This window comes from Metabacillus sp. KUDC1714, assembly GCF_014217835.1.
GTDB classification, from domain to species: Bacteria; Bacillota; Bacilli; order Bacillales; family Bacillaceae; genus Metabacillus; species Metabacillus rhizosphaerae.
This window is the reverse complement of sequence record NZ_CP055263.1, coordinates 5,354,089-5,411,759: the sequence shown is the minus strand read 5'-3', so window position 1 is coordinate 5,411,759 and position 57,671 is coordinate 5,354,089. Positions and strand designations below refer to the sequence as shown.

The following is a 57,671-nucleotide window of genomic DNA, read 5'->3' as shown; positions in this document are numbered from 1 at the left end:
AACAGCTCGGGTTAATTCAGGTGTGGTTGAGCGCCTTAACGATTCATGTAATGCATGCGCGTGAGTAAAAGTATGAAGTACGGTAATCCAATCTCTGAAATCATTTTGTACATGGAAACGAGAAATCCGTTCCGCGGCCGCTAAAGCTACGAGCTGTGCCAAACGGGCAGGGGAGACTCCGTTTTTAAGTGCATCCAACATCATATTTACCGTTTTTAAAGCATCATCTGATAAAATTTGTTCAACCAATGGTGCTTCATCCACTTCAGTTTCCTCAATTGATGATGCATTAGCAAGAATATCAGGTAATTTTTTGAACGCTTCTATTAATGGTTTGACCAAGTCAACGGGTGATTGCCAGCTATGGGATTCTTCACTACGGGATACATGACCGAGACCAGGTAACAATGATGATAATACATATGGCCGGTGCTCAAAACCAATCTGCTCGAGAATCTCGAAAGCTTTATTATGAAAATCGAGCGTATGCCCTGTATTTACATAAAAATGATCAGTGATTGCAGTCATCATCATGTCAGCAATCTGCTCGTTCGTGAAGTCTAATTCAATCGTCGTCAAGAGTACTCGTTCAGCTCCCTGCGGATCACGAACCTCCACACAATGACGATACCATTCTGATAATTGTTCGAAAGATTGGGTATTCATTTCATCTGTGACAGGGAGGGACCCGAGTAAAAAGCGTGATCCCATTCCAGAACTTTCGCGTGCAACATGAACGAGACCTTGGAACAATGCTAAAATCTGACCGGTTTTATCCAATTTAGTTAATACATTTGTCATGGCTGTTAAAATCGTCAATCCAGAGCCCCAGCCGCTTTGATGATGTATCGTTCCAAAGTCGATACCAACCTTTGCAATCTCATTCGCTGGAAAACCAGCTTCCATCAATCCGACAACCGATTTAGCGATGACAAGACTTAAATTTTGCTCAAGACCTTCACGTAAACGCTTCCTTAATTTTTCGATTGTTACTTTATTATAAGGAACAGGGTGTACCCAAACCTTATCTTCCTTTATATGGACAGGGTAAGTAGGAATATCATCTGCCCATGGATCTAAGGTTCCACCGCTTTTTATATCAAAACGAGCATGGTGCCAATGACACGTTAAAATCCCATCACATAAACTTCCTGTATGGAGGGGGAAGCCCATATGCGGACAACGGTTATCCACCGCATAGACTTGTTTTTCGTGAACAAATACTGCAATTGCATGACTTCCACCTTTTATTACCTTTGCACCTACATCTTCAAGTTTCTTTAATGAACCTGCATAAATTAATTCTGACATAAGTATCACTCTCCCGTAAAATAGAGTTCAATAGACCCTCTAAATAAGGATAAATTGAGGGCTTACAAAAACTGTTATCTACTATTTTATATTAAAGATGGGATGAAGTAATCCTTCATAAGTTGAGACTTATCTCACCCAAAAGTCTGATACTTGTTAAGAAAAACCGGTAAAAAAAGAGGGAATTAAAATACCAAAATCAAGCAAACTTGGATAATGTAATTGTAAATCTTTTACTACCCGTGCAAACTGTCTCATGGCGTCTGTTTCCCCCCACCTATATAGACATCACCACCTATTGTTTCTACCAGTGAACTAAATTCAACACCTAATTTATCGATCATATCAACGATTTCTTCTGCACATATAGCTTATCGTTTTCACCTGCTTTAATTCTAGGAACAATCATAGGTATTAAAATAGGTAATAAAGTAGGGCAAGAATTGTTTAACAAATTGACACTATTATTAATAATTGTTTCAGGCTTGTCAGCAATCTTTTCGGCTCTTAAATGAGCACGTAATTGGATTTCTTTCATGATAACCTAGAAGATAATAAAATTTAGGCTGTTTTTGCAAATGTTGTAAATTCCATCATTTAATAAGGCTGACTCATTTTGATTTTAGTCTTTTTTTTATAGAAATTAATAAACTTAGTAAAGGTGCTATCCATCTGGATGAATGTGTAAGAAAATCTAACGTTTCCATAAGTTTATATGATGAGATTTTATGGATTATATCCAAATTTCAGGAAGGGATTTATCGTTTATGCACAATGACAAATAAGAAAATTGTTATTATGATAAATATAACTAACAAACGTTGTGATTAAAAGTAACATGGGGGATATTGGAGAGTGTTGATTCAGTCGAAAGGGGGAAGAGTAATGCAAATACTAATAAAAAATGCAGAAATTATTACAATGAATGAACAGACAGATATTGTTTATGGTGATCTTTTGATAGAAGATGATAGAATTGCGCAGATCTCTAAATGTATTGAAGGGGTATTGCCTGATAAAATCATAGATGCAACAGGTAAGACAATTATTCCTGGATTCATTCAAAGTCATATTCATCTTTGTCAAACATTATTTAGAGGTCAGGGTGATGATTTAGAGCTTTTAGACTGGTTATCTAAGAGAATATGGCCTCTTGAAGCTGCACATGATGAAGAATCTATCTACTATTCTGCAATGTTAGGTATTGGAGAGCTTATTCAAAGTGGTACAACATCAATCATCGATATGGAAACGGTTCGCCATACAGATTTTGCGTTTAGAGCTATTGAAGAAAGTGGAATCCGAGCTCTAGCAGGGAAAGTAATGATGGATCAAGGGGACAATGTTCCTGTTAATCTATTAGAAAAAACAAATGAATCGATTCAAGAAAGTGTTGACTTGTTGGAAAAATGGAACAATTACGATAATGGTCGTATTCAATACGCTTTTTCACCTAGATTTGTCATTTCATGTACTGAAGATTTGTTAACTGAGGTGAGGGATTTATCTAATCAATATCAAGTGATGGTTCATACTCATGCTTCAGAAAATTTAAAAGAAATTGAAATTGTCGAAAATGAACGTGGGATGAGAAATGTCGTTTATTTAGATCATCTAGGCTTAGCGAGCCCTAGGTTAATTTTAGCTCATTGTATATGGTTGGATGACAATGAAAAACGGATTATTCGCGAGAAAGGTGTGAAGGTTAGTCATTGTCCTGGTTCAAACTTAAAGCTTGCCTCAGGTATTGCTGAAACACCTGATATGCACGATAAAGGTATATGTTTAAGTCTTGGTGCAGATGGAGCTCCATGTAACAATAATTTGGATATGTTTAATGAAATGCGATTAACAGCTCTTATTCAAAAACCAATTCATGGTCCAACAGCAATGGATGCTAAAAAGGTTTTCCGTATGGCGACAATGGGTGGAGCAGCAGCGATGGGATTAGAAAAAGAGATTGGTAGCTTAGAGGTTGGGAAAAAAGCAGATGTTGTTATTTTGGATTTGAATAATTTCCATACATACCCATCAACAGATGTCGATCCTATTTCAAGAATCGTCTATTCAGCCACAAGAGGTGATGTGGAAACGACGATAATTAATGGAAAAGTGGTTATGGAAAATCGAATCATAAAGACGATTGATAAGTCGGTCGTTTTAAAGGAAGCAAATAAAGCGATTAAACGTTTATTAAATAGATTGCCTAAGGGGAACTTTACGATCAGATAATAAAAATAGATAATGAGAGTTTTTTAAAAGGGGGTAAAACATGCGTACGGACATATATGAAATACTCGATACGGTTTGTGATTCTTCTTGTAAAAGTGTTTTAGCAACAATTATTGATGTTCAAGGCTCAGCATATCAAAGGGCTGGAGCGTTGATGTTGTTTCAAGAGAATGGTAAGCAAGTAGGGCTTTTAAGTGGAGGGTGTCTTGAGCAAGACCTATTTGCACGAGTAAATGATTTCTTATATGATCCGAATCCGAACTCAACAATTGTTACATATGACCTCACGGATGAAGATGACTTGTCATGGGGACAGGGTGCTGGCTGTAATGGGATAATAAAGGTTTTGGTAGAGCCGGTTACATCGCTTCTTAAAGAAGATTTAAAGAAAGTAAGGGAACTTGTTAACCGTGGTGTTGATGTAACATATGCAAAAAGAATCTCGATGCAGGGCAAAGTAATGGATTACCTTTTTTTTACGGCAGAGGGGGGATTTTTTGGTCAATGGCATGGTCAATGGCCAACCTTTCCTCCGGATGAAAGTACTCAATTGCTGCAAAGAGATCAAAATTTGTATTATATACAGAAGATTATGGCAAGACCAAGGCTTTTTATATATGGAGCTGGAGTGGATGTGATTCCTCTCGCGCAACTAGCACATCTTACAGGTTTTCAAGTGATTGTTGTTGATTGGCGACCCGCCTTTTGTAACGAAATTTATTTTCCATTTGTTTATAAAACGTACATTGCTTCACCTTCTGAATTTGCTCAATCCATTTCCTTTTCTACTTCTGATTCAATTGTTTTGATGACCCATAATTATGAAAAAGATCATCAACTTATCCAATTATTGCTTGGAAAGAAAATTGCATATTTAGGAATTTTAGGCTCAAAGGTTCGTGCGGAAAAACTTTTAAAGGGTATAAGAATTCCTGAGTGGATTCATTTTCCTGTTGGTTTAGCAATCGGAGCAGAAGGGCCTCAAGAGATAGCGATAAGTATTATGGCTGAGCTCATTCAAAATAAAGCAAGGAGGTTGGCGGTTGCTTTATGAAGAACATCATTGGGATTTATCTTGCTGCAGGTAGTAGTAAGCGAATGGGAAAATGTAAATTATCTTTACCATTATCAGTAAAACCTCTCGGTACAATTGCGTTGAAAGAGATTATGCAATCAAATATTGATCATTTTTTAGTTGTGACAAATGATTTTAATGCAGTATGGCTTAATTCTGCAGATGATCTCCACGCTTATCCAAATAAATGGGAAAATATCGTAAGTTTACAAGCGCATTTAGGTCAATCTTTTTCACTTAAGGCGGGTATAAGGCGTGCTTTACAATTAGGTGCAGAGTCTATTGTTGTCTTTCTTGCAGATCAACCATTTGTAACATCTGGATTGATTAATCGATTAATCAATGAAGCGAGAAATGAACACGATTATGTTGCATCTGCTGTTGGTGGGGTATTGAAGCCACCGATAATATTTAATCTTAAAGCACTTGCTAAGATCATGACAATTCGTGGTGATGAAGGAGCGCGTAGTTTGTTGAAGAATGGTACTTTAACAGGAACGAGCATTCAGGTAAATTCAGATCAGCTATTCGATATAGATACAGTAGAGGATTATGAATTTGCAAGGTCTTTCTCTTTAAGAAACTCTAATAAAATTTCTTAAGCTACTCATAGCTAGAAGTTCTCCTTACTTCTACTTATCCCTAATTATGCTTTAGACGATTTTTTAGTCATTCACTTAAGGACATTTCAGGAGGGATAGGTGATCACGGTGAAAAATGAGATGGCTGACATAAAGAAATCAGATATTTTAGTTGAACATCCACGTCTCATTCAGGATGCTATGAGGTTGAGAGAATTAGGTGGTGTTTTTATCGCAGGAGGAACACTTATCCAGCTTAATTGGGAATTTGGCCAACCGCTTTCAACGACATTAATAAACTTAGAACCAATTACTGAGTTAAAAGGGGTAGAGTATATTGAGCGAGGGGATTCTTCATTCGTAGAAATAGGTGCACTAACGACAATTTCTGAATGTATAGAAAACCCAATTATCAATGAACATGCTCAATTACTTGTTGAGGCATGTAAAAAGATTGCAGCGCCTGCTGTCCGAAATCGGGCAACACTTGGTGGGAATATTGCGAGTGGTATCGGTGATTCCATTCCTGCTCTGCTTGTTTTAGATGCTGAATTGACTATAAGAATTCAAGACGAGACAAAGGTTATAAAATTATGGGGATTGCTTAGCTTACTAAAGGATACACCACAACTTAACTATCTATTGCTATTAATTCGTATTCCTTGTCAAAAGAAGGGAGAACAAGCCTTTTTTAAGAAAGTGGGGAGAAGAGAAGCATTTACACCAGCTTTGGTAACAATTTGTGCGCAATGGAGGCGAATAAGTGCTAAGCGATTGGAGTATATTGGAATCGCTGTCGGTGGAGGTAACAATGATCCATGTCGACTAATAGTAGTTGAAAAAATATTGGAAACAAACGATTTTGATGAAAATTTACTAAGATCTCTTTACCTAGAAATTGTTGATGAAATCAATTCCTACTCTGATCCTTTTATAACTGAGACATATCGCAAGCACGTAGCAGCAAATCTACTTGTTGCTGAATTAATGAACATTTTTTGTGATAAGGAAGGATGAGATATGTGAAATTGATAAGAGATAATTTTCAAGAAAAATGGAAAATCCGTCCTGATGGATATGATAAGGTAACAGGATCTCTTAAATATTTAACTGATTATTCTTTTCCAGGTATGCTCTATGGGAAAGTGTTACGGAGTTCTTATCCTCATGCTAAAATTTTGTCGATTTCAACATCGAAAGCAGAACAATTAGAAGGTGTTTTTGCTGTCGTTACTCATAAGGATGTAGTTGGTATGAATCGATTTGGTTTGATATTCCCGGATCAGCCGGTTTTATGTGAAGATGTTGTGCGGTATGTGGGGGATGCAGTGGCTGCTGTAGCGGCTGAAAGTGAAGAAATTGCTGATAAGGCGATCGAGTTGATTGAGGTTGAGTATGAAATACTTGAAGTGATTGATGATCCTGAAACGGCTTTAATTGATTCTGCGGTTAAATTACATCCTGGAGGGAATATCCTTCATCGTGCAGGCTATAAAAGTAGCGATGATGTCATGAGTGCAATTGATGAGTGCCCATTTATTGTAGAGGAAACATATGAAACACCGAGACAAATGCATGCGTATATGGAAACTGAGGGTGGTGTCGTTGTTCCAGAAGCGGATGGTAAAATCACAGTATATGCTGCGACACAGCACGGATTCAAGGATCGTATGCAGTTGGCTAGAATTTTGGCAATGCCTGAAAGTGATATTCGTGTTATTTCAAGTCCAATCGGAGGTTCATTCGGTGGGAAGGATGAGTTGAATATCCAACCATATGCGGCATTGCTTGCGATAAAGTCGAATAGACCAGTGAAACTCCATAACAAGCGAATTGAATCTGTCAAAGCAGGAATAAAACGTCACCCTATGAAAATAAAAATGATTACAGGTGCAAAAGAAAATGGTTTGTTAGTTGGTCATTTTGTTAGAATCACTGCTGATACAGGGGCATATGCCACATTAGGACCAGCTGTATTGGATTTTGCAGTAGAGCATTCGACTGGTCCGTATAGAATTCAAAATGTTGATATCGAAGGGATTTCAGTATTTACGAATAATGGGGTTTCAGGTGAGTTTAGGGGTTTTGGTGGTAATCAAGTAACCTTTGCTTTAGAATCACAAATTGATAGACTTGCAGAAATACTAAATATTGATCCTTTAAAATTACGAGAGATGAATATTAGAGAGGCAGATGACTTAGGGCCACTTGGTCAACGGATTGTTGCGAATGATGGAGCGAAAAATGTTCTGGAGATGATTAAGTCCTCACCAATATTAACAACTCCTCTAAAACCAAAAGATAAGTGGAGGTTAAGGGGAAAAGGTGCTGCTATCACCATGCATGGTGGTGGGCTTGGCTTTGGAAGGCCAGATCCATCTGGTGCCCGCCTTTCTCTAACGGAAGAGGGGAAGATTGAAATAGCGTTTGGTTTTGAAGAGTTTGGACAAGGGTTACTAGCAACAGTTGAAATATTGCTGACAGATATGCTCGGTTGTGCGAAAGAAGATGTGAAAATCGTTATTGGGGATACTGGGATAGTTCCTGCCTCAGGCTCCTCGACTGCCTCTCGTTCAACAAACATGATATGGCAAGGAATCAACAAATTAAAAGGACCTTGGAAAAACAAGCTACTAAATGCTGCATCACGTATTTCTGGTGTTGCAGTGGAGACTCTGACGCTCGGAGAAAATGGCGTTTGGGAGAAAGGTGAAAAGGATAAGAGTGTGATCACCTATAAAGAACTTGCAAACAGATTGAAAACAGAGCTTCCTGTTTGTTCAACGCAATTTCATTTTCCGACAACTCCTGATGCGGTTATTGGCGGGCATTATCTACACACGTATGCAGCCGTTGCAGTTGAGGTTGAAGTGAATCAATTAACAGGTCAAATTAAGGTGACAAAGCTTGATCATGCTGTTGCAGCAGGTCCTGTCGTCAATCCACTAGGCTATTTAGGACAAATTGAGGGTGGGGCCATTATGGGACTAGGTTTTACTCTATTTGAAGATTCGCTAATGGAAAACGCTCGTTATCATACTGAGAATTTTGATTCGTACATTATTCCAACGATAAGGGACATCCCTCTTTCGACTAATGTTTATGTTGATGAATCCTTAATTGAAAACGATGTGTTCGGACCTAGAGGTGTTGGTGAAATTGGCACTGTTGCTGTTGCTCCAGCAATTACCGCAGCAATTCATGATGCGTGCGGATTATGGGTCAAGAAGCTACCTGTTTCTTCTGAAGAAATATTGAATGCTCTTCAGACGACTTCATTTTCGTTTTATAAACAGGGGGTATCTGAATGAAAATTGATAGGTTTGAAAATAGTACAAATGATAGAATACTAGAAAATAAGATTGCATTAAACATAACAATTAATGGTCGATTGTACAGTCTTATTATACCCCCTACCTATCGATTAGTTGACCTTTTACGTAAAGATTTAGAATTAACCGGAACAAAAATATCATGTGAAATAGGTAGGTGTGGTTCGTGTTCCGTTTTAATGAACGGAAATGTGGTTAATTCTTGTTTAGTTATGGCTTATCAAGCCAATGGTATGGTAATCGAAACAATCGAACAGGTTTCACAAGAGAATCTCCACCCGATCCAACAAGCATTTTTGGAGGAAGGTGCCCTTCAATGTGGGTATTGTACTCCGGGTATGGTTATTGCCCTAAAATCATTGTTAGACAAAAATAATCAGCCAACAGAAGAAGAAGTGCTCGACTATTTATGTGGTAATCTTTGTAGATGTACGGGGTACAATGGAATTCTTCGGGCGGTTCAGCGTTATAAAAATGAATCTTCGGCTATTTTTGACAATAAAACCTTAGAGTGAAAAAGGTCCACCTAAGGTTTTACCTTTTCCAGAAGAAACGAACGGATTAACAAAGCAATCCGAAGTCTTAGTGTTTCATCAGAATCTTTTAAGGAGATGTTTAATAATTCTTCGCATTTTTCTAGCCGATAAACAACTGTATTTCGATGAACGTATAACCGTTTAGCTGTTTCGGCGATTTGGCAATGATTTTCAATAAAAACAGAAATGGTTTGTACTAAACTTAGTAAATCTTTATTGGTTGTATAGGCAAGTTCTTTAAGGGTGCTCTCATAAAACTCTGTTACATTAGCAAGTGGGATCATTTGGAGTAATTCAGTGATATCCTTGGTGCGATATGTTTGAATAAAATGACTCTTTCTAAGTTGATACCCTGCCTCCAATGCTTCCACAGCATGTCGATAGCCCCTGTGAATATTCCGTATATCCTTACAGTGAGTACTTACACCAAAAGAAATAGACACGTTTAATTGCTCATGCAGTTTCTTTTGAACGGATTGAATAAACTCAGTTAATTGCTGTTCAGATTTCATATTCTCTCGATCTAGTAATAGAACAAAAATATCATTCTTTATAAAAATACAAAACTCCATTCCTGTTTTTGAAAACATTGATTTTAAATGCTCATAAATCGTGTATTTAAAACCTTCCACTTGAAATGAGTTATAAAAAGAAAGAGATTGTGTTATCTTTTCGTTATTTTCATCAATTTTACAGGCAATTACATTGTAAGATTGATCCTTTTTTAGTCCGTATTTTCCCCCTCGTTTCAAAACCTCACTTTCAGGTAAGTCACCATCTAATAATGCTGTAAAAAAATTATTTTTAATATGTAGATTTTTCTCCGATAATGCATGTTGTTTCAGGAGCTCGAAGGAAATAACATTCGTTACTTGCTCCACTGATAAGAGAGTGTATCCGTCAACGGGATAATCAAAACCAATAATTAGTAAATAACTTTTCTTAAAATAGGTATCGATCGGAAAAAAATGAACGAATTTGCCCTTTAGGGAAGATGGTTTGTAAACAGAAAGGTAAAGTGGTTGCTGTTTAATTGACGAATGATTAGCATCGATGTCTTTTACAATATTTTTTCTGAGTTTTTTCATTTCGGTGCTACGAAAGTGGTGTGTTTCAACTATTACACGATTTAAATGATCAATAAGCAAAATCGGTTTATCGAGAATCGTGGAAAGACGATCAATTATTTTTGATAATTTTTCTCCCTTATGTACAAGCTTGGTAAATTCTCTTTGCGTATTTATTGCGAATTGTAGCTCCTTTGTTCGTCTTGCTAGAATGTAACTTAATGACTCATTAACAATTTCTCCTAATGAATGTTCAAGAGGAAGTTCAATTAAGGGAAGGTTCTCTTCATTTGCTATTTTAATAACTTCAGAGGGGATGGAATGTAAAAAGCGTCTAGTTTTTATTCCGAGTCCTGAGCAATTATTTTTTGCCATAAATCTAACGAGTTTGACCATTTCTGTAGGGTTGTCTCGAATAAAATATGCTGTGGTCACTAATAATTCATTGGGCTTTAAAAATTGAATAATATCAGGGGCATCCATCATGTTGACTGATTGCACACTTCGACCTACACCGTTTTTGCCTGCAGCAATTTTTGCATTGGAAAGAATCGGAATTTTTAATAATTCACTAATTTTCATCAAGTTCCCACCTCATTGTAATGTTAGGAAAAGTAACATAAAAATAATCGATAAAACCATTTCTTATGCTTGTTGGTTAATTTGGCTAAGAAAAATTTCTAAAACTAGTGATAATAACTAATGAAATATGAAGAGGAAATGATTATTATGTAAATAATATAACATAATATGTAACAATTAATAACATTAAATTTGGGATGGAGTGATTATTTGATTACAATTAAGGATGTGAACGAATTTTCACAGAGTGAGTTTGTAGCACTTCTTGGCTGGATATTCGAGGATACTCCTTGGATTGCTGACAAAGTATGGGAGTTACGACCTTTTCCTTCGATACAATTTCTTCATCGTTCAATGGTAAAGCTTGTTGAGAAATCTTCAAAGGAAGAAAAGTTCGCTTTAATTCTAGCACATCCTGATTTAGGTACAAAAATAAAATTGTCCACTTCTTCAAAATTTGAACAACAACAAGCAGGTTTAGATCAGCTTTCCCCAAATGAATATAAGCGTTTTCTGGCGCTTAACAACAAATACATTAAGAAATTTGGTTTCCCTTTTGTTTTAGCAGTACGTGGTCATAATAAAGATTCTATTTATGACACAATGAAGAGGAGAGTTAAAAATAAAGAAGAACAAGAATTTGAAACAGCTATGGAGGAAATTTATAAAATATCATGGTTTAGATTAAGAGATATTGTTACAAACGAAGGGAGCTATAATCATGGAAAATCGAACAATGTATTACGGTAAGGAGATGTATATTATAAAAAAATAACCACAATCACATTTGAATAATCCTCCTAGTTTGTTAAAACCGTTTACACGCTAAACGGTTTTTTTATTTAAATAAAGTACCTAGTCAATTATTTTCTGTTTTCGTAAATTGATTTTCTCTATCCTATTTACATATTGAAAAAATCTCTGTAATCTATTGTTTGAATAGTATGAGTTTTTGCATATAGTAGTTTACAGAACTGGGGGAATAAATATGATTAAAGCAATCTTCTTTGATTTAGATGATACATTATTATGGGATCAAAAAAGTGTAAAAGAAGCATTTATCGCTACGTGTCAGATCGCTCATGAAAAATTCGGAGTCGATCCAGATCAATTGGAAGAAGCTGTACGAAATGAAGCGAGAGAGCTATATTCTTCATATGAAACGTATGAATTTACACAAATGATCGGGATTAATCCATTTGAAGGACTGTGGGGAAACTTTTTAGATGATGAAGAGAATTTTAAAAAGATGTCAGAAATCGTTCCCGCATATCGTAAAGAAGCATGGACAAGAGGGCTAAAGGCTTGCGGAATCGATGATCAAGAGTTTGGTGCCAAACTAGCTGAAGAGTTTCCTGCGCAAAGACGTCAAAAGCCATTTGTATATGACGAGTCGTTTAAGGTATTGGACGAGCTAAAGGATACATACCGTCTTTTATTATTAACAAATGGATCACCAGATCTTCAAAATACAAAATTAGATATTACACCTGAGCTTGTTCCATATTTTGAACAAATCATTATCTCTGGTGCATTTGGAAGAGGAAAACCAGATGCTTCTATATTTGAACATGCCTTAGAAAAAATGAATTTAACGAAAGATGAAGCAATCATGGTTGGTGATAATTTAATGACAGATATCCTTGGCGCTTCTCGAGCTGGAATCAAATCTGTTTGGATCAATCGTCATGATAAAGAACGTAATGAAGTTATCCCTACTTTTGAAATTACACATCTTGAAGAACTTTATCCTATTTTAGACAAGTTAAACAAGTAATAACAAAGCGGATGGCCTTGATAAGCGACGTATGAACTGGAGGACTGTGAAGTTCACTAGACGCTGGAGCCTGATGTCAAAGCGCTTATCCTTAGTATTTCCTAAACAAAAATAAAACAGCCTAATACCACTACTGGTATTAGGCTGTTTCAAAAAAGCAAATAGTCTATTATGAATAGGGATCTATGCTTCAGTTAAAAAACTAATCAAAAAAATGTAAAGCGCGAATCTTTTTACTTGAATAAAGACCTTGACTCACTATATATTAGTAAGTGAGATTTTATAGCGCATTAACAATATGCCTATATGGCTATCTTATTTTTTTAATAATTGCAGATAGAGCTAGAGAAATATAAACAAAGGAGGGAATAATCATTATTTATCTATTGATTGGACTTATTACTGTTTTGATTTTAGGTTATTTTTATTATAAAAGTTATATGGCAATAAAAAGCGTTCCATGTATTGACGTAAATCGATCTCAACTTGATGATCATCATGTTGTAGTTGATTTTAGAGATTATAACAATTTATCAGAGAATCAAGCCTTTCAAGCAATTGTCATTCCCATACCTTATTTAAAAAGATTTTATCATGAAATTCCAAGGAAACATGTCTATGTCATCGCTTCTAATAAACTCGAAAAAAATATCGGAATTCGATTTTTACAAAAGCATGGCTTCCAAGTAACAGGTTACAGTTTAGCTGAGTGTGCTTGTCATAATAATACTAGAGATATGGTAATGTAAATGTATAGGAACTATTAAAGTAGTGGATTTTTCATTTGAAATGTCACTGCTTTTTTTATTTGTAAAGCACATCCAAGTTATTGATGCTTGAAAAATCAGAAAATTTTATTGACATTCATGATTTATGATGATATATTTTTTCTTCCATTCAAAATGTTAGGAGGAAAAACGATTGATTACTATAGAAGGCTTAAGTAAATCCTTCAAAGTTGCCAAGCGAACTACTGGTTTGAGGCAGTCTGTGAAAGCGCTGTTTTATAGGGAACATTTTATTGTTGAAGCGTTAAAAGATATCTCTTTTTCTATTGAACCGGGGGAAATTGTAGGCTATATCGGTCCAAATGGTGCAGGTAAATCTACAACGATAAAGTTAATGAGCGGTATTTTGGTTCCTGACCGAGGAACCTGCAGCATTATGGGGTACACTCCTTGGAAGGACAGAGTTTCATATGTTCAAAATATCGGAGTGGTTTTTGGACAACGCTCTCAACTGTGGTGGGATGTACCAGTAATGGACTCATTTGAGCTTCTTCGCGATATTTACAAAATTCCTCAAAAAGAATATAAAGATAATATTAATCTACTTGTAGAAACACTCGATCTGCAAAGTCTCATCAATTCCCCAGTAAGACAATTAAGCTTAGGGCAACGGATGCGTTGTGAAATCGCTGCCTCACTTCTACATAGTCCGAAAATATTATTTTTGGATGAACCAACTATTGGACTTGATGCCGTTTCAAAAATTGCCGTTCGCCAGTTTATTAAAACAATTAATAAAGAAAAAGGAGTTACTGTCATTCTTACCACACATGATATGAATGATATCGAAGCTTTAGCTGACAGAGTCATCTTAATCGGAAAGGGGAGCTTATTGTATGACGGTAAATTGAATGAACTCAGGAGTCGATTTGGGACACTTAAGACAATTACTGCAGATTATCGTGAAACGGTTAATTCATTTGAAATTCATGGAACTTCTTTGCTTTCTTGGTCACCTGAACGGGCTATTATAAGTGTAGATACGGAGAAGGTCATGATATCAGAAGTAGTTTCCCAATTATCAAGCAAGGTTGAATTACTTGATGTCTCTATAGAAGCACAACCAATTGAAGACATTATTGTACAATTATATAAGGAGTATGAAATATGAATGCATATTTTTCCGTATTGAAGCTACGGCTACTAACTGGCATGCAGTATAGGGCAGCTGCTTTGGCAGGGGTGGTGACACAATTTTTTTGGGGATTCATGTATATTATGATTTTTGAAGCATTCTACCAGAATTACTTACATACACCACCTATTTCTTTTACAGAATTAATTACTTATATTTGGCTGCAACAGGCCTTTCTTGCTTTTATCATGCTTTGGTTTCGTGATAATGAATTATTTGATTTAATTACGAGTGGAAATATCGCGTATGAACTTTGTAGACCATGCGGTATCTATGGGTTTTGGTATGCAAAACTTTTAGCACAGCGCTTGTCGAGTGCATTACTTCGAAGCTTTCCCATTCTAATTGTAGCTTTCTTTTTACCGCAACCATACAAAATGACACTACCACCTAGCATAACAACCTTCATGTTATTTCTTTCAGCAATGATTCTAGGTTTACTCCTATTAGTCTCAATATCTATGTTTATTTATATTTCTGTCTTTGTGACGATGTCTCCAGTTGGCTCATTGTTAGTTTTTGGGATCATAGGGGAATTTTTTGCTGGTTTAACTATTCCTATCCCACTTATGCCATCATGGCTGCAAAACATTGCCTACTTGCTTCCATTTCGCTTGACAGCAGATTTTCCTTTCAGGGTCTATTCAGGACACATTCCACAGGATGAGGCACTTATAGGGATATTCATTCAGCTTGGCTGGCTTAGTGTTCTTATTTTATTGGGAAGATATGCTTTTGACAAAGCTTTACAAAGAGTGGTTGTACAAGGAGGATGATTCATTTTGAGTATTTATTTCAAATATCTTAGAATTTTATTTAAATCACAAATGGAATATCGTACATCTTTTTGGCTCTTATCGATCGGACAATTCTTTATTCCATTCACTGTCTTTGCAGGTTTATATTTTCTATTTGAACGCTTCGGGCAAATTAAAGGCTGGAGTTTTTTTGAAGTTGCACTATGTTTTGGGGTTATTCATATGGCATTTGCTATAAGTGAATGTTTTGCTCGAGGGTTTGACTCATTCTCTAGTCTTGTAAAGGAGGGTGAGTTTGATCGACTTCTTGTCCGTCCAAGAAGCACCTTCATTCAAGTGTTAGGATCAAAATTTGAGTTTACGAGATTTGGAAGGCTACTACAAAGCTTATTCGTTTTGGGGTGGGCAATTAGTAATCTTTCCATCGAATGGGACTATTTCAAAGTTATTACCCTCTTACTTATGATTGTCAGCGGTGTATTTATTTTTACTGGAATTTTCATACTTGCTGCTACAATGTGCTTTTGGACAATCCAAGGTTTAGAAGTGGTAAATATATTTACTGATGGTGGAAGAGAGATGGCTCAATATCCATTAAATATCTATCATAAATGGGTATCTAAATTCTTTACATTTATAATTCCATTTGGGTGTGTAAATTACTTGCCGTTGCTGTATATTCTCGATAAAAATCACGGGAACACACTTCTATATATGATGTCTCCTCTTGTTGGGATCATTTTTATCTTTCCTTGTTTACTCATATGGCAATTTGGAGTTAGACATTATCTGTCGACTGGGTCGTGATTCATTAGAGGGTTATACCGTGATATTAAATACTTAAGTTGTTCGCCTATTTTTTAATGAAATAACCTTGATAACCTGAATTTCCTTTGATATAATATTCTAAATATTAAATACATTGAAGAGGAATAGTAGGGTTTTATAAGCGTACAGAGAGCTGTTGGTTGGTGCAAAACAGTCGTAGACAAAATCCGAACTCGCCTTGAAGTAGCTCGCTGAAATTTTTAAGAGTAGGTGGAGACGGAGCCTAACCGTTACAGTAGGAGGATATAGGTTTTATAAAACCCGTGTCTGTCTGAGTGCATACCAATTTGGTATGAATTAGAGTGGTACCGCGTGAGATTTTAACAGTCTTTCGTCTCTTTTAATTTAGAGATGAAAGACTTTTTTGCGTTCTAATGTATCTAAATAAAAATATGTATGATAAATGGAAGGGTGGACTTAAAAAATGGAAAATTATAAAAAGTATGCAAGAGGTTACTTTATGCCCCCAGAGCCAAGCATGAAATGGGCTCAAAAGGAGTATATAACTGAGGCTCCAATGTGGTGTAGTGTAGATCTTAGGGATGGAAATCAGGCTTTGGTTGTGCCAATGACTTTAAAGGAGAAGTTAGAATTTTTTCAATTGCTTGTAAAAATAGGTTTCAAGGAAATTGAAGTTGGCTTCCCAGCTGCATCTGAAACGGAATATGCTTTTTTACGAACGTTGATTGAAGAGGATTTGATCCCGGATGATGTGACGATTCAAGTTTTGACTCAATCAAGAGAACATATTATCAAGAAAACGTTTGAATCACTTCAAGGTGCAAAGCAAGCAGTTGTACACTTATACAATTCAACGTCTGTGTCTCAGCGTCAACAAGTATTCAAAAAATCTAAAGAAGAAATTATCGACATTGCTGTTACTGGTGCAAAACTTCTTCAGAAATATGCTGCTGAAACCGAAGGGAACTTTAAGTTCCAATATTCACCTGAAAGCTTTACAGGTACAGAGGTGGATTTTGCGCTTGAGATATGCAATCGGGTTCTTAATGTATGGCAGCCGACCGCTGAGAATAAAGTAATTATCAATTTGCCAGCTACTGTTTCAATGTCGATGCCTCACGTTTATGCAAGCCAGATTGAATACATGAGTGATCATATGAATTATAGAGAAAATGTTATCTTATCACTTCACCCACATAATGATAGAGGAAGCGGTATTGCGGATGCGGAATTAGGAATGCTAGCCGGTGGACAAAGAATCGAGGGAACATTATTTGGTAATGGCGAAAGAACAGGGAATGTAGACATTGTTACTCTTGCTCTAAATATGTTCTCCCATGGAGTGAATCCGGAATTAAATTTCGAAAATATTCAAGAAATCATTGCTGTGTATGAACGTATGACTAAGATGAAGGTTTATGAAAGACAGCCATACGGTGGTAAACTTGTATTTGCTGCATTTTCAGGCTCACATCAAGATGCAATAGCTAAAGGAATGAAGTGGCGTGAGGAAAACGAATGCGAGCATTGGACGGTTCCTTATTTGTTAATTGATCCAAATGATATTGGAAGAGAGTATGAAGGAGATGTTATCCGGATTAATAGCCAATCTGGTAAAGGTGGAATCGGTTATCTTCTTGAACAGCAATATGGCCTTGATTTACCAGCTAAAATGCGTGAAAACTTTGGGTACATTGTTAAAAATGTATCAGATCATCAGCAAAAAGAGCTTTTGCCTAATGAAATTTATGACATTTTCCAAAAGGAATATGTCAATATCAAAGCACCTGTCGAGTTTGTCAATTACCAGTTTACTAAGCATGATGATTACCAAACCATCGTAGCGATCAAAATAAATGATGAGCTTCAGGAAGTTGCTGGCGAAGGGAACGGAAGATTAGATGCAATCAGTAACGCACTACAAACCAAACTTGGTATTAAATATACTGATTTAGTCTATAAGGAGCATGCTCAAGAAATAGGCTCGGGATCAAACGCCGTTTCTTACGTAGGGATAACAGCTCTAGACGGTACTGTTTATTGGGGCTGTGGGGTTGATATGGATATTATGACCTCTTCTGTAAAAGCTCTGTTTAGTGCTGTTAATAAAATGACTGAGAGTGTAAAACTTCCAATTGGAATGGATTTTTCTTTGACAAACAAATAAGTAAAAAAGAGGTTGGCTAGAAAAGAGTCTCACCCAACGTAACTAGTATATAGTGACTTTTAACTCAACTTTGAGGCTATATATTATGATAAGGGTCTGACGCTTTGTCTTGAGTCAGCCTTTTTTGTGTGTTTAAAAAAGATTTAATAAATAAATCCTAGGGCAAAGTGAAATAGATTTTCAGTTAGTAAGATGGTATAGTATGTGTCGATACTAATAAAGAGAACAAAACAATGTTTTGTAATTTAAAGAGGTAGCTGACAACATGCATTCAACGAATTATTATATAAAGACTTGGCAGAAAGCGTTAAGAGCTGAAATCATGCACTTAAAAACATATGGAAGCACTAAATATTACGTGAAAAATGGGGAGTTAATGACGAGTGATGGGGCATTTACGTATTATTTCGATACGTCTTCTCCTATCCGAATTCCAGTTGGATCAACAATAAGAATGGAATCAGGGAAATTAACAATAATTGGCCGTATCCTTTCTTCAGAGGGGAAAAGTGTGATCGTATCTCTAGAACAATCGTTAGGAAACGATCTTAACGAATTATTTCTCCTTCATGACCCCTGGGAGCTTTTAGACCAGTTACATGATCGCCTGGATGAAATAAAAGAAAGTAAACGTAAACGAGCTCGGATAAAAAGAATGATGAACCCTTCTAATGAAGCAAAACATCCAACAGTTAATATAAAATCCAATGTTCATGAGCTAGTGTTAAGAAGTAAATATAACCCGGTAACTTTTGTTTGGGGACCACCTGGAACAGGTAAGACCTATACACTTGGAAGAGTAGCGGCAAATAAATATTTTAAAGCGAATCGTGTTCTCATTCTTTCACAAAGTAATCAAGCAGTAGATGTGTTAATGACTGAAATTGCACGTTTCATCGATAAAAAAGGTCGGTTTCGAGAAGGAGATTTGTTACGGTATGGATCACAGTCTGCGATCGCTTCAGAATCTTCTCTAACAACTACCGAACTCATCACAAAACGAAATCCAGACTTAGCAAAGCAAAAACTAAGCTTGCAAGAAGAACGCAGATTAATAAAACATGATCTAGGACGCTCTTTTAGTAGACGAGACTCTGAACGTTTATTGGAGATTGAAGGAAAACTTACCAATGTGTTAGAGAAAATACGGCAAAAGGAAATTCAATTTGTTAAAGATGCCGATATTATTGGAACAACACTTTCAAAGGCGGCAAATGATCCTACCATATATGAAAAGGACTATGATCTTGTCATTGTTGACGAAGCAAGCATGGCATACGTTCCACAGGTGGGTTTTGCTGCATCATTAGGTTCTCGTGTTATTATTTGCGGTGATTTTAAACAGCTTCCGCCAATTGCAGCAGCAAGAAGTCCTCTAGTCGATGAGTGGTTAAGGGAGGACATATTTCATAAGGCTGGAGTCGTAGATTGGCTTAATGACGGAAAAAAATTACATCCACACTTGTTTCTTTTAAAAGAACAAAGACGGATGCACCCTGATATTTCTTCGTTTACAAATCAATATATATATGATTCTCTCGTAGGTGATCATGAAAGTGTAAAAATCTCGAGATATGCAATTTTAGAAAGAGCTCCGTTTCCAAATCGTGCTTCTGTTCTTTTAGATAGTAGTTTTACAGGAAGTCATTGTCTCCGTGAAAAATCATCGAACTCGAGATTTAATCTATGGCAGTTACTCTTGTCCTTTCAGCTTATTCATGAATCCTACTTAGCTGGTTCTAGATCAATAGGGTATGTAACACCTTATCGAGCGCAAGCAATTTTGATGGAGACCTTATTATCAGACCTCTATTTAACCGAGCTTCAAGACGCAGACATCACCTCAGCGACTGTTCATCGTTTTCAAGGGAGTGAACGTGATGTAATGTTGTTTGATACTGTTGATAGTTATCCTCAAGGTAGACCAGGAATGCTGTTAGTTGGTAAAGATAGTGAACGGCTTATCAATGTTGCGATTACAAGAACAAGAGGAAAATTCATTCATATTTGTGATCATCATTTTATTCAATCCAATGTTTATCAAACGAAAACGATCCGCAAGCTCGTTGACCATCAGTTTAAACATGATCAGCAAATCCTACCACATCAAGTAGGTGCTTGGATAAAAAATCAACACCCTAATTTAACTTGGATACACGCAAAGAAACTAGACTTAATTATTGAAGATATTCATCAAGCGAGGCTATCGATCTTTGTAGGCTTACCATCGGGCAAAGAATTACCAAAAGAGTGGAAGACCATTTTAAACAATAGAAATGACAAAGTCTTACTAACTTTCATGACTACTGAAAAAATAGAAAACGTAAAAGTTGATAAACATATTAATTATTCTGTCTCATTTCCGTTCATTATCCTTGATCATCAGAAGTTATGGTTAGGTCTACCTGTCGAAGCAACAGTTAACGTTAGACCTCCATACGTAGCTGCTCGCCTTACCTCAAAACCTGTTGTGGACTATTTTCTTTCACAGCTTATATAATTTTATTCGACTAAGGTGTCTTCACGAGTTAGTTCGTTTGAAGAACTTTTGGTAGTAATCCCGAGATTAACTTGTACTAAACAAAGTACAGTATACATAGAACTAGTTATAGCTATCAAGGAGTATATACAGATTTTTGGAGGGGAAACTGGTGGGAGTTTCATTATGTTTTTCTGTATTTTTCTCTCTGTTAACAGGGGTAGGCATATCGATTTTTATCTCTAAATGGTTGAAGGTGAAAATCGACTATATTTTGTCCCTATGTTCTGGCGTTTTATGTGGTGTTCTGTTTTTAGAATTGATACCACATAGTTTTTCAGAATATAAGCCTGGTTCTGTGTTTCTCGGTATAATTGTAGGTTTGCTTCTGATGATGATAATTGATAAATTTATGCATAATAATTCTCACCATGGAGGTTTAGATAAAACAGCATCGTTTTACTTTCTTATTTTAGCGATTACCTTACATAATCTTCCCTCAGGATTAGCTTTGGGAAATCATGTTGATCATGATGGACATTTATTTCATTTAGTTGTTTTTCATCATATTCCAGAGGGTATGACATTAATGATGATCTATTTTGCCACTTCTCTAAAATTACGTCACTTATTTGTTTCACTCGTGTTTTTAAGTTTAAGCTTATACTGCTTTACACTTATCGGCAGTGTTTTTCCAATTCGTAATGGTCATTTTTTAGGTGTGTTACTTGGTATGGCTAGTAGTACTATTGGATATGTGGCAATTTTTGAGTTGTTTTTACCGTCATTGAAAAAAGGATATCACTCTCTCCACTGGCTTAGCCTATTGACAGGGATATTTATCGCAGGATTGCTATTAATTATTGGCTAAGATTGACAATAGCCAATATTTTTTTTATGATAAAATAAGATAATATGAACATATACTCATATTTTGATATATACTAACACAAAGAGGGTGTTTTTTAATGGATGAAGCATTAAATAAGGATAAAGATCAATCTGAACAGCTTGATGAAGAAACATTATTTATCGTATCACAAACATTTAAAGCATTAGGTGATCCAACTAGGATTCGAATTTTACACTTATTATCACATCAAGAGTGTTCCGTGAATGAAATAGCTGAAAATCTTTCACTGATGCAATCCACTGTCTCACACCAGCTTAGATTTTTGAAAAATTTACGTTTGGTTAAGTATCGAAGAGAAGGGACAACATTATATTATTCACCGGATGACGATCATGTGATGAATGTATTACAGCAAACAATTCATCATGCACAGCATCATTAAGCTTTTATATGGAGTGAAGCAAAATGGAAGAATATAAAGTAAAGGGTTTAACATGTGCCAATTGTACAAGAGAATTACAAGAGGAAATCAACAAGTTGCCTTCTGGGGAAACAGCGTCTTTAAGCTATAATACTGGGAAACTTAAATTAGACAGTACCGTTGACATGAATATAGTGAATAAGATTTTATCGTCAGATGGAGCATATATTGAAAATGATGAAGAAGATGGCCACAATCATGAGCATCATACTGGTGTAAACTGGATCGCACTCTTATCTATTTCAGTGTTTTTCTACATTGCGGCATTTATTACTGAACAATGGATCAATGAATATGTAGCAATTGGATTATTTCTTGCTGCGACAGCCTTAAGTGGATACCAAACATTTTTTAAAGGCTTGAAAAACTTAGCGAAGTTAAAATTCAATATCGAAACGCTCATGACTATTGCTCTTATCGGTGCGCTTAGTATTGGTGAGTGGAAGGAAGGAGCACTTGTTGCGATTCTCTTTGGACTTAATGAATATTTAGAAGGTCTTGGAATGCAAAAAGCTAGAAAATCGATGGAAAAGCTTCTAGAGATTGCTCCAAAAGAGGCAACAATCCTCGAAAATGGCCAGGAAAGAATTGTAAAGATTGCTTCCTTGAAGGTAAATCAAATTGTCTTAGTTCGTGCTGGTGAAAAAATACCTTCTGATGGGATTGTTATTGAAGGGAAAAGCTCTGTTAATGAAGCTGCAATTACTGGAGAATCTATGCCAGTCGAGAAGGCAATTGATGAACCAGTTTATGGGGGAAGTATAAATAACGAAGGTGTTCTTAAAGTCAAAATTACGAAAGCTTATGAGGACTCGTCATTAGCAAAAATACTTCATCTTGTTGAGGAAGCACAAGAAACGAAAACACCAACTGAATTATTTATTAATAAATTTGCGAAATACTATACGCCATTAATTATGGTGATCTCGGTTATTGTCATGGTACTTCCACCACTATTATTCAATGGTAACTGGGGAGATTGGTTTTACCAAGGCTTAGCGGTCTTAATCGTAGGCTGTCCTTGTGCATTAGTGTTATCGTCTCCGATTGCGATTGTTTCAGGTATAACAAAAAATGCTCGGAATGGAATCCTTATAAAAGGTGGGGTATTTTTAGAGCAATTAGGAAAGATTACAACGATTGCTTTTGATAAAACTGGTACGCTCACAAAAGGGGAGCCGTATGTAGAGGATCTTGTCGCGTACGATCCAACCTTTTTACAAATTGCTGCATCGATTGAGAAGTCATCATCACATCCAATTGCCAAAGCGGTTATGCGGAAAGCAGAAGGATTAGCATTAGATGAGCCTGATGAAATATCAACAGTATCTGGTAGTGGGATCATTGCAAAAATGAAGGGTATTACTTATTATTTAGGCAATGAAGCACATGTAAACCATCTTAATATAACAGAAAAAGTCAAACAAGATCTTATAGCCTTTAAAGAGTCAGGTATGACTTTAGTCATCTTAGCAAATGAAATGGACGTTCTCGGCATCATGGGAATCTCTGATCAAATTCGTGAAGAAAGTGCAGCTGTTATTGCGAATCTTCATAGTGCAGGGATTAATAATACGATTATGTTAACTGGTGATCATGAAAAGACAGCAGATAAAGTAGCGAAAAAGGTAGGTCTAACATCATATTTCGCTAGTCTATTACCAGATGAAAAAGTTGCAAAAATAAAAGAACTCTCAAAAAATGAAAAGGTTGCGATGGTTGGTGATGGAATAAATGATGCACCAGCACTAGCTACCGCTGATCTTGGAATTGCAATGGGGAAAGGGACAGATAGTGCAATTGAAACAGCTGATATCGTTTTGATGCAAGATCATCTTGGTAAGTTACCATCAGCGATTCGATCTGCTAAAAAAGTTAATTCAATTATTAAATTAAATATTACATTAGCGCTTGTGTTAAAACTGATTGCATTACTATTAACGATTCCAGGGCTATTAACACTTTGGATTGCGATCTTATCAGATATGGGAGCAACGATTTTAGTTACGTTAATTAGCTTAACAGTGCTTTATGAGAAAAAAGATAAAGCTACGATGTAAAAAACTTATAAAAAGCCAACATGAGGAGAAATCTTACTCATCATGTTGGCTTTTTTCTATGCATTAGAATCTGTAAATGCATGGTATATTTTGAAACTTAGATGAATGAGCGAAAATCAAAAGAGCCATTCATCGTGGAACTTCTACTAGGTTACTAGTTTGTAGGGTAGCTTGAAGTGCTCTTTCTTCTTCATTGTTTAATGGGATCAGTGGTAAACGAACACCACCAACAGATATTCCTCTCATATTTAACGCTGCTTTTACTGGTGTTGGGTTTGGTGCAGCAAACATTGCTTTCATTATAGGAAGAAGGTTGCGATGTAAGGTAGCAGCTTCAGTGACATCACCATTTTTAAATTGATTAATCATATCTTGCATTTCATTACCAATGATGTGTGATGATACTGAGATTATTCCCGTTCCACCAATAGCTAAAAGCGGTAATGTTAGGGCATCATCTCCACTGTACACTGAAAAATCATTAGGTGTTTTGCTAATGATCTCTGCCATTGCATCTAAGTCACCACTTGCTTCCTTAATTGAAACAATATTATCTAGTTGTGAGAGACGAACAATGGTCTCTACAGACATGTTAACACTACTTCGACCTGGAATATTATAAAGCATTACTGGCAATGATGTTGTTTCGGCAATCGCTTTAAAGTGTTGATACATTCCTTCTTGTGATGGCTTGTTATAGTATGGAGTAACAAGCATAATTCCATCGACACCTGCTTCTTCAGCAAGACTAGTTAAGCTAATAGAAGCTTTCGTGTTATTTGATCCTGTTCCAGCGATGACAGGAACTCTACCATTAACAATCTGTACAACAAATTTAAATAAATCTACTTTCTCTTCTGTCGTTAAAGTAGGAGACTCACCAGTTGTCCCATTTATAACTAATCCATCCGAACCATTAGCTATTAAATAATTCACTAAATTTTCTGTTGCGTTAAAATCAACCTCACCATTATGATCAAACGGGGTAATCATTGCTGTTAAAACTTGGCCGTAATTCATAACTTCACACCCTTTATATAGTTTTTGTAAATTTAGAGGTGGTCAGGGCCATTCATAGTAAACGCAAAAAAGCAACAACGAGGGATTCGCTGATGCTTAGAAACAATATGTATCAAAAATCGTTCCCGTGCGAAAGATAGCCCTCCATATAGTTCCCTATATGACAGTCCTGCATTTATTCAATAGCAGAACCAGCTTCAAGAACATGAGATTCTATCCACTTCGGCAAATTCCCCTTTCCACAATGATCATAGGACCTCATTCTCCTCATATTGTGTACTAATGTCTTTGCGCCTCTATCCTCACTCCAAATTTATTGAAGTAAGAAAATATTTTTAGTTGACTGTAATATAACAGAAGATTCGATCTTTTGCAAGGATAATTCCGAAAGTTTTTTTCGGAATTGATTTTTCCCTATTAATATAGTAAGTATTACCGCGGATTTCTAAAAATTACATATTTAATTCTAAGGTAATCTCCTCAGTTTCAAATCCAATAGATGTTGATAAATCAACTACATCTAGGTTGGCTGTAACGTAATCGTAATTAGAAAAAATGTCTTGATCAATTTGATCTAATGAAAAATCTATACGTTCTTTGTTTTTATCTGTTGTAATCTCGTAAAGTTCAAAGTGCTCACTAGTATCATCGTTAGTTTCAAAATTATGAAATGTAAGATTTAACCGATATGCTACATTTGGTTTTTCAGTAATGGCGTATGAAGCCTTAGTGTCATTCCATTCTGTTAACCTTGGAGATTCGAGTAGACGATCTTCGTCAATTTCTATTCCACTTTCCTCTTCAAGAAATGAACGCAGCTCACGATTTTCTAGCACATTTGGAAACTGTTGGTTTTCATGATCAGTTCTTAGGTAGAAGGCTTCATTATTAAAAACATCAACTGCTTCAACCTCATTTGTTGCCCCATACAATAACACATAATCATCTGCAAAAATTTCCTGTGGGTAATATGCATGATTATTTTCTTCGTAATTCCAAAAAGCATCCCAGCGTACTTCAGACACATCGATCCCACGTACCGATAACCATTCAGAGAAGGGGAGATGGTGGGATGGAAAATAATGATACGCAAAATGATGACCATATTCATGTGAAAGTGTCTCCTGATATGCTGAAGGTTCTGTGTACTTATCACCTTGATATAACGTAATCGTACTTGTAAGAGCATGATAACTCCCTTTTGTTAACGAAGATGATAGAGGACCACCATTTATTTTTACTTCTTTTAAGAGTTTAATTTCTTCTCCATGCTTATTTTTTATAAGTGTCTTATACAAATCTATTAGTTTTGTCTTATCCCACTCATTTGAATTACTAACAAACTGAATTCCTTCAGGAGATTGATAGGAAGCAATGTATTTCCCATTTACATCATTTGAATTAAAACTGACAAGAAAGGGGAAAGTTAATACTAATATAATAAAATATTGTCGTATTTTCAGCATACATGTCACATCCTTGTTATTATTTTAACATGTATTAGTTTTAAGGTAATTGGTATCATTTGTTTATAATAGAAGGGATTAATAGAGTTAAAGAAACGATGGTAATTAGTAGAAGGGATTATTTGTTGTGATTTTATTTGAAAAAATTGTCAACAAATAATTTTTAAAAAATAGTTTTCAAACAGTGACTTATAGTGTATTATATAAATAATCAGAAAATACAGAAAACTAAATTGTGAGGTGCTTTTAAATGAAATTTGTTAACATTCCTATTGAAAATCGTCTTGATACAAATCCTTTTGTTCACTACTTACAAGAGGGGGATCTTTATCACAAATCAGAAAATGAACTCATTTTAAAGCATTTACACGAATTGCCACAGGACTTTATGGAAATGACATTATTTGATATAGATGGATATGGATGTGTATATAGTTTTTCACATATAACTGACCTTGAAGTTGGTGAGATTGAAACGAAAGTTGCAGTCTTTAAAAAGATATAGCATGAATAGAACAGGCGTGAGTTTACTCACGCCTGTTCTTTATGCTTCATGAGTGTGATTCAATTTCAAGTAATTCCTCAACAATTGTAATAGATGTTTCTGCATAGGACTTTAGCAGTTGAACAAAAATATCTGCAGTCATAATCGCATCATTTAAAGCATGGTGTCTTTCTCTTTCTGTGATATTTAATCGATCAATTAAATTATCTAAATAATTTCGTTTACCAAAAAATAAATCATTGGCTAACACATGAGAATCAATATATTCTGGTAAAAAACAAGGAAGCTTCCATTGTTTGATTACCTTTTTAATGAACTCAATATCGAAGGTAGCGGGGTGTGCGACAAGTATGCTGCCTTTACTAAATTCTAGAAACCTTTTTAATCCTACTGGAAATGATTGTGCCTTATCAAGTGTATCAGACGATAATCCTGTAAGCTCCTGAATGTTTTTTGGGATCTTATTAATCGGTTTCATGACAGTATAAAAAGCATCGTCATATTGAATACAAAAATCTTTCACCTTTATTGCTCCAATTGAAAGAATTTCATCACCTATTTCAGGGAAAAAACCGGTTGTTTCTAAATCGAAAATTGTAAATGTACATGAGGCTAGATCTGTTTTTATTAAACCTTCTTGACTGTGTATAAATTCTTCGATGGATTGTGCAGCTTCTTTATATTCAGGTATCCCTATCATCTTGCTGATTTGAAATTTTAAAAAAAGCTGGTCCCAAAGTAAATATTTTAAGATTTTTAAATCATTCGGCAAACTGTACTACACCACCCGGTTTCGATTAAAGCTGATCTTCGTTATTTGTTGCATACGATGAGCAACTTGCAAAGCTTCTTTTATTTTTAAGCGATCTTCTTTTGAAAGCTCAAAAACGTTCACTTCATTTGTAACTGGTTCATTTTTGGATAACTCCGTTAAATTTTGCTGTAATCGATAAAAATGTAAATAGTGAAGAGCCGTTTTTGCGTTTTCTACGTCTCTAGGATGCATGGCATGAATTTTTTTCAATGCATCAAGCCTTTTCACCGTACTAACTTCATGGATACCATATTTTATCGCGTTAATTCTTGTTGAATAAATAATTTGAGTAAGACCCGTTTTTTTTACGTTTATTATTTTATTTTTTTGCTTTAAATTCATAATTCCAAAAGGGTGGGCAGGTATTTTATAACGGATTGCATCCTTCATTAATAACTGCTGCAGCGTTTTTGAGCGTGTTGCTCTATCTGTTACGAACTCTCGAATTATCTCTGCTAAAGAAAAATCACCATAAATTGGTCTAAAATCATAGAACATAGTAAAGTTCTGTATTTCTTCGGCATCAAGCTCCTTTTTCCACACATCAATTTCATTTTTCCAACCTGTTAATGATCTTCTCCATTTATTTTCTTTGGCCATAATTCCACCAGTACATTCAGGAAATCCAGATTCACTTAAATGATGATTTACCTTTTTCGTAAATATCTCAAAATACTCATCAATTGCTGTCCTATTTGGCAAATGTTCATAATCATTTAAAATCATTCCATTATCCTGATCAGTACGAAATCCTTGTTCATGTCTTGCTTGACTCCCCATTATAATAAAACAGTAATTAATCGGTGGAGTTCCATAGCCTTCAGATTTCATTTCATTTTCAGTAAGTTTAATAATTTGTCTATGGAGATTGTCGTTATGATTTGTAATTACTTCTGCAACTTCATAAGCGTAGCTCTCTTTATCAACTAAGCTCTGAACAAATGATTGGAGTGTTGTGTTTACTAGTGGCCCTTCCTTTATAAGTAAGTCTAAAGAATATGAGTTTTTTACATTGTATGTTAGATCCAAATAGCTAGAATCTTGAAGATTTAGAAAGGATCGACTAGATAATGTACCGATGATTTTTTCATTATAAGTAACTGGTATAAACTCTATTGCCTTATTTTTAATAAAGGAAAGAGCTTCAAATGCGAATGCATCAGCTTCAACGAAATAAGGAGTTTGATCCATCCAGTCTTTAACTTTATTTCTATCTGAATTCTCAGTTATATAATGTAGTATCTCTCTGAATGTTAGGACTCCCAGCATTTTAGAGGAGTTATTGCTAACAACTAATCCCGTTATACCTTCTTCTTTTAAAACGATAGCAGCATTTTCCATCGTTGTCTCTGGATGAATAAAGGTTGGCGAGTCCATTAATACTTTGACACGGGTTTTCAATAATTGGACATTTTCCTCATCCTCGTAAGACGTCTTATTTTTCATCTCGTCATACAAGGATTTTGTCCGTTCCCCGATGCTTCCCCAAATCACTTTCGAAAAATCATTATTGCGGGTCATCATTTCAAAAAAATGGCGCTTATTGAGTTTAAATACAGTACTATCCTCTAAAGCTTGAACAGAAAAATTTAATTCACCACTTGTAAACATCACCATTAATCCGATGATATCACCAGGATAATAATAGCGAAGCGATAATTGCTTCCCATTCCTTTGATGCAGAATATTTTTGGCTAGCCCTGAAACAAGGAAATAAAGATCTATTTCTTCAGCTGATTGGTCCTCATGAAAAATAAATTCATTTTTTGAAAAGGTTGATAGCGTTGCTTTATCCGCCATTTCTTGGAGCTGATAGTCAGTTAATAGTGTAAATGGGTAGTAATCTTTCAAAAGATGTTGTAAATCATTTATTGCCAAGTTAGACACCACCTTCATGTATCATGTATACTTTTACGGTAACATAGAACAGGACGAAAGTTAAAGACTTAAAGGTTACATATGATTTTCTAGCTACATAGTAATTTGTTTGCACAGTTCGTTAAATGAAGGATTTTTTCTTTTTGTGTAGAAAGAATGATTGAGCTTTTTCAACAAGAAAGGAGTTAGACATGGTTAATAAATTTAGATTTGTTCAAGTGGTGTTTGTTTGCATTATATTAATGATTGTAGGTGGCTGTAATACTTCAGGGGAAGTTCAAACTGGAGATTCAGAAACTAAAAAATCCGTTCAAGTCATTGAAGAAAACCCGATTGTGACAATAACTATGGAAAATAATGACGAGATAAAAGTTGAACTTTATCCTAATATCGCACCAAATACTGTAAATAATTTTATCACTCTTGCAGAATCAGGTTTTTATGATGGAGTCATTTTCCATCGAGTCATACCTGGTTTCATGATTCAAGGTGGGGATCCAGATGGCACCGGTACTGGTGGTCCTGATTACAGTATAAAAGGAGAATTTACTTCTAATGGCTTTGAAAATAATGTGAAGCATGAAAGAGGTGTAATTTCCATGGCACGTACTCAGGAACCTGACTCAGCAGGATCTCAATTTTTCATTATGGTTGCAGATGCTAGTAGTTTAGATGGTGACTATGCTGCTTTTGGAAAAGTAACCGAGGGAATGGAAGCAGTGGATCGCATTGTTGATGTTAAAACAGATCAACAAGACAAGCCAATAGAGGAGCAAAAGATTAAACAAGTAACCGTTGAAACGTTTGGAATTGAATATCCTGAGCCAAAAAAAGTAGAATAGGTTAATTCTTCCCAAATGGTGTAACACTTTGTTCAAGGAGTTACCTCTGTATACCGCTTACATACTAAACGTATCACCTCACCATCAACACAATTGAAAAGATTTGTTCATAGGTGATCTTTCCTGGAAGGAGGAAAAAATTAATGCTTATCGAAATCTGGTCAGACATTATTTGTCCGTATTGTTATATTGGAAAACGTCGCTTGGAAGAGGCGCTTGCGAAATTTCAACATAAAGAAGAAGTGAAAATTGAGTATCGTAGCTTTGAACTTAACCCAGATGCAAAGGTTCATTATGAAGAAGACAATATAGAGCTTTTGTCTAAAAAATATGGTACTTCTAAAGAACAAATCAAGGCGATGAATCTGCAATTAACAGAACAAGCAAAAGAGGTTGGATTGACCTATCATTTAGATAAAATAAAAGCAACAAATACTTTGAATGCTCATCGTTTAATTCATTTAGCAAAGCAATTCGGGAAAGAAAATGAAATGGTTGAACGGTTATTTAAAGCTTATTTTACAGAAGTAAGACATGTTGGAGAAATGAAAACGTTAATAGAACTAGCAACTGAAATTGGATTAGATCAACAAAAGGTGCAATCAATGTTAAATAGTAATGAATATGAAGCAGATGTTCGTGCACAAGAACAAGACGCACAACAAATCGGTGTTACAGGTGTACCTTTTTATGTAATAAATCGCAAATATGCGATTTCTGGGGCTCAACCATCTGAGGTTTTTTTAGAAGTAATGGAAAAGGTTTGGATTGAAGAAGTAGAAAAGTAAGATCAAATGGCATTGAATCGTTTTTACCAATGAGGCTGACAAGCATTTTGTCAGCCTATTTCATTATTTAATAGAAGAAAAAAACTGCCTTATGCATTACAAAAAAGTTTTTATATGAATATACCTTATTTGAAATGTGTTTTTTAGCTTAATAGCGAGTGAACTCTTTCCGCTAGCAAATTATATTCAGAATAAAGTTTAGTCCCTTCCTCATAAATCCCAGGTGTATCTGTACTTTCAACCGGTTCCTCGATTGGAAGCTGACTTAGAAGGTTTGTATTGAGCTTATTTGCTAACTCTGTTCCGCCACCCTTTCCAAATAAATAGTACAATTCCGCGCGATCATTTGGTTTAAAATAAGCCATATTTTCCACTACACCTAGAATGTCATGTTTGGCCTTTAACGCCATTGTACCAGCACGTTCCGCCACATGTGCTGCAGTCTTGTGTGGTGTTGTAACTATGATCTCTTTGCTTTGTGGAATAAAGTGATGCATATCAAGTGCAACATCTCCAGTGCCTGGTGGCATATCTAACAGGACGTAATCCAACTCACCCCACAAGACATCCTTTGAAAAGTGTTCCACCATTTTGCCAAGCATGGGACCTCTCCATACAACTGGTTCATTATTTTTTATAAGGAAACCCATTGACATTACTTTAACCCCATGGGATTCAACCGGAATGATTTTTCCATTTACTGTTTTTGGGCTACTTTGCAAATTCATGATCTTCGGGATACTAAATCCATAAATATCGAGATCGATGAGTGCCACTGTTTTTCCCATCCTTGCTAGCGCAATTGCTAAATTAACAGAAACAGTTGATTTCCCAACTCCACCTTTTCCACTTGTTATCGCAATAACAGAACCATTCATCATATCCAACACCTCATTATCTTTTTTCGAACATTTTTTGAATAAAAGATTTACTGTGACATTTTTCACATTCATCTAAAAAAACTTCCATTACAATGGTGAGAGTTGATTAACAACCATCATAAATGAAGACTACCAGATAAACCCTTCAATATATGTAATAAAAGTCACAGGGGGAGAGTATATGAACACATTTGAACGAACTTTTTATTCAAAAACTAGTAAATATTCATTTTTTGTCATATTAATTCTACTATTCACAGTTTGGATTGGGACTGAAAAGTTTTTACATTTTGACATGGCATTAATGGGATATTTGATTTCATCGCTTATTTTCGCAATCGGATTAACAATTCGTATGTGTGCTTGGCTAATTCGTCCCGCTACAAAACAGGTTGTAAAAAGAAGTATTAAAAATTTAAAAACGAAAAAGCGAACAAAACGAAATATTACGTCTATTTTAAAAACAGCATTTGATAATATTTTTCTTCAAAAATTTATCTTTAAACGTGGAATCTATCGTGGGATTACCCATTTCATGATTGCATGGGGCTGTATTGGGTCGTTTGCGATCACATTTGGCTTAACGTTTGGGTGGATGCATTTTGAATTAGTTGACCCTGAAACTTATGTAATTGTCGTCATGGGATTGAATACGATCCAAATGGCTGCCCACGGTATATTCGCAGAAATGGTTTATAACGGATTGAATATCACAGCAACAATGGTATTGATTGGAGTATCAATGGCACTAGCGAGAAGAATTGTTAATCAAGATGTAAAAGTAACACAAAGAGCAGAGTTTGATCTATTTCCATTAGTTTTATTATTATCCGTTACAGTATCTGGTTTAGTTTTAACCGTTTCCTATGCTTTATTAGAAGGCTGGATGCATCATTATTTAACACTATTCCATCAAGTAACAGTGGTTGTTTTATTGATTTACTTTCCATTCGGAAAATTATTCCACTTGCCAATTCGACCTCTTGCAACTGCAGTACCAATGAACTATCAAGAGCATGTGAAAGTTGATACAAGACCTTGTAACAGCTGTGGAGAGACATATAGCTCAGATGATCAGATTTCGGACGTTCAAAGTATACTGGCTGTCCAAAGCTTTGACCTACAGCTAGAGGATGGCACATTTTTATCTGATTACTGTCCTGCTTGTCGAAGAAGGATTCGTGTCATGAAGCAGCTAAATATGGAAAATCCAATCCAATCTGAAACCAAGCCTGTTTTAACAATGAATGGAATTCACCTATCTGGCTTTGGTAAAACACGCACAGATGATTATTATGATCTTCCTGATCATGTGCAAGATGAATTAAAAAAATATAAAGATAAAAGGGGAGCCGAAAAATGAGTCAATTTTTAGCAAAAGAAGGCGTGAAAAATCTTCATAAACCAGGTGAAAAATTAATTACAACTCATTGTTGTTACTGTGGTATGCAGTGTGGTATGCATATCCGTGTCAATGAAAAATCAGGAAAAGTGGTTGGGGTTGAACCGCGATATGACTGGCCAGTAACAAACGGAAAAATGTGTCCAAAAGGTGTAACAGCCTATCAAACTATTGAACACGAGGATCGTATTTTAAAACCGTTAATTAAGAGAAATGGAAAATTAGTTGAAGCTTCATGGAAAGAAGCGCTAGATTTAATTGAGAAAAACTTTAAAAAGCTTCAAAAAGAGAGTGGAAAGGATGCTGTTGCTGTCTTTGGCGGTGTATCGATGACAAACGAAAAATGCTACCTCGTTGGTAAATATGCACGTGTTGGATTAGGCACTCGTTTTATCGATTATAATGGTCGATTTTGTATGAGTTCCGCAGCAGGTGGATTTATAAGAACATTAGGTACGGATCGTGGATCTACATTGCCTTGGCCGGAATTAGAGCACACTGATTGCTTCTTCATTGCAGGATCTAATACAGCAGAATGTCATCCAACAAGTATTCAATGGCTGTGGAAGGCAAAAGACAAAGGAGCTAAATTAATTGTTGCTGATCCTAGGGAAACACCGACAGCTCGTGTAGCTGATGTTCATTTAGATTTAAAACCAGGCACTGATTCAGCTCTAGCTAACGGTATGCTCCATATTATTGTAAAAGAAGGCTATGTAGATGAGGAATATGTAAGTGAGCGCTGTAACAACTATGAGGAATTGAAAAAAACAATTGAAAAATTCACACCTGAGTACACATCACAACTTACTGGTGTAGCTGTCGAAAAAATTATTAAAGCAGCACATATTTTCGGAATGTCACCACGCTCAGTTGTTATGTTTGCACGTGGTGTTGAGCAACAAACTAAAGGTGTTGACAATGTATCTTTATATACAACAATGGCATTACTTCGTGGACAAATTGGAAAATTCGCTTCAGGTGTTGCGACATTTACAGGTCAAGGAAATGGTCAAGGGGGACGTGAACATGGTCAAAAAGCAGATTTACTACCTGGTTATCGTAAACTAACAGACCCTGCAGCAGTTGAATATGTATCAAGTGTATGGGGAATTGATCCAAGTGAAATGCCAAAACCTGGGGTGTCAGCATATGAAATGTTTGATGAAATTGAACAAGGAAACATACGCGGAATGCATGTGATCTGTAGTAACCCTGCAGTTTCAGCCCCAAATTTAGAGCATATTTGGAAAGGCTTCGAAAAACTTGATTTTTTAGTTGTCAGTGATTTTTTTCTTTCAGAAACAGCACAATTTGCTGATGTCGTATTACCTGCGACAACTTGGGCTGAAGATGATGGAACAACAACGAATTTAGAAGGACGTGTTATTAGGATTCGAAAAATCCGAGAGCCACTTGGGGAATCACAACCAGATTGGAAAATCTTGAGTATGATTGCAGAACGTATGGGTCGTGGTCAATTCTTCCCATATAACAATGCTAGTGAAATATTTGAAGAATTCCGCTTAGCGTCTAAAGGTGGTAAAGCAGATTATTACGGAATTACTTGGGATCGTATTGATAGGGAAGATGGTGTTTTTTGGCCATGTCCTTCTAAAGATCATCCAGGTACACCAACAATGTTTACGGAATCTTTTGGTACTCCTGATGGAAAAGCAAATCTTGCATGTATTGAATGGCAGGAAGCAGGAGAAACACCAACAAATCAATTTCCGTTATTCCTCACTACCGGCCGTGTTGTCTTCCATTATTTATCAGGTAATCAAACTCGTAGAGTTAATTTTCTTTATGAACAATGCCCAGAGCCATATGCAGAAATCCACCCTGCTTTAGCAAGTCAATATAATATACACGATGGTGAACAAGTGAAGCTAGTATCACCACGATCACACATGGTGGTTAAAACTCGAATCACAAAAGCGATTCGTAAGGATACTGTTTTTGTTCCTTATCATTGGGGGAAAGAATTAGCTGTTAACCAATTAACAAGTGATCATCTAGATCCATACTCCAGGATGCCAGAATTTAAAGTTTGTTCATTAAAAATAGAAAAATTATAAAACTGATTGGCTCTTTTCTAAAAGATTGTTGTTTTTGAACAAAAATGATTAGGTTAATTGGAACGGATATGCGAGACTCCTGTGGGAGTAGCGGGACAGATGAGACCCCGCAGGCACTTCGCGCTGAGGAGGCTCATCGCCCGCCCCACGGAAAGCGAGCATCCTCTCGCTGCAATCAACCAACCCAATACTATTTTAAAAGCAACAAAGTTTGCGAAAACAGCCAACTGATTAAAAGAAAGAGGTGCAATATCGTCATGAATAAAATCATGTATTTAGAATTCGAAAGATGTATCGGCTGTCGAGCATGTCAAGCAGCATGTCGTGAATGTGGAGATCATGATGCAAAAGAACGAAACTATGTGGAATATGTTGACTTTACAGAAAGCCGCCAAACATATCCAATGCTTTGCATGCAATGTAAAGACCCAGCGTGTGCTCGTGTATGCCCAGCAAATGCCATTCAAATTACGGATGAAGGCGTTGTTTTATCTGCTATGGAGGAAAAGTGTATTGGCTGTCGTAACTGTACATTTGGCTGTCCATTCGGGATACCTAAGTTTGATTTTGAAGAGAATAAAATGTATAAATGCGACATGTGCTATGACCGTTCAAAGCATGATATTGCGCCAATGTGTGCTTCCGTTTGTCCGAGTGATGCTATTCGATTTATTGATTTTGATGAAATGCAGCAATTACGCCGGAAACGTTCTCAAATGAACTTAGTTGAAGGGAAAAAGCCCCAAGAGGGAAATAAGTGGGACTATGTACCTGAATTTTTCGGTGTATATACAGATTAAAATTAGAATCGAGAGGGAGTAGCGAAAATGGCAAATGATAATAAGCGAAAACGAAATGAAAAAGAAACTAAGAGTGATATGATTCATTTAATAGACAATCTAAATCGTGCTGATGATTTAAAATTTAATCGCCGCGCATTTTTGAAATCTGCTGTTGGAGCTTCCATTACACTTGGAATTGCTACTTTGCCTTTTTCTGGTTTAGCTTTCTCAAATAATAAAGATCACTCAAATCGTGTTGAAATCGCAAAACTAGCTGATATACCAAAAGACAGTGCCATTAATTTCAATTATCCTACAGATGATGAACCTGCTATATTAGTTCATACAAAAGAAGGAAAGTTAAAAGCATATAATAATAAATGTACTCACCTGCAATGTCCAGTTTTTTACGAAAAGGAAGAGTCAGTGTTACTCTGCCCCTGTCATAGAGGATTTTTTAGTGTAGACAATGGTCATCCTTTAGCTGGTCCACCTCAAAGAGAATTACCACTAATTGAATTAGAAGTTGAGGCAGGTACAATTTATGCGGTAGGGAGACAGATACGTCATGGGTAATAAATTCTACTGGATTATCATTTTTTCCACGTTACTTGTAAATGTCATCATGCTGCAAATGACAATTGAATCTTATTTTGGTGAGGAATATAAACATGTTTGGACATTTAGTAGTATAGCAATTATTTCCACTATCATCTGTCTTATTACTTTTATACAATGGAATAAACAAGAGTACAAATAGTTTTAAAACGGAAGGTGTGTAAAGTGTTTACATGCCTTTCTTTTTGTCTTTTTTCATAGATGGGCATCTTCTTAAAAAGATGATAAAATTAAAATCTGTATAATAGATCTATGTCATTAGAAACCACAATAATTTCGGGAAAGCCTTTTTTAAAACTAAGATAAGTCAGTAATTATGTATTCCAAGATGATCTTATGAACATAATGAAATTAGTATGGATTAGGAGGATGCATAAATGAACCATAACAAAGATTACGATCGTGACCATGATCGTGAAGACATGTTAACAGACGATCTATTAATTGATGTACTTGAGGCATCTTACAAAATAGAAAATGAGTTAATGAGGCAGTATATCATGACTGCAGAAAGAATTCATAACAATGAAGAGTTAAAGGACCGCTTACAAAATTTTGCACAAGGTAACGCTAAACGCACAAGTCAACTTGTAGATGAATTGAATCAAATGAAAAATCAGAAATGAACCTAAAGTTTTCCTTTTTGAAAACGATCATTCATTTAAATGGCCATTCACTTGGTGAATAGGTCATTTTGTATTGAATATAATACAATAGTGAGAAATATCTATGTAAATATGACAATCTAAATGTATTTATTTTATTAAACAACTGAATTGAGAAAACTGTTCATAATTTGTTAATAATTATGTTGTAACCTAGAGTACACAATACGTTAATAAAGATTGTCCAAATTTGGGAGATTGACAATATATAAAAAAATACGTTAGTATTTAGTACTGTTAATCAAAATATTTTTTTGAATTTTGATATAAACTAATGCTATTTTAAATTAAGAGGTGGCAACAATGAAAACAAAATTACGTTCTTTACTGAATAACCATATTAATTTTTTTGTTCTTGCAGTAGTTTTTTTATGGGTCAAAACCTATGCTGCTTACCGAGTAGAGTTTAGTTTAGGTATTGATAATGTGATGCAAGAATTTCTTTTATTCCTAAACCCTGCTAGCTCAGTTATTTTATTTTTGGGACTTGCTTTATTTTTTAAAGGGAAAAAATCTTTTATTTGGATGATAGTAATAGATTTTCTTCTATCATTCTTGTTATATGCAAATATTGTATATTATCGATTTTTCTCAGATTTCATTACACTTCCAACACTTACACAAACAGGTAATGCAGGTGACTTAGGTCAAAGTATTGAAGCATTATTAAAACCTTATGATGTTTTGTATTTCTTAGATACAATTATTTTATTAGTATTAGTTTTGACTAAGTTAGTAAAACCAACATCTATTAAAGTTAAAACTCGTTCGTTAGTTATGGTTTTTGCAACTGCTATTGCTTTTTTCGCAGTAAACCTAAGTTTAGCAGAAACAGATCGTCCACAGTTATTAACAAGAACGTTTGACCGTAACTATATTGTTAAATATTTAGGTATGTATAACTTTACAATCTATGATGCGATTCAAAGTACAAGAGCTTCAACACAACGAGCAATGGCAGATACAGATGATATTACAGAGGTTACGAATTATACAAATGCGATTTATGCTGAACCAAATCCTGATTACTTTGGTATTGCAAAAGGAAAAAATGTAATTTATGTTCATTTAGAATCAGTACAAAATTTTATCATTAACTATAAATTGAATGGTCAGGAAGTTACACCATTCCTTAATTCGTTAACAAAGGATTCAAGTACTTTCTACTTTGATAACTTTTTCCATCAGACTGGACAAGGGAAAACAGCTGATGCAGAATTTATGCTTGAAAACTCATTATTTGGATTACCGCAAGGAGCAGCCTTTTCAACAAAAGGTCAGAATACTTACCAAGCAGCTCCAGCTATTTTAGGTCAAAATGGTTATACATCTGCAGTATTCCATGGTAATACGAAATCCTTTTGGAACAGAAATGAGATCTATAAATCATTAGGTTATGATAAGTTTTTTGATTTAAGTTATTATAATGCAAAAGACGAAGATATTTTAAATTATGGGATGAAAGATAAGCCGTTTTTTAAACAATCTATGCCAATGCTAGAATCCTTAAGTCAACCTTTTTATACAAAATTTATTACAGTAAGTAATCATTTCCCATACCCATTGGATCAAGATGAAGCAACGATTGAGAAGCATACAACAGGCGATAGTTCAGTAGATAATTATTTTCAAACAGCTCGATATTTAGACGAAGCTATAAAAGAATTCTTTACTTATCTTAAAGAATCTGGATTGTATGAGAACTCAATGATTGTTATGTATGGAGATCATTACGGGATATCTGAAAATCATAATACTGCTATGTCTAAAGTATTAGGCAAAGAAGTAGGCGATTTTGAAAATGCTCAATTACAAAGGGTCCCACTATTTATCCATATTCCAGGTGAAGATGGGGGGGCAATGCATCAGTATGGTGGACAGATTGATTTAATGCCAACACTCATGCATTTACTTGGTATTGAAACAAAAGGATATGTACAAGTAGGGACAGATCTTTTCTCTAAAGACCATCAGACAGTAGTGCCATTCCGTAATGGAGACTTTATTACTGATAAGGTGACTGCTTTGAATGGGAAATATTATGATACAAATACTGGAGAACCAGTTGAGGAAACCGATGCAATAAAACAGTACGAACAAATTACTCAATTAAAACTTCAGATGTCAGATAAAATTGTAAACCAAGATTTATTACGCTTTTATACACCTGAAGGTTTTGAACCAGTTGACCCATCAAAATATGATTATACAAATCATAATGAATCAGAAACTGAATCAGAAGTTAAATAATTATTTCAACTACACAAGGTTCAATAGACGAACGAACAATTAGCTGTTAGGAGATTAAATCTCTTAACAGCTTTTTTTTGTACGACTTTTATTTTATATAATAAGTAAGACCGTCATTTCTTTTCAGTATAGTGATTGAACTTTTAATTAATAAAGTTTTAACGTATATTAAGCATTTAGATAAAAATACATGTTTTTATTTGAAACTTTTTACTATTTTGTTCGTATGTAATAGTATGAGAGGTATTATATTAGCCTTTGTCAGAGATTTATAGTAATACAGTATGAATTAAAAGTGAAAATTAAAATGTAAAGAGGGATTTAAAAATGTTTATATCTTATTTTTTGGTATTTCTGTTAGCGGCAATACCATTGTTTGAGCTAGTTACTGTAGTTCCGTTGGCGATTATTGGTGGATTATCACCAGTACCTGTAGCAATACTAGGATTTTTAGGGAATCTAGTAACAATCCTGCTTTTGGTCGTCTTTGTTGATAAAGTCAAAGGGTGGATGAAAGCAAGAAAACAGAAGCGAGTAGGTTTGAGAGAGGTCGAAGGAGGAGAGGCCCAGGGTATTGATGAGGCACTATCTGAAAAGGATTCCAAAAAGCAAAAACGAGCAAGGTCTCTTTTTGACAAATATGGTTTACCAGGGTTAACAATATTCGGTCCACTTCTTGTAGGTTCTCATATTTCTGCTTTTATGGCTATGTGCTTTGGATCGAAAAGAAGTTTAGTAACAGGCTGGATGATTACTAGTTTAGTAATATGGACAGTTGTATCAACTATTGCTGCTAGTTCAGGTGTGACTTTTTTTGCTCCAGATGTAGAACAGAACGGATTTCTTGTCCGAATATTTCAATGAAAAATAGCTTCTATGTACAAGATTTTGATTTATACATAGAAGCTATTTTTAATGAAGTTTATTTGCTTTACCACTCATTTGTTGGTTGGATTGATAGTTTATTTCCTTTATATGTTCTCTCACCAAAAAGAGTGATTAACGTACATTCAATAATTGAGGATGTAAGCTCATCGGCTTTATATCCTACGAACATACCTGAGGCAAGTTCTTTATCATTTTCATCCATCACACGAACTTTTTTTCCTTCTAATGAGGAGAGTTTCGCGTCTTGTAAAAAACCATACCAATTCTGCCAGTTAGAAACAATATGAGCACCTTCACCATTACTTGTGTAGCCAAGTAAACTATCATTGTCATCAATTTTTGCATTCATCTTTTTCATTATACAAAGGATAATTGTATGGATCATGGTGTATTCTTCAAGATTTAATCCAGAAGAAAACAGTAATTTCAATGAACAATTGGAAGAATCAATTGTTGCTTCAATGAGCTTTTTATCTTTAAGATAATAATTATATTCATTTTTCACGAATAGAAATCCTAATTCCTTAAGCGTAGATCCTACATTTTTTGAAGGTGAGAAAAATAAAGTTGCAGATAACATATGCTTATACTCCTTAAACACTAAAAAGTTGATTTACAGATTTTGATATGAATACAAGTGAAAAAGCTGATGATTTTACTCAGCTTTTCTCATCTTTTAGGAATCTATATATTCATTCGTTTTTCTTCAGAAATATCACTAAATTGTCCAATATAATATTTTACTTCGCCAGCATCATTGCTTACTTGACTTATTGTTAACCACTCAGGGTAAATTTCACCATTTTTACGTTTGTTCCAAATCTCACCTTGCCAGTAACCATTCTTTTTCACCTTATCCCATAGATCCTTATAAAATGATTTGCTATGTTGTCCTGATTGTAATAGATTTGGTTTTTTTCCAACGGCCTCTGCTAAAGTAAAGCCAGTTACCTTTGTAAATGCTGGATTTACTTTTTGAATCACACCATTAGGATTTGTAATCATCAATCCTAAGGCTGTATTTTCAATGATTTTATTTTCAATGCTAAGTTTTTCTTGAAAGTACATCCAGACGACAATTACAAAACTAAGTAGAGCAAATTCAGATAAAGCCATAAAGCCTATGGCATAGTGACCAGTAAAATTAAAGACTGCAGTTAAGACAAGTGGTGGAAAAAAGCCCCCAAGACCACCCATTGCAGCAACAATTCCATTTACAATTCCAGCTTGCTTAGTGAAATATTGCGGTACTAGCTTAAAAATAGTTCCATTACCTATACCTGCACAAAATGCTACTGTTAAAACTCCAACTGTGTAAAGTTCGATAGTAGGGGAGAAGGATAATAGGACACCAGAAAAGGTAAGACCTGCAAAAACAAGCATTAAGATGAAGTACGTGTTAAATTTGTCAGCTAACCATCCACCAACAGGTCGTAACACTGTTGCTAAAGCAATAAATCCGGCTGTACGCATGCCAGCTCCAACAGGATCAAGACCGAAATGATTCACAAGGAAATTTGGTAAATAAATCGTAAAAGCAACAAATGCACCAAATGTAATGAAATAAAATAGACATAAAAACCATAACGTTTGATTCCGATAAACCTCTTTAATTTGTTTCATGATAGGGAGATTAACTTTGTGTTCTTTTCTGTCACCGAGGATGAAATTGAATAAGGCAAATACGAATAAAAGCACTAAATAAAACCGTACTGTATTTCCCCATCCAAAAGTATTTGCCATGACTGGTGCTAAGAAAGCAGTTATTGCAGTTCCAATATTACCTGCACCATAAATACCATTAATTAAACCATGTTTTTCTTTCTTGTAGTATTTAGGAAGAGATGTTACCCCAATTGAGAATGTTGCTCCACCAACTCCTACTAACAACCCACCGATAATTAAATCTATTAATGAGTTCGCATAGCTAAGATAAAAGACTGGAAAAAGCAAAATGAGAAAACTGATTGTAAAAGTGATTCGTGCACCAAAACGATTTGTGTAATATCCTATTGGAATACGCAATAAGGAACCTAGTATAACTGGAATCGCTGTTACCAGTGCAATTTCTTGATCTGTTAAGTCGATATCTTGTTTAATATTTGGCATTAAGGAAGAAATTAATACCCAAACCATAAAACCCGCTGTTAAACTTAACGTCTGAAGAGGTAATTGATGTTTTTGACTCTTCATTATTAGTTCTCCTTTCGAACATGTCATTCATTTTTTAGCTATTTACGTGATATAGAAGTATAATAGCAAATGGATTCTTTTCTGTTTGTGAAAAATATCACAGCGATGAATTTATTTTAGACTTCTTTCGCAAACTTTGATTGCTTATAACAAGTATTACGGCGTGGTTGATTATAGTGAGAGATGCTAGCTTTCCGCGGGGATATAAGTCATTGCAAATAGCAAAACTACCCTAATCTTGCTGATCAGGGTAGTTAGTCATTTCTGTTAAAATTGTAAATTAATTAACACATATACCTTGGAAAAAGGATATTATTTTCAAGGTGGATGTGTTGAAACATATCATCCTCTAACATTTCAAGACGATTATAAACCAACCGATATGTGCCACATGCATCAGAAGGCAATAAATAATCATGAGTGATTTCACGAATTTTTTTTAAAATCTTCCCAGCTTGATCATGTTCAGCAACTAAAGACTGGATGATAGGAGTTAGTTCTTTTAGAGACTGCTCTGTTTTATTTTTTTCGTGTTTTATTATTTCTGGGAATGCAACTGTTTCTTCTTTTTTAAAGTGCTCATCAATTTCACTTTTTAACTCATTAAAAAGTGTTAATACCGTTTTAAGATGTGGATGCTTATCACCGTGAACAAGAGCAACTTTATTTACATATGGCGTCATTTGTTTTACTTCTGATGCGGCATATTGATGATGTATAGAAATGATATGATTAACAAGTTCTTCTGATTGAACTGTTCTCCAATCGGTTTCAGCAACTGAGCGGATGTTCTTTAGATAAAATTGCTCTAGTTCTTCTAAAAATTCTTCCTCTTTTAATTTCCTTTCAGAAATTGCCTGTTCAAGAGAACGTGTTCCTCCGCAACAAAAATCTATTTTATATTTTTTGAAAAAGTCACTGGATTGAGGGAACGCTGCAACTATTTCACCTATACTTGTAGTGCGATCAAATTTTTGATTATTCATAAATTGCACCTCCTATTTGAAGAATACATGATTGAGAATCAGAAGAATGTGATTCAAATCACAATAATATGAAGGATTTCTTGTTATTTGTTTAAATTCGTAACTCGACAAAAATATCAACTCTAACCATAACTATATACCTATTATAAAATTAGGTAAAAGGAATTATTGAATATCCAATAAATTCTTATTAGAACCATTTTTTAACAAGAACTATATGGTATTATATTCATTTTCTCAAAACAATCTATGCGATTGTACAAGCATCTACTATAATTAGTGAAGACATCTGAATTCTATTAGAGAAGAGAGGTTCATATGAAGGGGATAGGAAATAAGAATCATTTTATAGAAACAGTTCAAATGAAAGGTTTAACCATTTCACTTATCGCTTCAGCTGATCAGACTGAGATTATCCATCATAAGCTCGAACCAAATACTAGATGGGCTTTAGAACCTGAAGAAGGTTGGGAAGCACTCGAGTATTTAATTGTGGTTTCAGGAGAACTAAAACTGAGCACAAATGGTGGATATGAGATCTATAAAACTGGAGATTCATTTTATAGAAGTCCTGTAAAGGAACATTATGTTTTTCAATCAATAGGGACAACCGAATTTTTGTACGTTTCCTCGCAACCTGTATTTCATCGTTACAGTCAAATTTCTAGAGATTTAATGAACTTGGCAATATCGATCGAAAAAAAGGATGGTTATACTGGGGACCATTGTGCTAGAATTAGTAAACTATCGATGCTAGTTGGCGAAGCAATGGGATTAAATTCAAAACAGCTTTTACGCCTAAATATGGCCTCCTTCTTTCATGATATTGGTAAAGTTAAAATTCCTTTAGACATTTTACTAAAGCCTGAAAAACTCACTCAAGAAGAATGGGAAATAATGAAAATGCATACCTCCTATGGGAGACAAGTTCTAGAGGAGACAAAGCTACCATTATTAATGAGCGCTGGTCTTGTTGTCGAACAACACCATGAACGTTACGACGGGAAAGGCTACCCATTTGGGTTAGCTAAAGATGAGATTGAGGTAGAGGCTTCTATTATATCTGTTGTAGATTCATATGATGCCATGACAACTGATCGTTCTTATCAAAAGGGAAGATCAAAGGAAGAAGCCATTTTAGAAATTAACCGTTGTCGTGGAACGATGTATAATCCAATCATTGTCGATGTGTTTAATGATGTGAAGCACAAACTTTAGGAGGAAGAAAATAAAAATGAAAAAGTTCATACTTTTACTTGCTGCTTTATTATTTGTTGTTCTTATAACAGTAACACCGGCAAATGCAGCATATCTATCTGAGCATGATAAATATATTGAGGTATCTTACGAGGATGCTAGATATATTGCTGATTTACTAGGATTAAAAGGAATTCCGCTTGGTGATCAAACAGCTACGATGAGTTTTGATATTCAAGAAAATGCGATCAAAACAATTGAAAATCGTTTAGATACTGAAATCGATCACTATTATATTTGGTTAACAATTAATGGGCAACCAGTTCTAGGAATTGACCCACCGGTACCGATGTTTTAATAGTAGTATTCTTTTAAAAGATTAATTTCTCGCTAATCATTAGGAGTATCACGATGTGATCGATTATGATAAAAGTGGAATTAGTCTTTTTTTGTTTTGAAAATTATTAAATGCATGTACTCTGGTTAACACTTTGTCATCCAGCTTCCTAGATCCTTGGGGTCATAAGCCACTCAGGAATTAAAATAGATGATTATTTCAAAATAAACCTAAGATTCCGAATACTTCCCAGCTTATTGACCAATGTCATTCGATGAGATAAGTTAAGAATTGACAACAGGAACGGGGTGTTCTCTATGAATCTTTTAAAAAAGCTTATTTTCGTGCTAATTGGACTTATCATTACATCACTTGGAATTAAACTATTATCAGATAGCTTGCTAACATTTGGGGGAACAGCGGGTATTGCTACAATTCTAACATATGTAACGAATGTACCATGGGGTGTTCTATTCTTTATCGTAAATTTACCGTTTTTCATTATTTCCATTCAAGAATTAGGCAAATGGTTTACAATCTCTAGTCTTTTATCAATAACTGGGATTTCATTTATACGAGAGTGGTTCGATCTAGTTATCCCAGCGTTTGAAATTAATATTGTTATCGCATCTATTATTTCTGGCCTGCTGATCGGCTTTGGTGTTACATTTGTTCTAAATAATGGTTCTTCACTTGGTGGAATACACATATTAGGGTTGTATATTGATAAGAAATTTAGCATTAATCGAGGAATTGTTCTATTCGTATGCGACTCTCTAATCATTTTATTTGCTTTAGCATTGGTAGGTTGGTTTAAGGCAATATTATCAATTTCATGCATATTTATAGCTAGTAGTATTATTGGACGTTATAAAAAATCTCCAATAAAAGAAATGGAACGAGATCAAGAAGCTCAATTGGTAGGTAAAAGTTTACATTCATAATATATAATGATCACTACTCTAGATTGGAAACATTTTAGGGTAGTTTTTTTATAGCTTCTCATCTAATGTATAGGTAGGGGAGGAGATAAAGTGAAATATATAACAGTTAACCAAATGATTGATTCTGTAGATTCAGTGAAAGCTAAATTGTTTTTAAAAAGTCTTTGGTATGCAATAGAAGAAGACATTTTCTCTTTATCACTCGAATATGAAGTTTTTAAACATCAATTTATGCATTTACGAGCGAGTGCACCTTTAAATTGGAGCTTGGACTGGGATGGAACTCAGTTTGCATTATCGAGACAGATTAAAAATCATGGCGTTTTTTCAATTATTGCACAATCGAATGGAACTATTCTATATAAGTTTTCTTAAAAATCTCAGAAATGATCTGGGATTTTTTTTGTATAATTTTATTTCATTAGAGGGATTTTAAATTTGGCTATAAAAAAATAGTTTCTAGGAGGAATAGCAGTGCAGAGCCAAATGAATCAAGTAAACATCGGTGCTCATGAAATCATGGATTGTCATGAAGTACTTTGCAATACAATTAATGGTATCAATCTGTTTCAACTTTACCAACCATATTGTCAAGATCAAGAGCTTAAAAATATTTTACAAAATCAACTATCTTTCATGACAAATGAGTATAATTCTTTAGTTAATGCTCTAAAACACAAAGTAAATATCAATCGTTTACCTAATGTGAAAGTGAATATGAACTTTTCGCCAAGCTATGGTATAGGCAGTAATCCTGTTCCAGAGGCTCCAAACGCTTCAATCAATCAAATGAATGATCGTGATATTTCATCTGGAATGTTAGGGTGTCATAAGACTGGAGCTGTACAAAAAATGCATGCAGCTTTAGAATGTACGGATTCACAAATAAGAGAAATGATGATTCAGAGTGCGAAAAATTGTGCAGATCAAGCATATGAAATTTGGAGTTATATGAACAACAAAGGTTATTATCATGTACCAACCTTTGATCAGACTACTACACAATCTATGATAAACAGCTACCAGCCAAGCAGTTTATATAATAACCAACAACAATCAATATAAAAAAATGGAGGTTTCACATATGCATACTCAACAACATGCCCTACAACAAATTAATGAATGTCGTCAAACAGTCCAACAATTAATTCAACAAACAGAGCAAGGTAGTCAACTATATAAACAAATGCTTCAACAAGAACAACAAAATGTACAAATGCTTCAACAACTATTACAACGTGAACAACAAGCAGTTCAAGTCATTCAACAAAGCCTGCAAGGTCACAACAAAGCAATACAGCAATGTCAGCATGTTTTAAACACATGTAATCAAATGCAACAAGAAATTTCACAAGTTGGATCATATAATGTTGAACCATCTTACCAAAGGGTACCTAATCAGCAACAACAGCTTCCAAGCTACCAAAGTTTCCAGCAAAATAGACAATTTATCCAACAATAAATCTTATAAAACAGGGTTAACGTATAAGTTTCATCGTTAACCCTGTTTTATATTATTTTTCATTTCAACTAGTTGACATATATAATTGAAGTCCTTTATAATTTATCTTGAATTCAAGATTATTTTATTATCTATGAAATTATAAAATTCTTGTACTTTAAATAAGTGTCTTGACATCCAGCTCCAGCGCCTAGCGCCTAGTGAACTTCACACTCCTCTTTGCGTTAAGTCAACATCGAATCGCTTCCGCTCTTCGTGTTTCCTTTATCTCATACGAAGTGCTCTTGTTTCTCGTCGCTGACCAAGGCGCTTGCGCTTTTGTTCTTAGAAAGGAAGGTTTTTATGAATATTAAGCCGTTATTAGGCATCCATCATGTTTCAGCACTTACTGCAAATGCAAAAGAAAACTATCATTTCTATACGAAAGTATTAGGTTTAAGACTAGTTAAAAAAACTGTCAACCAGGATGATACATCTGTTTATCATTTATTTTATGCCGATGAGCGAGGAAATCCAGGTACAGATTTAACATTCTTTGAAATTCCTCATTCTGGTAGAACATACCCTGGGACGAATAGTATTACTGCTACATCTTTACGTGTGAAAGATAATAAGGCACTCCACTATTGGAAGAATCGCTTTGAGCAATTTAATGTTGATCATGATGAAATAAGCAATGAAAGTGGAAGAGCAACACTTTCATTTCGCGATCAAGAGGGTCAGCGTTTAATACTAGTATCTGATGAAAATAATGTAGGTGTAGCAGGTGGGAAACCTTGGGCTAACAGCCCTGTTCCACAAGAAAATGGTGTAGTTGGACTAGGGCCGGTTCATTTAACAGTGTCACGTCCTGAGCGAACAATAAAGGTATTAACAGATTTAATGGGCTTTCGAGAAAAGGATGGTTACACAAAAGATGAGGATCAAAAACAAGTCCGAGTCTTTGAAACAGGAGAAGGTGGAACTGGAGCAGAAATACACGTAAGTGAATTAGATCAGGTGGGACGTGAGAGACCAGGTCGTGGAAGTGTTCACCATGTCGCTTTTCGTGTGGAAGATGTAGAAGAATTAAACAAATGGGTAGACATATTAAATGCAAATCATTTGTCTAATTCTGGGTTTGTAGAACGTTATTATTTCCGTTCATTATATTTTAGAGAGCCTAATGGTATATTATTTGAGCTAGCGACAGATGGTCCGGGTTTTGAAGGGGACGAAGATTTCGAACATTTAGGAGAAAAACTAGCATTGCCACCATACTTTGAAGCGCAAAGAAAAGAAATAGAAGCAAGACTAGAACCATTAGATACGGAACAATAGCGCTTATCCTCAGTACTAGAATTTTATAATTTCATAGTCAACAGGAAAAACAAAGGAGTGTTTTTATGCAACATATTTTCAAAGAAGGAACAGATCACAAACTCCCTACTTTACTATTACTTCATGGTACAGGTGGAAATGAACGAGATTTATTACCAATAGCTGATATGATTGCTCCAAATGCATCTGTACTTGGGGTAAGAGGCAATGTCCTTGAAAATGGAATGCCACGGTTTTTTCGCCGTCTAGCTGAAGGTGTGTTTGATGAGGAAGATTTGATTTTTCGTACAAATGAACTAAACGAATTCATTTCAGACATGGCAGATCAGTATCAATTCAATCGAAACAATGTAGTTGCGATTGGGTATTCAAATGGGGCCAACATTGCTGCTAGTCTTATGTATCATTACAACAGGGCTCTAAAAGGAGCAATTTTATTACACGCAATGGTTCCTAGAAGAGGAATCCAAATACCTGATTTGTCTGAAACCTCTATTTTTATTGGAGCAGGCACAAACGATCCAATCATTCCACCAGCCGAAACAAAGGAGCTTGCTGATGCATTAAAACTAGCGAAAGCTGATGTCACCGAGCATTGGGGAGATGCTGGTCACCAGTTAACGAGAGAGGAAATAATTAAAGCAAAAGAATGGTTTGAAAAAAACTATACGAAATAAAAAGTAAAATACGCTTGGTATTATTCAAGCGTATTTTACTTTTTATTTTCGATTTCAAATATTGAAACCACGTTGCTTTTAGAAAAACCCATTATTATAGACTATTAGTAGGTTCTAAACATTTTGCTGATTCATTTTTCGGTGAATTCACAATGCTTGAAACAGAGTATACATCCATTAATTGGTCGTTAAATGGTACTAGTAGCGTTTTGAGTTTTTCTGTGTCTTGGACATCTCTATCCAACCAAAGGTCATATTCTGAGGGGGGAAGAATAACTGGCATTCTGTCATGGACATCCTTCGTTAATTCATTAGGTGTTGTTGTTATAATTGTGCATGTGTAAAGTGGTTTGTCTCCTTTATCCCAACACTCCCAAAGACCTGCAAAAGCAAATGGTCGACGATCCTTCATTATAAACCGATAAGGTTGCTTTTCTTTCCCTTGTTTTTTCCATTCGTAAAAACCATCACTTAAAATTAAACATCTTTTTTTCTTAAAAGGCTGTTTAAAACTTACCTTTTCATCTAATGTTTCTGCTCTCGCATTTATCATCTTGTACCCAATTTTCGTCTCCTTTGACCAAGGCGGTACAAGACCCCATTGCATTTTCGTTCCAACTCGTTCCTGTCCATTTGAACCAATTACTAAAATATTTTGCGAGGGAGCAATATTATATCGGTAATCAAGTTCTTCATTAAAAATGAAGTCAAATTGGTCTTGTAAAATCGGTTGTTCGGTTGCTAATGAAAAGCGTCCACACATAAAAACCACCACCATTATGGTTATTTCAGTCCATTATACTAAGATGATACAGGAAAATAAATTACTTGTGAAATATGAAGACTAGGTTTTTTACCCATAACAGAGTGATAACTACTTACATATAGTAAACCAAACATGTGTGGAGGTGATATTATGGGTGGCGAAGGTGGTTACGGATACGGAGCAGGATTTGCTCTAATCGTCGTTTTATTTATTCTTTTAATTATTATTGGTGCATCTTATATGGGTTATTAATCAAGGAGCATAATAAAAAAATGCTAACAAAATTGGGTCAAACCTATCCAACGTTTTGTTTTACATTGGAGGGTCTGACCCTTTTGTTTAAGGGATTCTCATTTATCCAAAAAATCAACTCATAACTTACATATATAGAGCATATTACTTTTCATTTTTAGAAAAATATAGCAAAATAATTGTGTATGAAAGAGAGGAGTGTACAGAATGAAAAACTTGCAAAGCACGACTACATTACATAATGGAATTGAAATGCCTTGGTTTGGTTTAGGAGTATTCAAGGTGAAAGATGGATCAGAAGTCATTAATTCAGTTAAAGCAGCGATAGAAGCAGGTTACAAAAGTATTGATACAGCGGCTATTTATGGTAATGAAGAGGGTGTTGGTAAAGCAATTGCAGAATCAAATGTACCTCGCGAAGAATTATTTATTACAACAAAGGTGTGGAACTCGGAACAAGGCTATGATTCCACTTTAGCTGCTTTTGATGAGAGCATGAAAAAGCTAGGACTTGAATACTTAGATTTATATCTTATTCACTGGCCAGTTCCGGAACAAAATAAATACAAAGAAACATGGAAAGCACTTGAAACGTTATATAAAGATGGCCGAGTTCGTGCAATAGGTGTCAGCAACTTCAAAGAGCATCATCTAAAGGATTTATTGGAGGATTGTGAAGTGGTACCAATGGTTAACCAAGTGGAATACCATCCACGTTTAACTCAAACAAGTCTTCATGAGTTCTGTAAACAAAATCGTATTCAGCTTGAAGCATGGTCCCCACTAATGCAAGGCGGCTTATTTGAAGAACCAACACTTCAAGAAATTGCTAGAAAATATGGAAAATCGACTGCTCAAGTCATCCTACGGTGGGATTTACAAAACGAAGTTGTGACAATTCCGAAATCAGTTAAACCTCATCGTATTCAGGAAAATGCGAATATCTTTGATTTTGAATTAAGCTCAGAAGATATGGAGAAAATTAATTCGCTTAATCAAGATCAACGCGTAGGATCTGATCCAGATGTTATGAATAAACTGTGAAATAAAAATAAAATTAGAATCGGCTGAATTTATTTATTTTCAGTCGTTTTTTTGTGCTTTCTGGGATATAAGATAAGGCAGTTGAAAACATTAAACGGTAAATAGCTTTCAAAGGAGGCAATGCAATCAAAATGGCAAAACCGTTATTTTGTTTGTTTTTATGCGTATTAGTCTATTTTTTCCCAATAAAGGATAGCCGAGTGATTGCAAATACAAATAGACAAACTTTTGTATCAGAGCACCAATTAAATGAACTACTTAGTAATCATCCATCTCTACAAGGGGCGATTGCTGGGGTCAGTGTTCGATCAGCTTCATCTGGGGAATTATTGTATACATATAATGGTGACACACGTTTAACCCCTGCTTCAAATATGAAGCTGTTTACTGCAGCAGCAGCGTTAACAACATTAGGAAAGGATTATACCTTTCATACAGACTTATTAACAGATGGATCTATTAAATGGAATGTACTTGCGGGAAATTTATATATAAAAGGAAAAGGAGATCCAACACTTTTGCCTGAGAATTTTGATCAATTCGCTAAAGAGTTAAAATTGAAGGGGATTAAAATGATCAGTGGCGATTTAATTGGAGATGATTCTTGGTATGATCAAGTTCGCTATTCAATTGATGTACCTTGGAGTGATGAAGCAGCTTATTATGGTGCAGCAACAAGTGCGCTAACTGCATCACCAGATAAGGAATATGATGCAGGGACAATTATTATTGAGGTTAGTCCGAATGAGAAAATGAATAAAACTGCTAAAGTTGTTGTCCGACCCCAAACGAGTATTATAAACATAATTAATAAAACTCAAACAGTTTCCTCGGATGTAACAAGTAACATTAAAATCTCAAGAGGGCATGGTAATAATGTCATTACAATTGAAGGTAATATTCCATTAAAAGCGTCTAATCTGAAAGAAAGGATTGCAGTTTGGGAGCCGACAAAATATGCTTTGGACTTACTAATACAATCCTTGAAAAAACAAGATATTAAGATACTAGGTAGTATTAAAGTAGGAACTACGCCTGAACATGCAGAATTACTACTTTCTCATCAATCGATGTCATTGTCAGAACTGTTAATACCCTTTATGAAATTGAGCAACAATGGCCATGGTGAACTATTAATTAAAGAAATGGGAAAAGTGTTTAAAGGGAATGGTAGCTGGGAAGATGGATTAGAGGTTGAACAAGTTGCCTTAACAACACTGGGTATACGAATGCAAGAGATTGAAATAAGAGATGGTTCAGGTATTTCACATATGAATCTTGTTCCAGCGAATGAAATCACTGCCTTGTTATATCATGCTAAGCAAATGGACTGGTTCCCTACATTTGAAGCATCATTACCTATAGCAGGTAATACAGACAAAATGATTGGTGGAACATTGCGAAAAAGGATGAAAAACGTTGCTTTAAAGGATAATGTAAAAGCAAAAACAGGAACACTTACAAATGTTAGCTCACTATCGGGGTTTATAAATGCAAATAATGGTGAAACCTTTATTTTTTCAATCTTACTTAACCATTTAAAAGATGAGGCCAGTGGAAAACAAATTGAAGAACAAATTATTAAGATATTAGCAAATAATGAAATCTAATTGATGTAAGCACAACGTTTGAATAGTCTTTTTGTTTTTGGAATAATGTGGAGGGTGAATCAAACTAATATGGGAGGGGTATTAGATCTTATGAAAGTTTTAGTAGTAGGTGCAAATGGACAAATTGGAAAACAACTCATTCGATTACTAAAAGAAAGTAATGGATATACAGTTAGAGCTATGGTTAGAAACGAAGAACAGGTCCAAGAATTTAAGCAAAACGGTGTAGAGGCTGTAATGGCTGACTTAGAAGGCAGTGTAGAAGATATCGTAAATGCTGCTAGCGGTTGTGATGCAATTGTTTTTACAGCTGGTTCTGGAGGACACACTGGGGCAGATAAAACATTATTAATTGACCTTGATGGTGCAGGAAAAACAATTGAAGCCGCAGAAAAAGCAAATATTAAACGTTTTGTAATGGTGAGCGCGCTCCAGGCTCAGAAAAGGGAAAATTGGAATGAAAAAATAAAACCTTATTACGTGGCAAAGCATTATGCTGACAAAACACTAATGCAATCTAATTTAACTTATACAATAATTCGTCCAGGTGGACTATTAAATGAACCAGGTACAGGTAAAATAACGGTTGGTGAAAACCTAACAAGAATGACAATTTCAAGGGAAGATGTAGCTAGAACAATTTTTGCATGCTTAAAGGAAGAACATACATATAATCAATCATTTGATCTTGTTTCAGGGGATGAATGGATAGCTGATGCATTGAAAAAAATGTAAGGTGTAGGTAGCTATTTAAAAAGGATTAAAGAACATTGGACAAAACCACAATTTGATGCACGTTAACGAACTGCACCTTATCATAACTTAAAGGGATGTAATGCCATCTTTCCCTGTGCAAAGATCTCCAATAATCAATATTCAACTTCAAATGTTCTTCTCCTTTTCATAGAAACTCCTTTGAATGAATCAAAAGATTCACTAAAGGAGTTTTTTCCTGTATCCACTAAAAAACACTGTTATTTATAAAATGATCTCTGAATTTTCTCTTTAACAGTAGGTGGTTAATATTCTATAATAGGATGAAATTCCCAATCTTCTGTTTTTATTCTATAAAATGTAAAGGCTTACAGTTTGGGTTTGTAAATATAAATTGGAAGGTGATAAATATAAGCTTGTAAAGTTTACTTACAAGAAACGTCTCAAAGAAAAAGTAGATTGTCATATATAACAAAAGCTCCACTAAATCTCGAAAACTTAAATCTAGTATTAAATCTATTCATTTACTGCTCTTTTTCTTTAAAACATTTGAAAGGTGATGAAATGAACGTGAGGAAAAAATCTCTAACAAAAAAAGTATTAGCCGTATCTCTTGCTGTTCCACTTCTTATGACAGGCTATCAAGGTAATGCTTTCGCTACTAATTCCCAAGGAGGACATAATTTAGTCCAAGGCAACGGGATCCAACTAGAATATCTTGACAGAGGGTTAGTTGCAGCTAGCACTTCTGAAGGGATATTTATTAGCTGGAGACTTTTAGCTAATGAAGTGACTGGTTATTCTGATTCAGGATTGACAGGAGTAAACTTCAACGTGTACCGTGATGGTGAAAAAATTGCTATGGTAGAAGATAGTACAAACTTTTTAGATGTAGATGGTAATGATTCTTCAACGTACTATGTTGCTGCAGTTGATAATGGAAAGGAAATCGATCAGAGCTCGACAACCACACCCTGGGACCATACATATTATGATTTGAAATTAAAGAAGCCGTCAGATGGTGTAACACCAAGTGGTGAAGTATATTCTTACACAGCAAATGACATGAGTGTCGGGGATGTTGACGGTGATGGTAAATACGAATTTTTTGTTAAATGGGATCCAACAAACTCAAAAGATGTATCACAGAAAGGCTATACAGGAAAAACTTATATTGATTGTTATACATTTGATGGCACACTGTTATATCGAATTGATCTTGGAGTAAACATTCGATCAGGAGCTCATTATACACAATTTTTAGTTTATGATTTTGATGGAGATGGAAAATCAGAATTAATGTTTAAAACAGCTCCAGGAACAAAAATGATAAAGTTCGACAAGAATGGCGATATCTCTTCAGAGAAGTTTATAACAATGCCTAAAGAAGATAAGCTAGATGGATATAGTCACCAAGATGACTACCGTATGAGCAGTGAAGATTATTATGATCATGTTGTCGACATGTTTATGGATTGGCATAAGCATGAAGAAGTTGTAAACGGAAATTGGCCAGAAACACTTGAAGAAAGTTTTGGAATAGAAAAGAAGTATAAATATCCTCTATCTCAGGATGATGCTGAAAGTTTAGCTGATTACTTTATTGATGAATATGCTCCAAGTCGAAGTAGCAGAAATAATTTAAGAGATTTTGAAGGTTTTATTGTTAAAGGTCCTGAATATTTAACCGTATTTAATGGTGAAACAGGTGATGAACTAGAAACCATTCGATATAAATATGGGCGAGAAGATGATGGACTTATGTGGGGAGATTATGCAATGTCTAGAATCGAGCCCGGTAACCGAGTTGATCGATTTCTGGCTGGGGTAGCCTATCTTGATGGGGAAAAACCTTATGCAGTTTTCTCACGTGGCTATTATACTAGAGCTACCATGGTTACGTATAGCTGGGATGGCGAGCACATAAAAGAGAATTGGGCGGTTGACAGTGGCTGGACTCCAATGAGCAATCCGTTTAATGATGGTCCACATGGTAGATTAGGAACAGATAAGGAATTTGGTTCACTTACAACCCAAGGTGCACATTCATTAAGTACAGCAGATGTTGATAATGATGGAAAGCAAGAAATCATTTATGGGTCTTCAACAATCGATCATGATGGAACCTTATTGTATAGCTCAAGTGATGTGATGCCACCTGAGAGTGCGACCCCTGGAGCAACTGCAGGTTTAGGCCATGGTGATGCATTGCATGTTGCAGATATCAATCCTGATCGATCTGGTTTAGAAATTTTCATGGTACACGAAGGTGGAGCATACGCACCATGTGGTTATGCACTTCGCGATGCCAATACAGGAAAAGTGATTTATGGTGGATACACTGGTAAAGATACAGGAAGAGGAATGATAGGGGACGTAGATCCTGAGCACAAAGGATTGGAAACATGGGCTGTCGGACTTTGGTCAGCAGATGGTGAGAAAATTAACAATTCTGTACCAGGAACAAATATGAATATTAAGTGGTCAGCTGATATGACTACGCAAATTGTAAATGGTTCAATAGAACAAACTCCAACGATACAAGATTGGACAAAAGGAACGATATTAACGGCTACTGACACTAGAACGAATAATTACACAAAAGGAAATCCATCTTTAGTTGCAGATATTTTTGGTGATTGGAGAGAAGAACTTCTTGTACGAACAGCTGATAGTAATTCGATTCGAATATACCTAAGTTCAGATGTGACAGATCGGAAATTATATTCACTAATGCATGATCCACAGTATAGAACTGGTATTGCTTGGCAAAACGTTGGATATAACCAACCGTCTTATACAAGTTATTATTTTGGATCTGATACGGATTGGGGAAATGTACCTGTTCCAACGTATTGGACACCAGGTGTATTCAATGTAGTACAAGACTTATTGGCCACATATTCGAAAAATGGTGAACTAAATAGTCCGCTTAATAAAAAGTTAGAAAAATCTTTAAAACAAGCTGAGCATCATGCTGAAAAAGGCTCTAATAAAAAATCCATATCATTTATGGAAAAGTTCATGAATCAGATAAACCAGAATAACAAGAAAACGACAATTTCTGATAAAGCAAAAGTAAACTTAACAAATCATGCTGAACAAATAATTAAGATGTTGGAAACAAAATAATAATAGGACGAACAGCCGCCATGTATTTTAAGCGGCTGTTGTTTATTAAAAATATATTTTTTCTGCAAAAGCTTTTGATCATAGTAGCGTAATTCTGAATAAGGCTGATTTTCTTTTCATAGAAATGGGTAATATATAAATGTCTAGGAAAGTA

At 35.2% G+C, this 57,671-nt stretch carries 52 protein-coding genes, 1 pseudogene, 1 riboswitch and 1 other annotated feature (1 of these 55 running past the window's edge); of the genes and pseudogenes, 41 read left to right on the top strand and 12 right to left on the bottom strand.

What is annotated here, in order from left to right; all coding sequences use genetic code 11:
• Positions 1-1,311: the 5' portion of a Rieske (2Fe-2S) protein gene (locus tag HUW50_RS24975; protein ID WP_185653459.1), read on the bottom strand. It extends 453 nt beyond the left edge of the window; 1,311 of the gene's 1,764 nt are visible here — the first part of the coding sequence; it begins with the start codon at positions 1,309-1,311; its stop codon lies off the left edge, out of view.
• 183 nt (positions 1,312-1,494) lie between these two features.
• Positions 1,495-1,673 (bottom strand): annotated as a pseudogene (locus HUW50_RS24970) (LysR family transcriptional regulator); the annotation flags it as partial.
• A 523-nt stretch (positions 1,674-2,196) separates the two neighbouring features.
• Here HUW50_RS24970 and HUW50_RS24965 point away from each other — a divergent pair.
• From HUW50_RS24965 to HUW50_RS24940, 6 genes are all read left to right on the top strand, one after another.
• Positions 2,197-3,543 carry a 5'-deoxyadenosine deaminase gene (locus HUW50_RS24965; RefSeq protein WP_066327394.1) on the top strand — a complete coding sequence of 449 codons (1,347 nt, stop codon included), beginning with the start codon at positions 2,197-2,199 and terminating at the stop codon, positions 3,541-3,543.
• 40 nt (positions 3,544-3,583) lie between these two features.
• Complete coding sequence (locus HUW50_RS24960; RefSeq protein WP_066327391.1) at positions 3,584-4,597, top strand: XdhC family protein; 1,014 nt, start codon at positions 3,584-3,586, stop codon at positions 4,595-4,597.
• Entirely contained in the window at positions 4,594-5,220 is a 627-nt protein-coding gene (locus tag HUW50_RS24955) for a nucleotidyltransferase family protein (protein ID WP_066327387.1), read from the top strand. The genes HUW50_RS24960 and HUW50_RS24955 overlap by 4 nt, the downstream gene beginning before the upstream one ends.
• Positions 5,221-5,319: 99 nt before the next feature.
• Entirely contained in the window at positions 5,320-6,216 is an 897-nt protein-coding gene (locus tag HUW50_RS24950; RefSeq protein ID WP_185653458.1) for an FAD binding domain-containing protein, read from the top strand.
• Positions 6,217-6,221: 5 nt separating this feature from the next.
• A complete protein-coding gene (gene pucD / locus HUW50_RS24945) occupies positions 6,222-8,510 on the top strand; it encodes a xanthine dehydrogenase subunit D (RefSeq protein ID WP_260445603.1) in 2,289 nt (762 codons plus the stop codon).
• Positions 8,507-9,046, top strand: coding sequence for a (2Fe-2S)-binding protein (locus HUW50_RS24940; RefSeq protein ID WP_185653456.1), 540 nt, complete (start codon positions 8,507-8,509; stop codon positions 9,044-9,046). The genes pucD and HUW50_RS24940 overlap by 4 nt, the downstream gene beginning before the upstream one ends.
• An 11-nt stretch (positions 9,047-9,057) precedes the next feature.
• Here the strand turns inward: HUW50_RS24940 and HUW50_RS24935 are convergent, their stop codons facing one another.
• A complete protein-coding gene (locus HUW50_RS24935; protein WP_066327373.1) occupies positions 9,058-10,716 on the bottom strand; it encodes a PucR family transcriptional regulator in 1,659 nt (552 codons plus the stop codon).
• Between the two features lie 210 nt (positions 10,717-10,926).
• Here HUW50_RS24935 and uraD point away from each other — a divergent pair, with 210 nt between their 5' ends.
• The 11 genes from uraD (at position 10,927) to HUW50_RS24880 (ending at position 24,003) form a co-directional block, all read left to right on the top strand.
• Positions 10,927-11,466, top strand: coding sequence for a 2-oxo-4-hydroxy-4-carboxy-5-ureidoimidazoline decarboxylase (gene uraD, locus HUW50_RS24930; RefSeq protein WP_083964467.1), 540 nt, complete (start codon positions 10,927-10,929; stop codon positions 11,464-11,466).
• A 238-nt stretch (positions 11,467-11,704) separates the two neighbouring features.
• Positions 11,705-12,493 (top strand): HAD family hydrolase, encoded by a 789-nt coding sequence (locus tag HUW50_RS24925; RefSeq protein WP_066327352.1) that lies wholly within the window; start codon positions 11,705-11,707, stop codon positions 12,491-12,493.
• A gap of 440 nt (positions 12,494-12,933) precedes the next feature.
• Positions 12,934-13,242, top strand: a complete 309-nt coding sequence (locus HUW50_RS24920; RefSeq protein WP_185653455.1) for a sulfurtransferase — start codon at positions 12,934-12,936, stop codon at positions 13,240-13,242.
• 172 nt (positions 13,243-13,414) lie between these two features.
• Positions 13,415-14,392 (top strand): ABC transporter ATP-binding protein, encoded by a 978-nt coding sequence (locus HUW50_RS24915; protein ID WP_066327333.1) that lies wholly within the window; start codon positions 13,415-13,417, stop codon positions 14,390-14,392.
• Positions 14,389-15,192, top strand: a complete 804-nt coding sequence (locus HUW50_RS24910; RefSeq protein WP_066327328.1) for an ABC transporter permease — start codon at positions 14,389-14,391, stop codon at positions 15,190-15,192. The genes HUW50_RS24915 and HUW50_RS24910 overlap by 4 nt, the downstream gene beginning before the upstream one ends.
• Before the next feature lie 6 nt (positions 15,193-15,198).
• A complete protein-coding gene (locus tag HUW50_RS24905; protein WP_185653454.1) occupies positions 15,199-15,981 on the top strand; it encodes an ABC transporter permease in 783 nt (260 codons plus the stop codon).
• 106 nt (positions 15,982-16,087) lie between these two features.
• Positions 16,088-16,344, top strand: a binding site (T-box leader).
• An 82-nt stretch (positions 16,345-16,426) separates the two neighbouring features.
• Positions 16,427-18,130, top strand: coding sequence for a 2-isopropylmalate synthase (locus HUW50_RS24900; protein ID WP_066327324.1), 1,704 nt, complete (start codon positions 16,427-16,429; stop codon positions 18,128-18,130).
• A gap of 265 nt (positions 18,131-18,395) precedes the next feature.
• Positions 18,396-20,630 (top strand): DEAD/DEAH box helicase, encoded by a 2,235-nt coding sequence (locus HUW50_RS24895; protein WP_066327311.1) that lies wholly within the window; start codon positions 18,396-18,398, stop codon positions 20,628-20,630.
• A gap of 151 nt (positions 20,631-20,781) precedes the next feature.
• Complete coding sequence (locus tag HUW50_RS24890) at positions 20,782-21,480, top strand: ZIP family metal transporter (protein WP_185653453.1); 699 nt, start codon at positions 20,782-20,784, stop codon at positions 21,478-21,480.
• 97 nt (positions 21,481-21,577) lie between these two features.
• Positions 21,578-21,904: an ArsR/SmtB family transcription factor gene (locus tag HUW50_RS24885; protein ID WP_066327305.1), complete on the top strand. Its 327-nt coding sequence runs from the start codon at positions 21,578-21,580 to the stop codon at positions 21,902-21,904.
• 23 nt (positions 21,905-21,927) lie between these two features.
• Positions 21,928-24,003, top strand: a complete 2,076-nt coding sequence (locus HUW50_RS24880) for a heavy metal translocating P-type ATPase (RefSeq protein WP_066327298.1) — start codon at positions 21,928-21,930, stop codon at positions 24,001-24,003.
• A gap of 129 nt (positions 24,004-24,132) precedes the next feature.
• On the opposite strand, the gene dapA is transcribed toward HUW50_RS24880, so the two are convergent.
• Together dapA and HUW50_RS24870 are read right to left on the bottom strand one after the other, a co-directional pair.
• On the bottom strand, positions 24,133-25,023 hold the full coding sequence (gene dapA / locus HUW50_RS24875; protein WP_066327296.1) for a 4-hydroxy-tetrahydrodipicolinate synthase: 891 nt from the start codon (positions 25,021-25,023) through the stop codon (positions 24,133-24,135).
• Positions 25,024-25,152: 129 nt separating this feature from the next.
• A riboswitch (Lysine riboswitch) is annotated at positions 25,153-25,330 on the bottom strand.
• A 145-nt stretch (positions 25,331-25,475) separates the two neighbouring features.
• Positions 25,476-26,489, bottom strand: coding sequence for a hypothetical protein (locus HUW50_RS24870; protein ID WP_066327280.1), 1,014 nt, complete (start codon positions 26,487-26,489; stop codon positions 25,476-25,478).
• 250 nt (positions 26,490-26,739) lie between these two features.
• Here HUW50_RS24870 and HUW50_RS24865 point away from each other — a divergent pair, with 250 nt between their 5' ends.
• Positions 26,740-26,994 carry a hypothetical protein gene (locus HUW50_RS24865; RefSeq protein ID WP_066327278.1) on the top strand — a complete coding sequence of 85 codons (255 nt, stop codon included), beginning with the start codon at positions 26,740-26,742 and terminating at the stop codon, positions 26,992-26,994.
• A gap of 46 nt (positions 26,995-27,040) precedes the next feature.
• Here HUW50_RS24865 and HUW50_RS24860 read toward each other — a convergent pair whose 3' ends face one another.
• A complete protein-coding gene (locus HUW50_RS24860; RefSeq protein ID WP_066327276.1) occupies positions 27,041-27,766 on the bottom strand; it encodes a 3'-5' exonuclease in 726 nt (241 codons plus the stop codon).
• Positions 27,767-27,772: 6 nt separating this feature from the next.
• Positions 27,773-29,686, bottom strand: a complete 1,914-nt coding sequence (locus tag HUW50_RS24855; RefSeq protein WP_232328971.1) for a DUF294 nucleotidyltransferase-like domain-containing protein — start codon at positions 29,684-29,686, stop codon at positions 27,773-27,775.
• A 191-nt stretch (positions 29,687-29,877) separates the two neighbouring features.
• Here HUW50_RS24855 and HUW50_RS24850 point away from each other — a divergent pair, with 191 nt between their 5' ends.
• Positions 29,878-30,528 carry a peptidylprolyl isomerase gene (locus HUW50_RS24850; protein ID WP_083964464.1) on the top strand — a complete coding sequence of 217 codons (651 nt, stop codon included), beginning with the start codon at positions 29,878-29,880 and terminating at the stop codon, positions 30,526-30,528.
• 143 nt (positions 30,529-30,671) lie between these two features.
• A complete protein-coding gene (locus HUW50_RS24845) occupies positions 30,672-31,316 on the top strand; it encodes a DsbA family oxidoreductase (RefSeq protein ID WP_066327272.1) in 645 nt (214 codons plus the stop codon).
• Between the two features lie 143 nt (positions 31,317-31,459).
• Here HUW50_RS24845 and HUW50_RS24840 read toward each other — a convergent pair whose 3' ends face one another.
• Entirely contained in the window at positions 31,460-32,269 is an 810-nt protein-coding gene (locus tag HUW50_RS24840; protein ID WP_066327270.1) for an Mrp/NBP35 family ATP-binding protein, read from the bottom strand.
• 109 nt (positions 32,270-32,378) lie between these two features.
• Here HUW50_RS24840 and HUW50_RS24835 point away from each other — a divergent pair, with 109 nt between their 5' ends.
• From HUW50_RS24835 to HUW50_RS24800, 8 genes are all read left to right on the top strand, one after another.
• Positions 32,379-33,560, top strand: coding sequence for an MFS transporter (locus tag HUW50_RS24835; protein ID WP_066327268.1), 1,182 nt, complete (start codon positions 32,379-32,381; stop codon positions 33,558-33,560).
• Positions 33,557-35,680: a formate dehydrogenase subunit alpha gene (fdhF, locus tag HUW50_RS24830; protein WP_066327262.1), complete on the top strand. Its 2,124-nt coding sequence runs from the start codon at positions 33,557-33,559 to the stop codon at positions 35,678-35,680. The genes HUW50_RS24835 and fdhF overlap by 4 nt, the downstream gene beginning before the upstream one ends.
• A gap of 257 nt (positions 35,681-35,937) precedes the next feature.
• Positions 35,938-36,480: a 4Fe-4S dicluster domain-containing protein gene (locus tag HUW50_RS24825; RefSeq protein ID WP_066327259.1), complete on the top strand. Its 543-nt coding sequence runs from the start codon at positions 35,938-35,940 to the stop codon at positions 36,478-36,480.
• 27 nt (positions 36,481-36,507) lie between these two features.
• Positions 36,508-37,038, top strand: coding sequence for a QcrA and Rieske domain-containing protein (locus HUW50_RS24820; RefSeq protein WP_083964463.1), 531 nt, complete (start codon positions 36,508-36,510; stop codon positions 37,036-37,038).
• On the top strand, positions 37,031-37,222 hold the full coding sequence (locus HUW50_RS24815; protein ID WP_066327250.1) for a hypothetical protein: 192 nt from the start codon (positions 37,031-37,033) through the stop codon (positions 37,220-37,222). The genes HUW50_RS24820 and HUW50_RS24815 overlap by 8 nt, the downstream gene beginning before the upstream one ends.
• 235 nt (positions 37,223-37,457) lie before the next feature.
• Complete coding sequence (locus HUW50_RS24810) at positions 37,458-37,706, top strand: hypothetical protein (RefSeq protein WP_066327247.1); 249 nt, start codon at positions 37,458-37,460, stop codon at positions 37,704-37,706.
• Positions 37,707-38,048: 342 nt separating this feature from the next.
• The gene (locus tag HUW50_RS24805; RefSeq protein WP_185653452.1) at positions 38,049-39,995 is read left to right on the top strand and encodes a lipoteichoic acid synthase; all 1,947 of its coding nucleotides are present in this window, start codon (positions 38,049-38,051) and stop codon (positions 39,993-39,995) included.
• A 327-nt stretch (positions 39,996-40,322) separates the two neighbouring features.
• Positions 40,323-40,859, top strand: coding sequence for a small multi-drug export protein (locus HUW50_RS24800; protein WP_185653451.1), 537 nt, complete (start codon positions 40,323-40,325; stop codon positions 40,857-40,859).
• 67 nt (positions 40,860-40,926) lie between these two features.
• Here the strand turns inward: HUW50_RS24800 and HUW50_RS24795 are convergent, their stop codons facing one another.
• The 3 genes from HUW50_RS24795 to ric all read right to left on the bottom strand — a co-directional run bounded on the left by HUW50_RS24795 (position 40,927) and on the right by ric (position 44,062).
• Positions 40,927-41,463, bottom strand: coding sequence for a hypothetical protein (locus tag HUW50_RS24795; protein ID WP_066327234.1), 537 nt, complete (start codon positions 41,461-41,463; stop codon positions 40,927-40,929).
• A 104-nt stretch (positions 41,464-41,567) separates the two neighbouring features.
• Positions 41,568-43,076 (bottom strand): nitrate/nitrite transporter, encoded by a 1,509-nt coding sequence (locus HUW50_RS24790; RefSeq protein WP_066327231.1) that lies wholly within the window; start codon positions 43,074-43,076, stop codon positions 41,568-41,570.
• A gap of 284 nt (positions 43,077-43,360) precedes the next feature.
• Positions 43,361-44,062 (bottom strand): iron-sulfur cluster repair di-iron protein, encoded by a 702-nt coding sequence (ric, locus tag HUW50_RS24785; protein ID WP_066327225.1) that lies wholly within the window; start codon positions 44,060-44,062, stop codon positions 43,361-43,363.
• Between the two features lie 318 nt (positions 44,063-44,380).
• Between ric and HUW50_RS24780 the strand changes: the two genes are divergently transcribed.
• The 8 genes from HUW50_RS24780 to HUW50_RS24745 all read left to right on the top strand — a co-directional run bounded on the left by HUW50_RS24780 (position 44,381) and on the right by HUW50_RS24745 (position 49,999).
• Positions 44,381-45,280: an HD-GYP domain-containing protein gene (locus HUW50_RS24780; RefSeq protein WP_066327222.1), complete on the top strand. Its 900-nt coding sequence runs from the start codon at positions 44,381-44,383 to the stop codon at positions 45,278-45,280.
• Between the two features lie 16 nt (positions 45,281-45,296).
• The gene (locus HUW50_RS24775) at positions 45,297-45,617 is read left to right on the top strand and encodes an 8-amino-7-oxononanoate synthase (RefSeq protein ID WP_066327220.1); all 321 of its coding nucleotides are present in this window, start codon (positions 45,297-45,299) and stop codon (positions 45,615-45,617) included.
• 296 nt (positions 45,618-45,913) lie between these two features.
• The gene (locus tag HUW50_RS24770) at positions 45,914-46,540 is read left to right on the top strand and encodes a YitT family protein (protein WP_066327218.1); all 627 of its coding nucleotides are present in this window, start codon (positions 45,914-45,916) and stop codon (positions 46,538-46,540) included.
• A 90-nt stretch (positions 46,541-46,630) separates the two neighbouring features.
• Entirely contained in the window at positions 46,631-46,915 is a 285-nt protein-coding gene (locus tag HUW50_RS24765; RefSeq protein ID WP_066327212.1) for a hypothetical protein, read from the top strand.
• A gap of 99 nt (positions 46,916-47,014) precedes the next feature.
• Positions 47,015-47,605: a spore coat protein gene (locus HUW50_RS24760; protein WP_198165127.1), complete on the top strand. Its 591-nt coding sequence runs from the start codon at positions 47,015-47,017 to the stop codon at positions 47,603-47,605.
• Positions 47,606-47,624: 19 nt separating this feature from the next.
• Positions 47,625-48,002 (top strand): hypothetical protein, encoded by a 378-nt coding sequence (locus HUW50_RS24755; RefSeq protein WP_066327209.1) that lies wholly within the window; start codon positions 47,625-47,627, stop codon positions 48,000-48,002.
• 342 nt (positions 48,003-48,344) lie between these two features.
• On the top strand, positions 48,345-49,322 hold the full coding sequence (locus HUW50_RS24750; RefSeq protein ID WP_066327206.1) for a ring-cleaving dioxygenase: 978 nt from the start codon (positions 48,345-48,347) through the stop codon (positions 49,320-49,322).
• 65 nt (positions 49,323-49,387) lie between these two features.
• Entirely contained in the window at positions 49,388-49,999 is a 612-nt protein-coding gene (locus HUW50_RS24745; RefSeq protein ID WP_066327200.1) for an alpha/beta hydrolase, read from the top strand.
• A gap of 94 nt (positions 50,000-50,093) precedes the next feature.
• Here the strand turns inward: HUW50_RS24745 and HUW50_RS24740 are convergent, their stop codons facing one another.
• The gene (locus tag HUW50_RS24740; RefSeq protein ID WP_066327197.1) at positions 50,094-50,762 is read right to left on the bottom strand and encodes an SOS response-associated peptidase; all 669 of its coding nucleotides are present in this window, start codon (positions 50,760-50,762) and stop codon (positions 50,094-50,096) included.
• Positions 50,763-50,915: 153 nt separating this feature from the next.
• Here HUW50_RS24740 and HUW50_RS24735 point away from each other — a divergent pair, with 153 nt between their 5' ends.
• The 5 genes from HUW50_RS24735 to HUW50_RS24715 all read left to right on the top strand — a co-directional run bounded on the left by HUW50_RS24735 (position 50,916) and on the right by HUW50_RS24715 (position 57,517).
• Positions 50,916-51,017, top strand: a complete 102-nt coding sequence (locus tag HUW50_RS24735; protein ID WP_083964462.1) for a YjcZ family sporulation protein — start codon at positions 50,916-50,918, stop codon at positions 51,015-51,017.
• Between the two features lie 207 nt (positions 51,018-51,224).
• Complete coding sequence (locus HUW50_RS24730) at positions 51,225-52,061, top strand: aldo/keto reductase (protein ID WP_066327195.1); 837 nt, start codon at positions 51,225-51,227, stop codon at positions 52,059-52,061.
• 131 nt (positions 52,062-52,192) lie between these two features.
• A complete protein-coding gene (gene dacB / locus HUW50_RS24725; protein WP_066327193.1) occupies positions 52,193-53,671 on the top strand; it encodes a D-alanyl-D-alanine carboxypeptidase/D-alanyl-D-alanine endopeptidase in 1,479 nt (492 codons plus the stop codon).
• A gap of 90 nt (positions 53,672-53,761) precedes the next feature.
• Entirely contained in the window at positions 53,762-54,406 is a 645-nt protein-coding gene (locus HUW50_RS24720) for an SDR family oxidoreductase (RefSeq protein ID WP_066327627.1), read from the top strand.
• A gap of 543 nt (positions 54,407-54,949) precedes the next feature.
• The gene (locus tag HUW50_RS24715) at positions 54,950-57,517 is read left to right on the top strand and encodes a rhamnogalacturonan lyase (RefSeq protein WP_185653450.1); all 2,568 of its coding nucleotides are present in this window, start codon (positions 54,950-54,952) and stop codon (positions 57,515-57,517) included.
• Positions 57,518-57,671 lie beyond the last annotated feature (154 nt).

What these genes read in the sequence shown, in the direction of transcription:
- HUW50_RS24965 (WP_066327394.1), top strand. Translation starts at nt 2,197, where the DNA reads ATGCAAATACTAATAAAAAATGCAGAAATTATTACAATGAATGAACAG.
- HUW50_RS24960 (WP_066327391.1), top strand. Translation starts at nt 3,584, where the DNA reads ATGCGTACGGACATATATGAAATACTCGATACGGTTTGTGATTCTTCT.
- HUW50_RS24955 (WP_066327387.1), top strand. Translation starts at nt 4,594, where the DNA reads ATGAAGAACATCATTGGGATTTATCTTGCTGCAGGTAGTAGTAAGCGA.
- HUW50_RS24940 (WP_185653456.1), top strand. Translation starts at nt 8,507, where the DNA reads ATGAAAATTGATAGGTTTGAAAATAGTACAAATGATAGAATACTAGAA.
- HUW50_RS24935 (WP_066327373.1), bottom strand. Translation starts at nt 10,716, where the DNA reads ATGAAAATTAGTGAATTATTAAAAATTCCGATTCTTTCCAATGCAAAA.
- HUW50_RS24925 (WP_066327352.1), top strand. Translation starts at nt 11,705, where the DNA reads ATGATTAAAGCAATCTTCTTTGATTTAGATGATACATTATTATGGGAT.
- HUW50_RS24920 (WP_185653455.1), top strand. Translation starts at nt 12,934, where the DNA reads ATGGCAATAAAAAGCGTTCCATGTATTGACGTAAATCGATCTCAACTT.
- HUW50_RS24910 (WP_066327328.1), top strand. Translation starts at nt 14,389, where the DNA reads ATGAATGCATATTTTTCCGTATTGAAGCTACGGCTACTAACTGGCATG.
- HUW50_RS24900 (WP_066327324.1), top strand. Translation starts at nt 16,427, where the DNA reads ATGGAAAATTATAAAAAGTATGCAAGAGGTTACTTTATGCCCCCAGAG.
- HUW50_RS24895 (WP_066327311.1), top strand. Translation starts at nt 18,396, where the DNA reads ATGCATTCAACGAATTATTATATAAAGACTTGGCAGAAAGCGTTAAGA.
- HUW50_RS24885 (WP_066327305.1), top strand. Translation starts at nt 21,578, where the DNA reads ATGGATGAAGCATTAAATAAGGATAAAGATCAATCTGAACAGCTTGAT.
- HUW50_RS24880 (WP_066327298.1), top strand. Translation starts at nt 21,928, where the DNA reads ATGGAAGAATATAAAGTAAAGGGTTTAACATGTGCCAATTGTACAAGA.
- dapA (WP_066327296.1), bottom strand. Translation starts at nt 25,023, where the DNA reads ATGAATTACGGCCAAGTTTTAACAGCAATGATTACCCCGTTTGATCAT.
- HUW50_RS24870 (WP_066327280.1), bottom strand. Translation starts at nt 26,489, where the DNA reads ATGCTGAAAATACGACAATATTTTATTATATTAGTATTAACTTTCCCC.
- HUW50_RS24865 (WP_066327278.1), top strand. Translation starts at nt 26,740, where the DNA reads ATGAAATTTGTTAACATTCCTATTGAAAATCGTCTTGATACAAATCCT.
- HUW50_RS24850 (WP_083964464.1), top strand. Translation starts at nt 29,878, where the DNA reads ATGGTTAATAAATTTAGATTTGTTCAAGTGGTGTTTGTTTGCATTATA.
- HUW50_RS24845 (WP_066327272.1), top strand. Translation starts at nt 30,672, where the DNA reads ATGCTTATCGAAATCTGGTCAGACATTATTTGTCCGTATTGTTATATT.
- HUW50_RS24840 (WP_066327270.1), bottom strand. Translation starts at nt 32,269, where the DNA reads ATGAATGTGAAAAATGTCACAGTAAATCTTTTATTCAAAAAATGTTCG.
- HUW50_RS24835 (WP_066327268.1), top strand. Translation starts at nt 32,379, where the DNA reads ATGAACACATTTGAACGAACTTTTTATTCAAAAACTAGTAAATATTCA.
- fdhF (WP_066327262.1), top strand. Translation starts at nt 33,557, where the DNA reads ATGAGTCAATTTTTAGCAAAAGAAGGCGTGAAAAATCTTCATAAACCA.
- HUW50_RS24825 (WP_066327259.1), top strand. Translation starts at nt 35,938, where the DNA reads ATGAATAAAATCATGTATTTAGAATTCGAAAGATGTATCGGCTGTCGA.
- HUW50_RS24820 (WP_083964463.1), top strand. Translation starts at nt 36,508, where the DNA reads ATGGCAAATGATAATAAGCGAAAACGAAATGAAAAAGAAACTAAGAGT.
- HUW50_RS24815 (WP_066327250.1), top strand. Translation starts at nt 37,031, where the DNA reads ATGGGTAATAAATTCTACTGGATTATCATTTTTTCCACGTTACTTGTA.
- HUW50_RS24810 (WP_066327247.1), top strand. Translation starts at nt 37,458, where the DNA reads ATGAACCATAACAAAGATTACGATCGTGACCATGATCGTGAAGACATG.
- HUW50_RS24805 (WP_185653452.1), top strand. Translation starts at nt 38,049, where the DNA reads ATGAAAACAAAATTACGTTCTTTACTGAATAACCATATTAATTTTTTT.
- HUW50_RS24800 (WP_185653451.1), top strand. Translation starts at nt 40,323, where the DNA reads ATGTTTATATCTTATTTTTTGGTATTTCTGTTAGCGGCAATACCATTG.
- HUW50_RS24795 (WP_066327234.1), bottom strand. Translation starts at nt 41,463, where the DNA reads ATGTTATCTGCAACTTTATTTTTCTCACCTTCAAAAAATGTAGGATCT.
- HUW50_RS24790 (WP_066327231.1), bottom strand. Translation starts at nt 43,076, where the DNA reads ATGAAGAGTCAAAAACATCAATTACCTCTTCAGACGTTAAGTTTAACA.
- ric (WP_066327225.1), bottom strand. Translation starts at nt 44,062, where the DNA reads ATGAATAATCAAAAATTTGATCGCACTACAAGTATAGGTGAAATAGTT.
- HUW50_RS24780 (WP_066327222.1), top strand. Translation starts at nt 44,381, where the DNA reads ATGAAGGGGATAGGAAATAAGAATCATTTTATAGAAACAGTTCAAATG.
- HUW50_RS24775 (WP_066327220.1), top strand. Translation starts at nt 45,297, where the DNA reads ATGAAAAAGTTCATACTTTTACTTGCTGCTTTATTATTTGTTGTTCTT.
- HUW50_RS24770 (WP_066327218.1), top strand. Translation starts at nt 45,914, where the DNA reads ATGAATCTTTTAAAAAAGCTTATTTTCGTGCTAATTGGACTTATCATT.
- HUW50_RS24755 (WP_066327209.1), top strand. Translation starts at nt 47,625, where the DNA reads ATGCATACTCAACAACATGCCCTACAACAAATTAATGAATGTCGTCAA.
- HUW50_RS24750 (WP_066327206.1), top strand. Translation starts at nt 48,345, where the DNA reads ATGAATATTAAGCCGTTATTAGGCATCCATCATGTTTCAGCACTTACT.
- HUW50_RS24745 (WP_066327200.1), top strand. Translation starts at nt 49,388, where the DNA reads ATGCAACATATTTTCAAAGAAGGAACAGATCACAAACTCCCTACTTTA.
- HUW50_RS24740 (WP_066327197.1), bottom strand. Translation starts at nt 50,762, where the DNA reads ATGTGTGGACGCTTTTCATTAGCAACCGAACAACCGATTTTACAAGAC.
- HUW50_RS24735 (WP_083964462.1), top strand. Translation starts at nt 50,916, where the DNA reads ATGGGTGGCGAAGGTGGTTACGGATACGGAGCAGGATTTGCTCTAATC.
- HUW50_RS24730 (WP_066327195.1), top strand. Translation starts at nt 51,225, where the DNA reads ATGAAAAACTTGCAAAGCACGACTACATTACATAATGGAATTGAAATG.
- dacB (WP_066327193.1), top strand. Translation starts at nt 52,193, where the DNA reads ATGGCAAAACCGTTATTTTGTTTGTTTTTATGCGTATTAGTCTATTTT.
- HUW50_RS24720 (WP_066327627.1), top strand. Translation starts at nt 53,762, where the DNA reads ATGAAAGTTTTAGTAGTAGGTGCAAATGGACAAATTGGAAAACAACTC.
- HUW50_RS24715 (WP_185653450.1), top strand. Translation starts at nt 54,950, where the DNA reads ATGAACGTGAGGAAAAAATCTCTAACAAAAAAAGTATTAGCCGTATCT.